Raw genomic sequence first — 57,671 nt, 5'->3', positions numbered from 1 at the left:
CTTCCACGCCCTCAAGAGAGAACATACCTCCTCTACCGTCAACAACGTCTAAGATAATTTGTGTGTGCTTCCAATAATCATATTGATTTTTATGCATATAAAATGGCGCCCCACCAATCTCACCGAGACATACATCCTGATCACCCAATATTAAGTCACCCTCTGGATAACACATCGGAGAAGATCCATCACAACATCCACCTGATTGATGAAACATAACCGGTCCATGTTTTTCTGTCAATAAATTGATTAGTGCCAGCGTTTCTTCCGTTGCTAATACACGTTCAATCACGCCTTTGCACCCCCTTACTGATTAGAAGAAACCTAGTTTGTTTTCGCTATAGCTTACTAATAAGTTTTTCGTTTGTTGGTAATGCGAAAGCATCATCTTATGCGTCTCACGACCGATACCTGACATTTTGTATCCACCGAATGCAGCATGTGCTGGGTAGGCATGGTAGCAGTTTGTCCAAACGCGACCAGCTTGAATACCTCGACCAAAACGATATGCTGTATTCATATCACGTGTCCAAATACCAGAACCTAAACCATATAATGTATCGTTCGCAATTTCTAATGCTTCTTCTTTCGTTTTAAATGTTGTTACCGCAACAACAGGCCCAAAGATTTCCTCTTGGAAAATACGCATTTTGTTATGTCCTTTGAAGACAGTTGGCTTTACGTAGTAGCCGTTTTCGAAACCTGCACCTACATTATTTTTTTCCCCACCAATTAGACACTCAGCACCCTCTTGCTTACCAATATCTAAATAGGAAAGGATTTTTTCCATTTGCTCACTTGAAGCCTGTGCACCCATCATTGTATTCTGATCTAGTGGATTTCCAACTTTAATGGCTTCTACGCGTTGCAGTACACGCTCCATAAACTTATCATAAATTGATTCTTGAATTAAGGCACGAGAAGGACATGTACACACTTCTCCTTGGTTAAGAGCAAATAATACAAAGCCTTCTACTGCTTTATCTAAAAAGGCATCGTCTTCATCCATAATATCTTCGAAGAAAATATTTGGAGACTTTCCGCCCAATTCTAACGTTACGGGAATAAGGTTTTGTGAAGCATATTGCATGATTAAACGACCTGTTGTTGTTTCACCTGTAAAGGCAATTTTCCCAATACGTGGATTGGATGCAAGTGGTTTCCCTGCTTCTAAACCAAAACCGTTAACAACATTTAGTACGCCTGGTGGCAATAAATCACCAATTAGTTCTACTAACACCATAATCGAAACTGGCGTTTGCTCTGCAGGCTTTAACACCACACAGTTTCCAGCAGCAAGTGCAGGCGCTAGCTTCCAAACAGCCATTAATATCGGGAAGTTCCAAGGGATAATTTGACCGACTACCCCAATAGGCTCATGGAAGTGATAAGCAACTGTATCATTATCTATTTGGCTTAATGCACCTTCTTGTGCACGTAAGGCTCCCGCAAAATAACGGAAATGATCAATCGCTAGAGGGATATCTGCATTCAATGTTTCACGTACCGCTTTTCCGTTATCCCATGTTTCTGCAACGGCTAACTTTTCTAAGTTTTGTTCAATGCGGTCCGCTATTTTAAGTAAAATGTTTGCACGCTCTGTTGCAGATGTTTGGCCCCATGCATCTTTTGCGGCATGTGCTGCATCCAGTGCATGTTCAATATCCTCAGCAGTTGAACGCGCTGCTTGTGTAAAAACTTGTCCAGTAACAGGAGTAACATTATCAAAGTATTGAGCTTTCACTGGGGGTGTCCATTCTCCACCAATGTAATTATCATATTTCTCTTTGAATTGAACTACCGACCCTTCAGTGTTTGGAAATGCATAAACCATTTTACTTCTCCCCTTTACACAAAATAATGAGAAAATACCTACAAAAATAGCTGTTTTATATCGAAATAACAATATTTTCATAGAAACCCTCTTACACAATATATTGTCAGAAACGAAAAATAATTTCAACTTTTTAGAATTTATTTTCCGGTGAAATTATTTTTGCTAGAAAAGCTTCTAGGATTCACGGTGCGCCCAACGATAATGTATACTTAAAATAATATAAATGTATAGGAGAACGGTATGCGTATTAATAAATATTTGAGTGAGACTGGCATTGTATCACGTCGCGGTGCTGATAAGTGGGTAGAAGAAGGTAAGGTAACCATCAATGGGGAGCTTGCAACTGTTGGCAGTCAAGTAGAAGCAGGTGATTTAGTTTGCGTAGACGGAAAAGAGGTAAAAAGAGAACAACAACTTGTGTATATAGTGTTAAATAAGCCAGTTGGCATAACAAGTACAACTGAACAGCATATAAAAGGAAATGTCGTTGATTTTATTAATCACCCCTTGCGAATTTTTCATATTGGTCGACTCGACAAAGAATCTGAGGGATTATTATTACTGACAAATGATGGTGATATTGTAAACAAAATTTTACGTGCAGAAAACCATCACGAAAAGGAATACATCGTACAAGTCGATAATCCTATTACAGAGCAATTCATCAAAAAAATGGGGGCAGGGGTTGATATTTTAGATACAACCACTTTACCTTGCTATGTTGAAAAAATTTCCGATAAAGTATTTAAAATTATTTTAGAGCAAGGATTAAATCGTCAAATTCGCCGTATGTGTTCCGCACTTGACTACTCTGTTAAAAGACTACAACGTATTCGTATTATGAATATTAAAGTCGGCAATCTAAAAATTGGGCAGTGGCGTGATTTAACTGAAAAAGAGCGAACAGAACTATTCAAACTGCTGAATTACACACCAAAATAATAGTAATTAAGGGGGATAGAGCTATGCTTTCAATTCAAAGTACCGAACAGCTGACAGGCGCACGGATTAGTGGTGACTTTTGGGATTTAGATCAACTCATTAATGCGATTTATAAAGTTACTGGAGATGAAAACAAATATTACGACTACCAAGGTGCGCGGCAGCGAATCCTTGGTATTTGCTATAATCTTCGCCATGCGGCACAAGGCGATCATCAGCTTGAATTTGTTAGTAATGGACTCACTAAAAGTGTACTTACGCAGCATGAAATCATTTTTCCAAATAAAAATGTCTATTATGCAACTGAAGTTCTTTGGCCAGAACTTATTTTTACGGCGATTGCATTAAATGACTTTATCCGCTTGCATCAGGAGCTTATCGATTCTTCAGAGTGGAATATTTATATTGCAACCATTCGTAAGTTCCAAGCGTCAGTTGCTGAATGCTTAGAGCAGGAGCTTGAGGACGATGAATATTTAGTATTTTTAAGAATGCTCCACACAAAAACTCCATTGACTTTCCGTTACGCTACACAATATGTAGACATACTAAATCTAGAATACATAGGTTTGAATTCCGAGGAACGCAAAGCTCATTTAGCAGCCTTCGCTCTCCGATTAATGCTTGAGGACGATGAATATGTAACACTCAAATCACAGTTGATGGAAGCTGCGATAACGACCAAAAAAGCGTTGCACGAGATCCAAATCAATGCTAACTACCCAGAAGAAATTTTGTGGTAAATCAAGAGGTTGTTCAATAAATAAAGGGCGATTAATTATAACGCCCTTTGACGTAGACACTTTACTTTCGCACAGAAAAAGCCGACTCCAAGTGCTTTGAGTCGGCTCTGTTATCGCTATTTAATTGTCTTATATGCCATTTTGCGAATGACAGCTTCATGTTGCGGATAATCTGCTAAAAGCTCATCTTGTGTAAACAATTCAAAGTCCGTAAAATCAAAGCCCGGAGCCACCATACAGCCTACTAAACTAAATGTATTAGCATCCTCTACAGACGAGCCAAAAATCGTGTTTTTTGGCACAGCTACTTGGGGTACCTCCCCTGCCTCCATATTTAACCCTAACTTCTTGGCCTCATATGTACCATCAGGATAAACCATATGGACAGTCAATGGACTTCCAGCATGGTAATACCAAAGCTCATCTGATTTTAAACGATGTAAATGGGAAATATCCTGTGAACGTAGTAAAAAATAAATACTTGTATATATTGGTCTTTTTACATCTCTTACAGCTATTTCTTCAGCCGATCTAAACGAAGAAATATAGTAACCGCCTTCTGGATGCTCTGCTAAATTTAATTTATCAATAAAATATTGGGCTGAATACTGCAAAAACCTCACTCCTTTCCCCCACCTTACCAAAAAATTAAGGTAAGAAGCTACCACTATCCATCATTTTAGCCTTCCTATCCGTCATTTCATCGTTTCTATCCATCACTTTTTCGATTCTATCCATCATTTCCGCAGCTCTATCCGTCACGCTGCGATTCGGAAAAATGAGAGGAGGTATCTCAATTAATTTTGAGACAACTCCTCTCCTATTATAGACCACCTAGATAAGCAGCTTTAACTTGTTCACTTTCTTGTAGTTCTTTTGCTGTACCGGATAATACGATACGGCCTGTTTCAAGTACATAAGCACGATTCGCTACTGATAGCGCCATATTGGCATTCTGCTCTACAAGAAGTACTGTAGTACCTTCTTTATTGACCTTTTCAATAATATTGAAGATATTTTTTACCATCAATGGTGCTAGACCCATTGATGGTTCATCCATTAATAGTAGCTTCGGTTTTGCCATTAATGCTCGACCCATCGCAAGCATCTGTTGCTCACCACCGGATAATGTACCTGATTGCTGCTTACGACGCTCCTCAAGACGAGGGAATAACTCGAATACATGATCCATATCCTTTTTAATGCCCGCTTTATCATTACGGAGATATGCGCCAAGTTCTAGGTTTTCTTCTACTGACATATTAGCAAATACACGGCGACCTTCTGGTACATGTGAAATACCTGATTTTACTATCGATTGAGCAGCCTTCCCAGCAATTGAGAAGCCCTCATATTCTATAATGCCACCTTTTGGTTTTAGTAAGCCTGACAATGTTTTTAATAATGTACTTTTACCAGCACCGTTTGCACCGATTAACGTTACAATTTCACCCTCGTTTACTTCTAAAGAGAGGCCCTTTAATGCTTGAATGTTTCCGTAGAATACATCAATATTTTGTACTTTTAGCATTAGCTGATAACCTCCTCACCTAGGTAAGCTTCAATTACCTTTGGATTGTTGCGAATTTCCTCTGGTGTCCCGTCTGCAATTAATTGGCCGTGATCGAGTACGTAAATACGTTCGCAAATTCCCATTACTAAACTCATATCATGCTCGATTAGCAGAATAGTTAAACCAAACTCTTTTCGAATAAACGCAATTAATTCCATTAAGTCGTGTGTTTCTTGGGGATTCATCCCTGCCGCTGGCTCATCCAGTAATAATAATTTCGGATTTGCTGCTAACGCACGCGCAATTTCTAAGCGGCGTTGCATCCCATATGGCAAGTTTTTCGCAAGCTCATTTTTATAAATGTCTAAGCCAAAGATTTTTAAGAACTCAAAAGATTGCTGCTCCATCTCTGCTTCACCTTTAAAGTGATTCGGTAGACGAAAAACCGATGCCCACATAGAGTGTTTTGCAAGTGAATGGTTCGCTACTTTTACATTATCTAAAACAGATAGTTCTTTAAATAGACGGATATTTTGGAACGTACGGCTGATTCCTTTTTGTGTTACTTGGTAAGGTGCGAGACCGTTGATCTTTTTACCCTCGAAAGTAATTATACCTTCAGTTGGCGTATACACCCCTGTTAGCATGTTGAAGCTCGTTGTTTTTCCAGCACCATTGGGTCCAATAAGTCCGACTAATTCACCGTGATTCAGGTACATATTAACGCCCTGTACTGCCTTTAAACCACCAAATTGAATGCCCATGTTTTCAACGTTGATAAGAAGGTTGCCAGTCATTATTTTGACCCTCCTTTTTTACCAAACTTGAATAAGTGCGTAATTTCTTTTGTCCCCAATAATCCCGTTGGACGATAAAGCATTACGATTATCAATACCAAACTGTAAATAATCATACGTGTTTCTGGGAAGTTCGCTAAATATGTTGAAACAAACGTCAAGAAAATGGCAGCTATAACAGAACCAGAAAGACTTCCTAAACCTCCAAGTACCACGTAAATTAAAATATCAAATGATTTTAAGAAACCAAAAGTTGTTGGTTGAATAATGTAGAAATTATGTGCGAAAATAGCCCCTGCAAGACCTGCAAAGAATGAACCAATCGCAAACGCCATTACTTTATAATAGGTTGTATTAATACCCATCGCATCTGCTGCAATTTCGTCTTCACGAATGGCAATACACGCACGGCCATGACGCGAGTTTGTAAAGTTTGCGATCACTAAAATTGTTAAAACAACACCAACGAAAGCATAAGTCCAAGTCGATAAATACTTAACCTGCATACCTGCTGCGCCACCAACATAATCAGTATTTAAAAAGACAATACGAATAATTTCCGCAAACCCAAGCGTTGCAATTGCTAAATAGTCTCCTTTTAAACGCAACGTTGGAATACCTACGATTAAACCAGCCACAGCTGCTGCAAGCGCCCCTAAGAAAATAGCTAATGGGAACGGAAGCATAAGCTTAGTGGTAATTATGGCTGAAATATACGCACCAACTGCTAAGAAACCAGCATGTCCAATCGAGAATTGTCCTGTAATACCAATGACAATGTGCAAGCTGACTGCAAGCATGATGTTAATACACATGGTGATTAACATATTTTTGTAATACATATCAATTGTTCCCGTTGTAATAAGTGCCTGAATAACTGCATAGATGACTAGCGCTAATACGGCATAGCCCCAGAATATTTTAGACTTTTTCATAGTTACCGCTCACCTACACTTTCTCGCGGGCGTTTTTACCAAATATACCCGATGGTCTGAAGATTAAGATTATAATTAAAATAACGAATGCCGCTGCATCGCGCCATAAAGAGTAACCAAGGGCACTTACCATGGATTCCACGACCCCTAGTAACATACCGCCAACCATCGCACCTGGAATAATACCTATACCACCAAGAACCGCTGCAATGAACGCCTTAATCCCTGGGATAACACCCATTAAAGGATCTATTTTTGTATAGTACACACCGAAGATAACCCCTGCGGCACCCGCCAATGCTGAACCAATTGCAAATGTTGCTGAAATTGTATTATCTACGTTAATGCCCATTAGACGTGCTGCATCTGCATCATGTGAAACTGCACGCATCGCCTTCCCGATTTTTGTTTTATGTACGATGAATTGTAAAAGAATCATCAGTACGACAGCTACAGATAAAATTAAAATTGAAGTACTGCTTATTTGAACACCCAATATATCCAATGTTCTATTTTTAAATACTTCAGGATATGCCGCTGGTTGCGCGCCCCTGAAGAAAATAGTCGTATATTCTATCAATAATGATACACCGATTGCTGTAATTAATGCTGCAATACGCGTTGCATTGCGCAAGCGCTTATATGCAATACGTTCTATTAACACACCAAAGATTGCGCAAACTGCCATCGCCAATAATAATGCTGGGAAGAAGCCAAGCTCCCATTTAGCAATTGCATAAAAGCCAATAAATGCCCCAATCATGAAAACATCACCGTGGGCAAAGTTAATGAGCTTAATAATACCGTATACCATTGTATACCCTAGCGCTATTAACGCGTAGATACTACCTAGTGAAATACCATTCACAAGTTGTTGTATCCATTCCATAAGCGTTCACTCCTTTTAGATTTTTTGAGGAATGCAAAAACGGGACGCATTTCTACATAATTCAGCGAATGCAGAAAAACTTGTGTCCCTCGTAAACAGTTATTTCCGATTCCTTATGCTAGAATCTATGCTTTTTTCTATGAGTCTAGTTGTCAATAATACATAAAAAGGGAAGGCGAGTTTGCCCGCCTCCCCCCTTGCCAAAAGTTAAGGATTTACTTTAGAGTTGAACACTTGTTTACCGTCTTTAAATTCAAGAACTGTTGCTGTTTTAATTGGGTTATGATTCTCGTCAACTGAGAATGTACCTGTTACTAAAGAAAGATCTTTTGTTCCCGCTAATTCATTTTTAATGGCTTTGCCGTCAGTAGAACCTGCGCGTTTGATAGCATCCGCAATGTAATAAATAGTGTCATAGCCAAGTGCATTAAATGCATCTGGTGCTTTGTCGCTGTTAGCTGCTTTAAACGCCTTTACAAAATCCTGGATTTTTTGATCTGGGTCTTCCGCAGAGTAATGGTTTGTGATGAACGTATTATTCAGTGCTTTTTTCCCAGCTAACTCTACTAACGTTGGAGAATCCCAACCATCTGCTCCCATAAGTGGTACTGTAATACCCATTTCACGTGCTTGTTTTACAATTAAGCCTACCTCTTCATAGTATCCAGGGATAAAAATGAAATCAGGATTAGCTGCTTTAATGCTTGTTAATTGTGTACGGAAGTCCGCATCTTTAGCCACGTAAGCTTCCTCTTTTACAACTTTACCGCCATTCTTAGTGATTGTTTCTTTAAATGACTTCGCTAAACCTTTTGCATAGTCAGAAGCATTATCAGCAAAAATTGCGACATTTTTTGCATCAAGTTCACCAGCAGCAAAGTTTGCAGCTACAATCCCTTGGAATGGGTCGATAAAGCATGTACGGAATGCATACTCATTTACGCTACCATCATCATTTACTGTGATATTTGGTGCCGTACCTGATCCTGTAACGATAGGAATTTTGTTATCATTCGCAATTTGCACCGTTGCTACTGTGTTACCAGAAGTAGCTGGTGCAAGCATTGCAACTACTTTATCTTGTGTTGCTAGTTTAATAGCAGCAGCAGTTGCCTCAGAGTTCTCTGATTTGTTATCTACTTTAATAAGTTCAATTTTCTTACCATCAATACCACCTGCATCGTTAATTTCTTTAACTGCAAGCTCCGCTCCTATGCCAATTGAAGAACCGTAAGACGCTACGTTACCTGAAAGTTCTAAATTGGCACCGATTTTGATCGTATCGCCGTCAGATGAACCCCCACCTGATGATGCCCCGCCTCCTGAGCTTGAATCATCTCCTGCTCCGCAGCCAGCAAGTACGCCAGCAAGAAGTGAAGAAGCTACTAGAAGTGAACCGAACTTTTTAAGCTTTTTGTTCTCTTTCATAATTAATTCCCCCTGAAAATTCTCAAATATTAGATATTTCAGATAATTATAAACAATTAAATGCATTTCCTCAATAGCAAAAATAATTATTTATAACTATCTATTTTCAAAACAATATATTATTCATTTAAGCCTTTTTCATTGTAAAACATTCTTTAAATTTAGTCTAGAGTGATTTTTCAGTATAATTAGTTTTTTAAGAATTATCTTTCAATTAATATGTGAGGTTAGTACAAAACAACCAATTATGATTGTTAAATTTTACAAAATAGATTCTCTGTTAAATAACAGTCCACCCTTTTTTTGAAAATTGCTTGTTATATTTTTTTCTTATCACAACGCTAAAAAAAGATGTCTCAAATACAATTGAGACATCTTTTTTAGTCAGCAAGTGAAGCGTTAGCTTCTTTTCTTAAACAGACACTTTTTTCAATGCAAACACACAAAGTCGTTCGTTGACATTTGTTTCATTTTCTAAATGTACCTCGTGTAGTAATTCAAAAGGGGTACCCTGATGCAAAAATTGTAAATAATCATAAGGTGGATAATATAAAATAATATGAATTTCACGCATATTCATTTCATATGATTTCCAGATATTATGAATGACTGTACGGAAAATATTGATGGAAAACGGATTAAAAAAGAAAAAAACATTGTCTTTTGGTTTAATAGTGTATGCTTCTGCGATTGAATGAACAAAGGAAATAGAAGCACGTGAACTCTTTTTATGACGGTAGCAATCCTTATTTTGCTCCGCTTCGGCATAAAAACCAGCATCCATTTCAATACCTACCGTTGGGATATGGAACTTATCGTTAATATAAATAGGGACACGCCCTTTTCCACAGCCCATATCGATAAATACAGGATTTTCGGGCATTTCATATGCTGTAAATAATTGTTCTAATCCCGTATATGGCGTAGGCTCGTATCGATGGTAGTGAGCTAGTTTTGGAAACCCATATTGCTCTCCAACGGTATTAATGTGCAAAAACTTATCGAATTGTTGTTCATTCATATATAGGACTCCTCAAAAAATGAATGCTTTATTGTAGCACGAGAAAAAGCAAAAACCATACCCAAAAGTTTTGGATATGGTGTATTTTTTAACGTCCTCTTCGATTAAATTTAAAAACAAAGAAAAGTGCACCTATTAAAACAGCAAACGAAATCATTGCTGAAAGCACTGTATTTTTATCTATCCCTGGAGCTTGCACTATTTGCTCACTATCATTTCTGGATTTATCCATTGGACCACCATTTTGGTCAGGTCGTTGCATTTGTCCTCCCTTTGGTTCTCCCCCTTGATCGCTGTCCCAATCGCCCTGTGGCATTTGTGAAGGATCGAAGTCCTCGGGTAATTGACTAGCATCAAAATCATCGGGTACTTGCGCTGGATTAGCGTTGAACGAACCTTCTGCATCGCTACCAGGCACACCCCTATCGTTTTTAGGGCCACCCTCACTTTGCATGGTCGTATTTGCTTCAACCACAAGCTCGCCAGACAGCTGTTTTAAAATTGATTCAGAACGAGCTTTCGCAAACTCAGGTAAGCTATTTTCACCTTCTACACCTTCTAAAAACTGTTCGGTTGTGGAGAATTTTGTAGGATCAGCTTCCACATAGGTTGTTAATAGAAGTGCCAACTGCTTCGTAATGTTGTGTACATAGTCTTCTGTAAAGTAATTGGTCGCTATTTCTTCTAAATAGCCTTCATAAACAGCACGATACGCATCATTCGAAAGTAAAGCATTTAGTAGTGGACGTTCTTCTAACGAGGTGCCAGAAACAGGTGTTGCAACACTAAAATTAATAGCACTATCCGCCATTAGATTACTTGACATGCCAAGCCCCATGTCCATACCTTCCTGTTTTTGTTCACCATTCGGCTGTTGCCCCTCTGGTGGTTGCCCACCATTTACGGGTAATTCCTTTTTAGCTGCATCTGCAGTGGATTTCACTGATTGTTCAGCATCATTATTACCATCTGCTTGCTCTTCTTCTAATACAGCAGTATTGGACTGTAGTTGATTTGCATTACCACCCATTCTGCCGCCTCCAGCGCCAAAACCACCAAATGACATATTATAGTCCCATGGTATTATGGAGAACACACCATCATTCTCATACAAATAGTAATTGTGCTTCATATTCCCCTGATAGCTATCCAGATTCACAAGGGCCGTGTTCGCAGCGAAGTAGCGTAGCATTTCATCGACGTCAATATATTGCTCAATATCGCCACCATTATTGATGACATCTAGCATGTCAATAATTTTCGATTCATCTATTTGGTCTTCATTCGTTTTTAAACCGATACCTGTGTAGTCGGCAATATCATCACTGATATATTTTAAATCACTGCCTGTCCCATCTGGCTTATATAAAAATCCGTTATTCGAACCATAGTTATTCGCTAAGAATGTTTCATCGACCGCTTCTACGCCTAAATATAAACCTCGTTCTTCACCATTTACTGTAACATACATATACGAGTGAGCCGGCGTTGGTAAACCCATTTGTTCCATTAACTCATAGGAAATATATTCTCGCATCAATGTGGAATCGCTATAATTATTGTTTAAATTTAGTTTCTTCAAGCCATATAAGCTTTGTGTATCATCGTAATAATCAAAATCAATTTTTAAACTATAGCGATCTGAATCACTATTAACCACCGAACGCAGCGATAAATTTCCCTTTGTACGAATGGCCACATTTTCTGTTTTTTTGCCATTTATCGTGATATCTGCTTGCTTAAGCTCCTCATCTGCAGCATTTGCTAGCATGTCTGCCCAATCCTCTTCAGCTATTTCAATATCTACCGTTGTGACTTTGCTTTGATTAAAAACAAGTGTTTCATAGGAAAACTCGGTATTTTTTGTTTCAATACCTAAATTCGGGAGTACCGCAAACATTACTAAAAAGAGTAGGAGTAGAATCGTCATGCTGAAATAGACAACTCGATTTTTAATCATCATCTAGTACCTCTTTCGTAGTAGTTAAGAAGAGACCTGGATTTCATTAACTCTCCTCATGACATTATTAAGCCGTAAAATTACCATCATAGCTAAGCATAATAGCTGATTTTACCCCAGGAACCTTTGCAACAATGTCCATCAGTTTTGCATCATTTTGTTTAATACGAATTTCATAAGTAGCCTCGATTTCCTCATCTTGCATAATTGATTTTGATTTTAATGCAAATTTTTTAGCTTGTGCTGAAATGATGCGTTCCACCTCTTCATAAGCTACATCTTCCTCAAACTTCACTATTAATAGATAAGGATTTTCAACCGTAATTTTATTTACGAATACTAGTAATACTAGACCTATTAATACAGCCCCAACTATAACAAGTGGAATGAAACCTGCACCACAAAGAATTCCTGAAACTATTGCCCAGAAAATATATACTAAATCCATTGGATCTTTAATAGGTGTACGGAAACGAACAATTGATAAGGCACCTACCATACCAAGAGATAACAGTACATTAGAGCTGATCCCCATAATGACTAACGATGTTGCCATTGTCATAACGAGCAACGAAATATTAAAAGAATGAGAATAAATTACACCATTGAATGTTTTTTTGTATACAACATATATAAATAGCCCAATAAAGAAAGCTACGACTAAACCAATAATTGAATCTGTTAATGAAAATGATGTCGTCTTTTCTAAAAAATTGGATTTAAAAATATCACTAAAATTCATATTATCCATTGTTAACTTCTCCTTTTATTCATCAGCCGTACATGCGGCTAAGTTGATATTTTGAATACGCTTCGGCGCGTGTATCTACTGATTGTAATAAGTATTTAATGATGTCTGGCAAGTACTCATCATATTTCACTTCTAAAATAACAAGATTAGGTTCAAGCACATCAACCATCGGCAGATTGTTATTGAACATATCTGTATTGCGCAAACTGGACTGTACCTTACTATCAAACGTTACACGCACATTTCCAAATGGATAGATATATGCCTCTCGTTCATAATCAACAACCGTCATTGGCTTCAATTGGTTATATTTCATCTGTTGATATAAATCACGAATTAATTCTCGTTCATCTAACTCCATCCATGAGATAGTGCCAATGCGCATTTTTTCAAATTCTTGTCGTGATAGTGCACACTTTGTTTTGAATGTTAAATTATTGCGTTTACTTTTACGTTCTAAATTCACGACAGCAGAGGATTTCCCATAAATCCGTACCCGGTATTTATCACGATTTAAGTAACCTTCTTTTTTCTCATTTAATACTTTGTTTGCAAAATTATCGAAATATGTGCTACGGATTAGATACTTGCCATTCGCGGTCGCATTTTTATCCAGCTGCATCACATGCTGAAGCTTGCTTTTTAACAGCGCATAGTCTGGATAAGAGATCGCTTGTTTAATTTCCTTTCGACCATTTGGATTAAACGATGTCTGTATTGACATGTTGCACGCTCCTTCCGTCATTTCGTTTTAATTTCATATTGTTCTTTTTTTTCAGTTAGCCAAGACGTATACGCTTCACTAACGCGTTCTTCAAGCATTGTTGCATAAACTTCCTCTTTGACATCATCGAACACAGCTTCTTCCGCAGGCACTTTACTGGTCACTTTAATAATGTGATAGCCTTCTGCGGTTTGAACTACCTCGCTGACAGCCCCTTTTTCAAGGGAAAATACCACTTCTTCAAATGACTCATCCATTTGACCACGGCTAATATAGCCTAAATCTCCACCTTCATCACTTGTGTCAACATCTAGTGAAAATGATTGCGCTAGCTCGGCAAAATCTTCACCTGCTTGTACCTTTGCTAACACCTCTTTTGCAGCCGCCTCATCTTCCAATTGAATATGACTTGCCACAACTTGTTCTGCTTGTCCGTAGCTATCCTTATTGTCTGTAAAGTATTGAGCTACTTCCTCATCCGCAATCTCAATGCTTGCCGCTATAACATCTTTCGTTAGCTGATACATGCGAATATTATCCTTTACACTATCTATCGTTAAACCGTTTTCTTCCAAAACATCTTGTACGGCATCCTCTCCTCCATATGATTCAACCAACTCATCATATTCCGTTTGGATCGTCTCATCCGATACAGTGATACCTTCTTTTTTTGCTTCCATTTCGACAATTTTATTGTTGATTAGTGTGTCTAGCACTTCTGCACCATATTGATTGCGTAATGCCTCATCTAGCTCTGTTTGTAAGATCAGCTCACCCTCAACCTTCGCTACATAATCACTACTTTCGCTGCAACCTACCAGCATAACTATTAAAGCACAAGGCAAAGCTATCATTCGTAGAAACCTTTTGTACACGGTCATTTTCTATATCTTCCTTTCCGTTTACTTCATCGTTTACATTGCTTACTATAAGGGTCTAATGTGTCAGTCAGATGTCAGCTTTACAATTCCTTTTATGAAATATTGCTTCTCACGCCCACCCACTCTGATAATCCGAGACTTTTCAGACAGTCCCATGAAAAAAGCTACCACGCAATTACAGCGTAGTAGCTTTTTTAAGTGTTATTTCAAAGTATGATCCTGATGGAGTACTGCCAACCAATCGTAAATCACCACCAATCGATTGTGCCATCATTTTACTTAGCGGTAGACCCAAACCGAGCCCACGTACAGAATATTTTTTATTTTCCCCTCTATAAAAACGCTCAAAGATAAACGCCTGATCTTCCATAGGGATACCAGCCCCTGTGTCCTTTACTGCCACTACAACAACATTATCCTTTTGACTTAAAGTAATTGTTATTATACCTTCCTGCATGGCTTGCTTTGCATTGGTCAAAAGGTTCGTTAAAATTTGCTGCATGCGTACAACATCCGCTTGTACCTTTACAGCCTCTGCAAGGAAATGCACTTGTATCTTCACATTTTGCTCATCCTGCATTACTTCCCATTGCGCTACCGCATCACGGACTAAATTGTTTATATTCACCGTTACAAGCTTAACGGGAATTGCATCCACAGCAAAATTATTAAATGCAAGTAAGTCGCCCACCATGGTTTTCATTTTCGTCGTTTCTATGAGAGCCATTTGAAGAAATTCATCTGCATCCTTGCCGGTTACGACGCCATCTCTCATCGCCTGCAACAATCCACTAATTGAAGTGACAGGTGTTTTTAATTCATGTGTGACACCTGCAAGTAGCTCTGTTCGTGTTTTCTCTAGTTGTTGTAGCTTAGTTGCCATTTCCTTAAAGGACGATACCAACTCATATATTTCTTCTTCTTTATTATTTTGAGGCAATTCAAACGTATAATTTCCCTCTTGTACCTGTTTTGCAGCCTCTGCCACCTGTTTTATAGGTCGAGCTAGCCGTTTCGATAAAAAATAAATCGCTCCCCACCCTAATATTGCAAGCGCTCCAATGAGCAAGGCAAGTTGCCCGTATGCTTGGTCAACCTTTGTTAGATTCTGCTTTTTTTCTAGCACAAGTACCCAACCTACAACCTCATTGTCTTTTTTAATTTTCTTTTTCACTACATATTGAACCGTCTTGTCGCCCTCACTAGTCTCAATCATTTTTTTCGTGCCTTCTTCACCATCTAGCAGGTTGGCGACGTTTGTTGCACTTCCTGGTGGCACTGGACGATTACTTGTTAAGACATTTCCTTCTACATCTACTACGTACAAGATGGGATCGATTTCTCTCATACTAAAACGTTCCCTATTTCCAATAAAACCTGGAATACCACCAACCGGTCCATTGTTAGGACCATTCGTATCCGTCAAACGATATATTGTCTCATCAGCTAAAAATTCCATCAATTCAAGACGATTTTCAAACGCTGTATGACGAATCCATACCGCAGAAATAAATGAAATAATAGCCAAACCTACAAAAAGTGTTAGTAAGTAGCGACTCGTCCAATAGTTAAGTAAAGAGACTCGTTTATTTTTTGTGAACACTTAACTGATACCCCAATCCACGCAATGTTTTAATTTCGCCCTCTGATTCATCCCAGTCTGCAAGTGCTTTACGTAATCGCTTCACCGCTAAATCAACCGCTCTATCGCTACCTTCATATTGCCAGCCCCATACCTGTTCAATAAGCTGATCACGTGTGAATGTTTGATTTGGATGCTCTGCTAAAAATAGCAGAACCGATAAATCTCTAGGTGTTAACACAATTTCTTGCCCTTTAAGAACAACCTGATGTGCCTGCATATCAACCTCTAGCCGTCCAAATTGTTTTTTTACAGTAGATTCACTATTACCTTCAGAGCGCCTTAGAACAGCTTTTATTCGTGCCACTACTTCATCAGCTATAAAAGGTTTTGCAATATAATCGTCTGCCCCTTGCTCAAAACCATCTAAACGATCACTCACATCACCTAACGCCGTTAACATAATAACTGGACAAGAGCTAACTTCTCTAATTTCCTTCAAAATAAGCCAGCCATTTTTCTCCGGTAACATAATATCTAATAACACTAAATCTGGCTGATGCTCGTGAAACAATTCTATTGCTTGACCACCATAAAAACATTGTTCTACTTCATAGCCGACCTTCTTTAGATATGCTTTTAGTACTTGGCTAATTGCAAACTCATCTTCAATTACTAATATTTTCGCCATTCATTCACCACCTTACTAATAGCACGTTCTAGTTTTTGTTGATTATAGCATCCAATTATGTCAGTTTCATGTCAAGAAACATTGTATATTGCTCTGAACCCTTTCGAGGTAAATAGAATATCTCAAATTTTAACGCTATCTATTGACAATGACTTCCTGCGCCACTTATCATTGATTGCGAATGATAATCATTGATAATTCATTCAATAGTAGATTTTTCTATGTTAAAGAAAATGATTAGGGGGGTAATAACATGATTATTGTTACAAATCGTATTCAAGTAAAACCCGGCTTTGCAGCGAAAATGGCGCCTAACTTCACAAAACCAGGTCCACTACAAAAGTTCGAAGGTTTTCATAAAGTAGAGGTATTAATTTCGACAGATGATCCTACATATGACGAAATGAGCGTCAATATGTATTGGGAAACGAAGGAACATTTCCAAGCTTGGAGAAATAGTGATGCCTTTGCAGCAGCACACCACCGTCCTGAACCAGGATCTGAAGGCGCAAAGCCTGAAAATAGTCCGCTCATCGGCAGTAAAATTGTTATTGCTGAGCTTGCTTCTTCAATTGAAGCATCACACTAATCACTTATTCGAATCCTGTTAAATCATCTTCTGATTCTATCTAAAAAAACCCTGCCTATTTGAATAAAAAGGCAGGGTTTTTTATTGAATAATAGAATAGCGTTCCTTTAGTGAAATAGAATTACTAATACGTAGCCAAGAACTGATAAACAAACAGAACCAATCAGTCCTGCAATAAATGCTTTTTTGCCTAATTGTTTAAAGGTTTTTATTTCTACGTTTAACCCCAATCCAGCCATTGCCATAGCAATTAGAATATAGGCACAGTTCACAATAAATTGAGCAATAGCAGATGGTACAATACCAAGTGAATTAAAGGCACTCATCGCTAAAAACCCTAGAATAAACCATGGAATAATTGAGAGGGAAAAAGCCTTTTTTTCTTGTCCCTTCTCACTTCTTTGGTACATTATACTAATTACTATTGCTACTGGTACAAGCAATGCCACACGCGTAAGCTTTACAATGACCGCCATATCAACGGCTTCATTTCCTCCTGCAGCTGCTGCTGCAATGACATGGGCAATTTCATGCAATGTGCCCCCTGCAAAAATACCGTATTGCGTCGATGTTAAACCAAATAGTGAGTACATTACTGTGTAAACAAGTGTAAATACTGTACCAAGTAACGCTACAATCGCAGCACCTACAGCTGTTTCTTTTTCATTTGCTTTAATTTGTGGTGCGATGGCCACAACTGCAGCAGCTCCGCAAATAGCTGTTCCACATGCCGTTAAAATGCCGAGCTTTTTTTCTACATGAAAGATTTTCGTTAATCCATATACAACTACTAATGCAAATAATAAATTTAGTATTGCAATGACAAATACGCTTGCCCCAGCATGATAAATATCCGCTAAATTCAAGCGCATACCAAGCAAAATAATGCCAAATCTCAACAACTTTTTACTCGAAAAGGAAATGCCCGTTTGCCACGAATCTTGTACATTGAAAGTTGCCCTCCAAGCCATCCCAATAATTATTGCAATGACAAGCTGCCCCAAAATAGAGAAGAAAGGAAAAGTCGAAATATATTTTGCGACTAAGGCAATACCGAGCGTCAATATTACGCCCTTTATAAAAGGTGGTGCTAGAAATTTTTTAATCCCCTGTTGTCTATCCATGCTGTTCACTTCTTTCGTCCTTTATGATTATTACTTTATTAAAAAGTTAATCATCAGTAAAATACATATATATAATCGCAATCATTAATATTTCTAATCATAAGGGGTGTAAGTACCGTGCAATATGATGCCTTAAAAACGTTCATCACGCTAGTGGAGGTAAATAATTTTACGAAAACCTCAGAAATTTTACACATATCTCAGCCAAGTGTCAGTTTGCATATAAAAAATCTAGAACAAGAATTCCAAACGACTTTATTTATTCGCTCACCAAAGTCGGTGCAAATTACACCTACTGGTGAGATTTTATATAAACGAGCAAAGCAAATTATCGCCATTGCTGAAGCAGCGAAGGAAGATATTTTAACCTTTCATCATGCGATTCAAGGTACGCTCATAATCGGTGCTAGCTTCACGATTGGAGAATATATTCTACCGCCCATTTTGTCCAGCATACAGCAGCAATTCCCTCAACTTGAACTACAGGTTATTATTGGCAACACCAATGAAATCATACAATTAGCGAAGTTATTACAAGTCGATATTGGGCTCATTGAAGGGCAAGCACTTGACAATGAACTCATTATCCAGCCATTCATGCAAGATGAGTTATTTATTGTCGGTGCACAAAATCACGCACTTGTTAAGCAATCAAACATTACCGTTACGGAATTACAGCAACAAAATTGGGTCGCACGTGAGGCGGGCTCCGGAACACGTAATTATTTAGATCATCTGTTTAGAACAAATGGCCTCCAAGTGCGATCGCTACTGACAATCAGTAGCAATCAAGGCGTGAAAGAAAGTGTTATACAAGGGCTAGGTCTTTCCCTACTATCTCGCTGTGTTATTGAGCGTGAACTAAAAAATGGCGACCTTGCAATTTTGCCATTTGAAGGGCAACATTTTATGCGAACATTTTCTTATCTGTACGCACCTACAATGAAAAATAATCGAAATGTTGAAACCCTCATTGAATTTATAACGAAGAAAAGCTAACAATTGAAAAAAGCTTAGCTGGCTATTTCTAGTCGCTAAGCTTTTTTTAGATTCTTCGATTGATCCTTTTACGTTCTTCCTTATTTTCAATAATCTCTACAAATTTTGTAGCAGCACGAGATAAGGGCACGCTTTTCAAGTAACACATACCGATACTACGTTTTGGAATACTTTCTATTAGTGTCAGCTCATAAAGTAATCCTCTCTGTAGATAATCCTTTGAAAATTCTTTCGTTACACAAGCTATCCCTAAATTACTACGTGCAAATTCAAGGACAAGATCATGTGAGCCGAGTTCAAATTCAGGTGCGATTTGAATACCTTTAGCCAATAAATAATTTTCTACATATTTTCGTGAATTCGATTTCTTCTCAAGAAAAATAAGTGGAAATTTCGATAAATCCTCATAGCTCAAACTCTTAGTCTCGAGCGTTCTATACTTCTCCCCACACACGAAAATATCCTGGACCTCCGTGCAAACTGTTAACTGTAAAGTCGGATCTTCTATAGGAAAATTACAAAGCCCTACATCCGCTTCCCCTGATTTAATAAACTTACAAATTTCAGAAGTCGTACCATTAAACATTTGCAATTTTATATTTGGATACATGGTGTGGAATGCCTCGAGATAGGGCATTAAAAAGAAGCGAGAAATCGTATCTCCTACACCTATCTTCAATTGCCCTGTTGTTAAGTTTTTGAATTCAAACAGCTTTTCTTCCCCAGCGTCTAAGAGACCTAATGCCGAATTCGTATATTCATATAGAAGACTTCCTTCTGTGGTTAAAGTTACCCCTTTAGGTGTGCGATTAAAAAGACGTGTACCAAGCTCCTTCTCCAACTGCATCATTGCCTGACTAACTGCTGGCTGTGACATATATAAATCCCTGGCAGCCCTAGAAAAACTATTATTTTTAGCTACAACACTAAAAACACGATATAAATCCAATTTCCCAATCATATAAGCACTCCTTATAGCTATTATACGAACTATTAATTTTACTTATATCATTAAACAGGCGTATAGTAAAATCATGTTGATTTTTATATATACCTATATATATTTAGAGGAGAGATTATTTTGGAACGTGTAGTAGGTACAGTCGTAAGAGGTCTTCGTGGTCCAATCATTAACGAAGGCGACAATATTGAGCAAATCGTTGTTGATACTGTGTTAAATGCCGCAAAAATTGAAGGCTATTCAATTGAAGATCGTGACATCGTAACAGTAACAGAATCTGTTGTTGCGCGTGCACAAGGTAACTATGCATCGATCAATGACATTGCAGCGGACGTAGCTGCTAAATTTGGTGAAGATTCTGTCGGAGTAATTTTCCCAATTCTTAGCCGTAACCGTTTTGCTAACTGCCTACGTGGTATCGCAAAAGGTGTTAAAAAAGTAGTGTTAATGTTAAGCTATCCATCAGATGAAGTTGGTAATCACTTAGTTGATATCGACGAACTAGATGTAAAAGGCATTAACCCTTGGACAGATACTTTAACAGAAGCTGAGTTCCGTGAGCACTTCGGTTATAAAAAACACACATTTACTGGCGTTGATTATATTGAATACTATAAAGAATTAATTGAAGCTGAAGGCGCTGCTTGTGAAGTCATCTTTTCAAACAACCCAAAAACAATTTTAGATTATACGAAGAGCGTATTGACATGTGATATTCACACACGCTTCCGTACAAAACGTATTTTAGCTGCAAATGGTGCTGAAAAAGTTTATAGTCTTGATAATATTTTATGTGAATCAAACAACGGTTCTGGCTTCAATGCGGAATATGGCTTACTTGGTTCAAACAAAGCGACAGAAGAAAGCGTAAAACTATTCCCACACACTTGCCAACCAATCGTTGATGGCATCCAAGCAAAAATCAAAGAAGCTACTGGAAAAACAGTAGAAGTCATGGTTTATGGCGATGGCGCATTCAAAGACCCAGTAGGAAAAATTTGGGAACTAGCTGACCCTGTTGTATCACCTGCCTTCACAGTTGGCTTAGATGGTACACCAAATGAAGTAAAACTTAAATACTTAGCAGATAACGATTTTGCTGATCTTCGTGGAGAAGAATTAAAAGCGGCTATCTCTGCATATATCCAGAACAAAGATGAAGATTTAACTGGTCAAATGGCGGCTCAAGGTACAACACCTCGTAAACTAACAGACCTTATTGGTTCTTTATCTGATTTAACTTCTGGTTCGGGCGACAAAGGTACACCAATGATTTATATCCAAGGTTACTTTGATAACTATACAAAATAATATGATAAAAAAAGTGCGAGCTGGTTGCTTGCACTTTTTCATGTTGTTGAAAAACTGTTGTGTCAATGAAATTAAGCTGTCATATTTAATAAAGTATGGCTCTTCGAACGAGTAGGTTGATTTCCGTTCCGACTGAGCGCTTTCCTGGGGGCGTCCGATGAGCCGCTTCACTTAGTATGTATCTTTTTGCATGTCACTCTAATTTATAATGATAAAACGAAACGTCAGCATCAATGGTTTGTCTGTGCGAAAGCGAAGCGTCAGCAACAAATGCTTTTAAATTCGAAAACATAGCTGCAGTAACAGCATATGTACATTCGCGTCACTGTCATAAGTCTATTCTGTCCGATTATGGCGAGTAGCCATAGCGTTCACTTTTGAAATGCATAAAGTTTATAAAAGTTCTACGCTATCGTTGTTTGGAGTGGAAGGCTACTCGACTCCTGTTCGAAATAAAGTTTGTCTTCAATCTGAAAGGGGCTTTCAATAGCCCCACTTTTTTATTAAATATAGAATGTATAATCCTCTGGAATAACACGCTTTAAAAATTTCTTTGTACGCTCCTCTTTCGGACTGACGAATATATCGTGTGGACTGCCTTCCTCTACAACAACGCCGCCATCCATAAAAATAACGCGATTTGCCACATCTTTAGCAAAGCCCATCTCATGTGTGACCACAAGCATTGTCGTACCTTCTGTGGCGATGTTCTTCATGACAGTTAACACTTCTCCTACTAGCTCGGGGTCAAGTGCAGAGGTCGGTTCATCAAATAAAATAATATCTGGATTTAATGCCACAGCACGTGCAATACCTACACGTTGTTGCTGTCCACCTGATAGCTGACTTGGATAAGCATCATATTTTTCTGAAAGTCCCACTTTATCAAGCGCCTTTTTCCCAATTTCGATAGCTTCAGCCTTGGCTACCTTGCGACCGATAATAAGCCCTTCAGTAACGTTCTCTAACGCAGTTTTATTGGTGAAAAGATTATAATTTTGGAATACAAAAGCTACACGTTGTCGAATAGCATGAACATCCTTCTTTTTTACATTCTGAAAATCCACATCGATATCACCAAACGTCGCATGCCCTTGATCGGCTTTTTCTAAAAAGTTAATGCAACGAAGTAATGTTGTTTTACCTGAGCCACTTGGGCCTAGAATAACAACCACATCACCCTTATCAATTGATAAATCGACACCTTTTAAAATTTCATTGTCACCAAATGATTTGTGAATATTTTTTATCTCTAACATGCTGCTTCACCCCTTAGGCATTCGCCACTTTGAATTTACTTAAATGTTTTTCATATCGTTTAAAGATGTATTCAACTGTACTACATAAAATTAAGTACACTATGAAAATATCAATGTATGCTTCTACGTAATTGTAGCCAACATTCGCTGCAACTTTAGCCTTTAATGTAATCTCTGGTAAAGACATTGCATACCCCAGAGAGGTTGCTTTGATGAGATTGACTGTTGCTGTACAAATATTCGGCATAGCGACTACTAGAGCTTGTGGAATAATAATACGACGATATGCTTGGAATGTTGTTACACCAATTGCATGGGCTGCCTCTAATTGGCCTTTTTCAATGGTACCCAATGCCGAACGGAATACCTCTATTAAAATTGCTGTCGTACTAAAAGCAAATACGAAAAATGCATACCAAATAGGATTGATTTTATAGATATCATAGGCAATATTATATTTTTCAAAAATAATTTTCAGTAATAATGGAACGCTACTATAAATGATGAAGATCTGAATGATGATTGGCGTACCTCGAACAAAAGATACGTAAATCTTCGCAAAATGATGAATGACAGGAATTTTATTAATACGTGTTAAGGCGAGTAAAAATCCTAGTGGTAGAGCAACGAGTAAAGCAACAATCGTCACAAGAAGCGCAATAGGCACACCTGATAATGCTACAAAAAATGTTTCCAACAAAAATTGATAATTCACGATGACGCCTCCTTACGTTGTTTCTAATGTCCTTTTACCCTTGCTGAAAAACTTTTCTAACATAGTAAAGAATTTTTCAATAATAATAGACAGCACCCAATAAACGATTGCTAGTGCTATATATATTTCGAGAGCATGTGCATTAATATTGCTCGCAATCATTAAATTTGCCTTCCCTACAATATCAATTAAACCAATTGTGTAAGCAAGTGCACCCTCCTGTAATAACGCAATCATGCCATTTCCAAAGTTCGGCAATGCGATGACAAGTGCCTGCGGAAAAATAATACGGCGATATGCCTGAAATGGCGTTAATCCTACACTAACAGCCGCTTCAAATTGCCCCTTATTAATCGCCAAATAAGAAGAGCGAATGACTTCGGACATAATTGCTGCGAACTGCAATGTGAACGTTACAACGACAAAGAAGGCTGTTTCAATCGAATGGAGATTTAAGCCGAAGTTTTCTGCTAATGCAGGCACGCCATAATACACGAGGAATAATAGGACGATAGATGGTGTACACCGCATAATAGTTGTATATAAATTTGCTACTATTTTTAATATTTTTAGTGAACTTAACTTTGCTGCTGCTAATAGCAAGCCAAACAATGTGCCTAGTACTATGGAAGACCCTGCTACTAAAAAGGTTACTTTTAAAAATGGCAATAATACGGGAATAGCGTTCCAAATATACGAAGCATCAAAATACTTATCCATTTCCTCACCAACTTTTACAAATATTTAGCGTAAAGACAGCTTTTTTTCACTATTGCCTTCATGCTCCTTTTATTAAGAAAGACTGCTGAGTTTACTGACTCAACAGCCTTTCATTAACTATCGATTTACGTTTTCTAACACTTCAAATAAATCACGGCCATAAAACGTTGTGCTTAATTCACTTGTTTTCTTTTGCTCTTTAATTTGTGCTACAGCTTTATCATAGGCATCTGCAAATTCTTGTTCTTTCTTATTGAACAAAGGCCATGTTTTAATCACTGAGAATTCGTTATAAACTACTTCATCTTTTAAATTATTGTATGGGCCATCTTCTGCTAATACTTGCTGTTTGAACGGACCTTCAATCATTACACCACCGTCAACACGTCCTTCATTTACCCATTGCACGACATCGACAGTGAAAGCATCTCCAGCTTGTAATTTCACTTCATTGTTCGGATTTGCTTTATTGTACTCATCAATAATTGTATACTGCGCATTGTTTGCAGCAATTGGTGCTAATGAATAGCCCTTTGTTGCAAAGTCTGCCAATGTTTTTATGCCCTCGTCTTCTTTACGTAAAACTAAGCCTGCACTACTTAACCCTAAAAACTCTTTCGGGAAAATAAACTTTTCTGTGCGTTCCTGTGTAAAGAATGCATTTTTTACCCCTACTTGGTATTTCCCTTGCTCAACACCGATTAGTAAATCATCACTTGTTGTCCCTACATATTCAAACTCATATTCTGGTAATAATTCATCTACTAGCTTCATTACTTCCACATCATAGCCAGTTGGATTTCCATTATCATCAATATAACTAATAGGCTTAGATGCTTGATCGTAAGCAACCTTTACTGTACGAATATTATCGCCATCTTCTGCTTCTTTTTTTGAAGTTTCTCCTGAATTGCAGCCAGCTAAAATAGCAATTGAAGCTAATCCGATAGCTGCAAATTGGCATACTTTTTTCTTTTGTATAAACATATTTCATTTCCCCTTGTTATCATTGATTTTCATTTAATTTTTGTTGCTCAATAGCAGCTGTTGCTAATTTGATAATTGTCATATCATCCATCGGTGGATTATGTAATCCCGCGCGCACATTTCGATAATAGCGTTGCAGTGGATTTGTAAGTTGTAAGCTTTTTGCCCCTACTACACGCATCGCCTTATCCACGATATCTATGGCAATATTCGTAACCGTGTGCTTCGCAACTGCCATTTCATTCATTAAAGTATTTCGTCTAGCAGGATCATCATAAGCCTCCGCTACGCCATAAAGGACAAAGCGAGCTTGATGAAGTTTTAACTCAATATCACCTAAAAGCTGTTGCACGTTTGGTAATGTACTAATAGGCGCATTTAAACTATTTGGTTGGTGATGAATGGCAAAATGCAACGCATAGTCCCTAGCAGCCTGTGCAATGCCTAAGTAAGTTGCTGGAATATGTAAAATCCAGCCGTTTATCTTACCTCCGCTTGGGTGATTCGGCAATTCAACTAAATAATCCTTAGGGACAATTACATCCTTTAACACTAAATCATGACTACTTGTGCCACGCATCGCAGACATTTCCCAGTTTTCTTCAATAGAAACACCTTGCACATCTTTATGAATGAGGAAGAAACCTATTTGCTGTTTTTCTTCAATCCAAGCAGAAGTTAAGAAGTAATCAAGCACCGGTGAAGCCGTCGTAAATATTTTACGCCCATTTAATAGCCAGCCACCTGTTGTCGCCACAGCATTTGTACCTGGACGACCACCCCGGGTTGGACTGCCAGTAGCTGCTTCACTTACAGCTCTATTCACGATAGCACCCTTTTTCACTTCCAGCGCAAATGCTTCCAGTAAGTTATCTGACCATAATTTTTTTTCATATATTTCACCAACAACACCTAATGTCCAGCCCAAAGAAAGTGATGCATTTTCGTCATAACTAGCTAATGTCTCTTGAATGAGTACCATATCGTAAACGGATAATCCTTCACCGCCATATTCTTTCGGTAATGTTAATTTTGGGTAACCAATTTGCAAAAGCAACTTATGTGCTTCAAAAGGAAAACGGGATTGTTCATCGACCTCTGCAGCTTCAGCTTTAATTGGCTCTGCAATCGATGCTAGCTGCTCTAACCAGTGATGCTGTTGTTTTGTTTTAATAAATAAATCCTTCAAAAAAATCTCCTTCTTCCTAAATTATATAAAACATATATATTTACTAAGAATTAATGGTGTAAAAAAAATCTCTACCTACATTTAATAGTGAGATTATGTATGGTGCTGAATTTTCTGATTCATTGACATTATGATACTTTCAACATGTTAAATTGTCAATAATTAATTTCAAGTTTTTTTATAAGTATTGTAGGTTTTTAATTATATTCATGCCATTACTCAAATCCCTATAGGCACTTAGTTGAATGCTCATTGTTGCACTTTTCTCTGGTGTCCAAATACGAACTGGGCGTGAAGATAAAGAATGCGATGGAGAAAGGTTTGTAAAGGGGTATTTTTACAAGTCATAATCCCAATAAATTTCCCGCGGAATAATGGTTTTTCGATAATTGCTTGTTGTTTTATGCACCAAGCTGTATTCACAACATATGCTAAAACTAAAGAAAGAGGTGTATGTATGACCAATAATATAAATCCATCACCAGCTATTACTGCTAATCAGCCTATGGCCCCTCAAATTATACAAACGAAATTTGGCGACATCAACGGGGATGGTTTATTTGAAACAGTTTTTTTAATGGGCACTAAAACGCCGGACAGTCCCCTTTGGCGAAATCTAACACTCACAATTTTTTACGGACAAACACGGCAATTTGAACAAATAATGTTGAAAGAGAATTTGGGCTATAATCCGACTATTTTCCTAGGCGATTTTACTGGTAATCATATAGAAGATATTTTATCTGTATCTGATACCGGTGGTAGTGGTGGTATTATCAATGGAGAAATCTTTTCATCGATTAATGGAAAAGTGCGCTCTATTTTTGATACAGAGTCTTTTAATAATACGTTAAAGTATACAGTAAACTATGAAGACAACTATAAAGCCTCTGTCCGAAGCATGAATCCCCAAAAACGATATATTCTCGATTTACAATACAAAGGACAGGATTATTTAGCTGAGATTTATAATAAAGATGGGACATTGAAACAACCGATTGAAGGATGGGTCGATCCAATTAGCGGATTATACCCAATTGATTTTGATCGCGACGGAACATATGAAATTTTAGCTTTTCAGGCGATAGCAGGTAGATACCACGCTGACGGTTTAGGTTATATTGAAAATGTTCTAAAATGGAATGGCATAGAATTTGTCGTTGAAAGACAAATGGCGGCAATTTACGGGGAGGATTTAACATAAAAAAAAACGGCTTCTATATGAGCCGTTTTTTTGTTATTGTTTCTCAACTAATGCAAAATAATTATTTTCGTGATCAGCAAAATTAAAAACTCTACCCATTGGCATCATTACTAAATCTCCAACTTTTATGCCCTTTGTCTGAAAATCCTGATACATCTCTGTTAGATTATCCGCGTAAAACATGATAGAGGGTGTCTCTAAATTTAATTCCGGCTGCATTTTTGCAATCACTTCTTTATTGTGAAGAACGAAGCTCGTTTGCGCCCCTTTAGATGGCGCAATTTCAATCCATTTCATCCCCGCTTCTTCCTGTTCAGCTACGACGATAAATCCGATTTTCTCTGTCCAAAACTTTACGGCTGCATCTTGATCATTTACATATAACATGACTTGTCCGATTTGTTGAATCATAATAAATCCCTCCTCCTTTGAGCATTAGTATAACGCAATCTGCTAGTTATCCTTCACACAAAAAGCTTAAATCATTCAGTTTTTTTCATCATCTATTCTTTTTATTACTACTTCGCGTTGGGGCTACCAAAATTTCTCTTTATAAAAATCATTGTTTTAGGACCATTTCAACTTATTTTCAGGGTAACTTCTGTCAATTTTGTAACTCTATCTTAAAATACTTATCTCCTTTTAATTTTATCTTTGTTAAAATGAATTAGTGGTATTATTTCCTTCTAGGGAAAAATATAGCACCATACATCATAATAATAGTGAGGAACAAACAAGTGAAATTACTAAGTTTAAGGAAAAAGCTCATTTTTTCATTTTTGGCCATGCTTATTATCCCTACACTACTTGTAGGAATCGTTTCTTATCATAGTGCTGGCAAGCAAATTTTGAAGGAACAGCAAGCAAGCACTGCTGAAAGTATCCGCATGCTCAATACTAATATTACAAACACCATTGAACCGAAAGTTGAAGACGTTCAATATTTTACAAAAAAGCTCAATCAATCCTATTTACAAGAAGCGAGAGTTTCTGAGCTTAAATCGCTATTACACGAATACGTCAATATGCATCCCGAGGTCGAGCTGATTTATGTGGGCACCGATGATGGCAAACTATTGGATGAACCGGCTCAGGAATACCCTAGTGATTTTGACCCTCGTTCAAGACCCTGGTATAAGCAAGCATTAGAGAACAAAGGTCAAGTAACCATTACAGCACCCTATATTACACAAACTTCAGGTGATATGGTTATTACCATTACACAAGCTTTACAAGACGGCTCTGGTGTAATCGGCTTGGATCTCAATATTTCCACATTAAGCACCATCACGAATGATATACGCATTGGAGAAACTGGTTTCGCTTCACTTTTAGATAGCAATAAAATTTATATTGCCCAGGCTGATAAAGAAAGTGGTATGGAAGCTAGCGAAAACTATATAGCGAAGATCTATGAAAAAGAGAGCGGTACTGTTGTTGAAAATGATCGTCAGCTACAATTTATGACAAATAAGCTGACAGGTTGGAAGGTTGTTGGGACAATGTTTTCCGCTGAGGCAACGAAAGCTGCTGCCACAACCTTTAATATCAATTTAATCATCATTATCGTATCAATTGCTGTTGGTATTATTTTTATGCTTTATATGATACAAAGCATAGTCAAACCGATTAATCGACTAAAAGAAAGTGCCCTAAACATTAGTGAGGGCGATCTCACAGAGTTTATTGATGTTCATTCAAAAGATGAAATTGGACAGCTTAGTCAGGCGTTTATTTCAATGAAGGTTAGTCTAAAAAAACTCATTCGTAACGTTGATGAAAGCTCCAATCATGTACAAATGTCAGCACAAGGATTATCTGCAAATGCTGAGCAAAATATCGCTTCTTCCGAACAAGTTACTCAAGCCATGCAACAGGTGGCTATTAGTGCAGAAAAACAAACAACGGGTATTGATCAAAACGCCATTTCTGTTGAAGAAATTGCAAAAGGAATTGTTGAAGTGGCAGATAGCTCCATGCAGGTTTCAGATCTTTCTAATCATGCCATTTTGCAGGCAGAAGAAGGTGGTAAATCTGTAGAGCGCACCGTTAACCAAATGGTTTCTATTAATGAATCTGTTGCACAATCCGACTTCATGATCAAATCACTCTACGATAGAACAAAAGAAATCGGTTCGATTTTAGAGATTATTAGTGCCATTTCAGACCAAACGAATCTACTTGCACTTAATGCAGCCATTGAAGCCGCTCGAGCAGGAGAACATGGTAAGGGCTTTGCAGTTGTTGCCGATGAAGTACGAAAATTAGCTGAACAATCTCATCAATCTGCTGAGCAAATTTCTTCATTGATTACAGGGATTCAGCAAGATACTGCGAAATCTGTTCAAACAATGATAAAGGCTTCTACAGATGTTCAAGACGGCTTGCAACTCACTCAAGATACAAGTGAAAAATTCGCGAACATTTTAGAAAGTCTACGTAATATTGCACCGAAAATGGAGGATATATCAGCTTCTGCCCAAGAGATGTCAGCGGTAGTTGAAGAAGTAACTGCAACCGCTGTAGAGCTTACAGACCATGCTAAACTTAATGCTGCTGCTTCAGAGGAGGTCGCTGCTTCAACTGAGCAAACATTGTCCTCTATGCAAGAAATGGCTACGGCTGCTAAATCACTTCTCGATATGTCCGATGAATTACAAACCTTTGTAAAACGCTTTAAATACTAAGAACAAATGCGCTGGAGCATTTTTGCTCAAGGAATCTAAGCAACCTCGGAGAATATAGCGCTGTAGCCTAAATGGTAACTATACCTTACGTTATCAAATACAAAAAAATCATTTCCATAACAAAAAGAAAGCACGATGTGCAGGGTATTTCCCTCTTCATCGTGCTTTTCCTATTATGTTTAAATTCTTTCTTCGTGGCTAAGTTGCCATTCGATTCCAAACTTATCAGTTAAAGAGCCATAGCATTTGCTCCAAAAGGTCTCTTGCAGCTCCATCGTGACCTTGCCACCTTCTTTAAGCCCCTCGTAGGCTGATCGTAACTGAGCTTCATCATTTGTGACAAGGGCTAATGTTACATTGTTTCCAACTGTAAACGGCGAGCCTGGAAAAGTATCTGAAAACATTACATTGCTACCCAAAATCGAAAGTCGCGTATGCATAACAAGATCTTTTGCTTCCTCTGGCAATTGATAATCTGGATTTTGTGGTGAATCACCGAATGTCATGATTTCTGCTTTGTCCGTATTAAAAACTTTCTCATAAAACGAGACAGCTTCTCGACAATTTCCATTAAATATTAAATACACCTCTACTGCCATTTCCAACACTCCTTTGTCATTTTAGAAACAATTCTATTGTACATTGGCGATTAACCATATGCCAAATTCTAAGTTGAACTTTTAAACTCTTTCACAAAACAAGTAGTTAGTCCTCTTGAAACTCTCACGGCTGAAATCATGAGTTTTCTTGTCTAATCCATAAAAATAAATTTCAATGCTGAACTAGAAAGAAATCTTTTTAATAAACCGTAAATCGTTCCTTTCATGTCTCTAATATTAAGTAACATTAAAGTTGTTTAATTTACAATAAAGTCCTTTAAAGAATAATTGAACTAACAATGCAGTTTGGTTGAATATGTAACTTTTGGCAGAAAATTCACGTCTATATAAAGGAGGTGAGTGGATTGAAAGTAAAAAGGTTATTCAATGGTTTGATTGCATTAGCTTTATTTATGATTGCAGGATGCAATATTCAAGGGGGAACTACAACAGTATCAATTGATAGTATCGATGCCGAAGAAGTTTTAACATTAGATTCTGATGCTGATATTTTTCAGTATGATGGAGTTATCTACAAAACTAATATTGATTGGGTTGAAGAATTGTCTTTAACAAAAGATGTTCAAATCGGTGAAATAAAAACAAAAAATAATGCTAATACAGATTTTAAAGATGGGATGTCGAATAAACTTCCTGTTGGTACAAAGATTTTTTCCACCAAAGAACGAGGTGATATTTTAATCGTTGAATCTGAAGGAAAAATAAATAAATATCTTGCAATTGTTGAAGGGTAAACAAAATATCTTATTCAACGGGATGCTTTATTCCAAAAAAGTACCTATCCATTAAATAGGGATAGATACTCTTTTGGCTTTATTTCCTCTTGTGACGACCTTTCACCATTGTGATTCCGTAGATCCTAGATAAACTGTTAATTTTAACATTTCTGGAGTTAGAATTAAATAACTTTATGATTTCTTCACATCTAAAGTAAATTTTTTAGTTATTTTGATCAAAACTTTGACATTTCCTTAAAAATGATGTAAATTACCAAATGACGAACGATTTAAAATAATTCTTTAAAAATATTCGTATTTTAGGAGTGTATATATTGGATAACGTATTTGACTATGAGGATATTCAACTAATTCCCGCAAAATGTATCGTAGAAAGCCGTTCAGAATGTGATACTTCTGTTATGCTAGGTGGACACACATTTAAGCTTCCCGTCGTACCTGCAAACATGCAAACAATCATCGATGAAAGTATTGCTGTGAAACTTGCTGAAAACGGTTACTTTTATATTATGCATCGCTTCAACCCAGAAAAACGCGCTGATTTCATTAAAGAAATGCAAGGCCGTGGTTTAATCGCTTCAATTAGCATCGGTGTAAAAGAGGAAGAATATACATTTGTAGAAGAGCTAGCAACTGTTAGCTTAGTACCTGAATTTATTACAATCGACATTGCACATGGTCATTCAAATGCTGTGATTCGAATGATTCAGCACATTAAAAAGCTGTTACCAAATAGCTTTGTCATCGCTGGGAATGTTGGTACACCTGAAGCTGTACGTGAACTTGAAAACGCTGGCGCAGATGCTACTAAAGTAGGCATCGGACCTGGTAAAGTTTGTATTACAAAAATCAAAACTGGTTTCGGTACTGGTGGTTGGCAGTTAGCAGCACTTCGTTGGTGTGCAAAAGCAGCTACAAAGCCAATCATCGCTGACGGTGGTATTCGTACTAATGGCGATATTGCAAAATCAGTGCGTTTCGGTGCTTCAATGGTAATGATCGGCTCCCTTTTTGCAGGTCATGAGGAATCACCAGGCGAAACAATTGAAATCGACGGTAAATTAGTGAAAGAATACTTTGGCTCTGCTTCTGAATTCCAAAAAGGTGAAAAGAAAAACGTTGAAGGTAAAAAAATGTACGTAGAACATAAAGGTAGTCTAAAAGATACTTTAATCGAAATGCAACAAGACCTTCAATCATCTATTTCTTATGCAGGTGGCAACAAGCTGGAGGCTATTCGAAATGTAGATTATGTCATCGTGAAAAACTCAATCTTTAACGGTGATAAAGTATATTAACACTAATATTAGATAAGCCCAAACAAGAATTTCATTTCTCGTTTGGGCTTTCTTTATTTTAAATAGCAAAATACGCTAATTTTTATTTTCGGAATTTTCTATAAATTATATTTTATTCGTATCTTTTATACTATAATTAAACAAAAGTATAAATACATATTTTGGCTCTTTTAAAAGAACGGAGGGAATGTCCATGATGAAATCAGTACGTAACAAACTCGTCTGCTTAGCCATTATCGTCATCTTAATCCCTACAGTCCTTGTAGGATCTGTCAATTATTTTGTAGCGAAAAATGAAATTGATGAGGTAGGACGACTTAGTCTTAAAAACGGAACTTTAGGGCTAATGGAAGTAATTGCAACGTTGGATGAACAAGTTCAACAGGGAAATCTAACGTTAGAAGAAGCACAGGAAAGCGCCCGAATACAAATTGTTGGCAAAAAAATAGAAGATAATCAAAGATCTATTGATAATCCTGTTAAATACGGTGAAAACTTCTACTTTTATGTTTTAAAAGATGACGGGATGATAGAAGCTCATCCATCCCTTGACGGACAAAATGTCATTGATTATCAAACAACGGACGGACGTTATTTTATGCAGGAATTGATTGCTGAGGCAAATGCAGGGGGTGGTTACATCCGATACGATTGGGCATTACCGACAAACCCTGATGTAGTAGCACCGAAGATTACATATGCTGCAAAGGATGATCATTGGGGATGGATTATAGTTGCCAGTACCTATGAAATGGATTTCAATGCAGGCATTAAAAATATTCAATATTACTCACTAGGAATGACATTACTTGCAACAATTATTGGTGTTGCTCTTTATTGGTTCTTCTCGGATAGAATGACTTCATTTATAAGACGAATTATGGTGATGACCTCAGATATTGCGAAAGGGAAATTGACGAGCGAAGATATTCCGATTATCACAAATGATGAATTAGCGATACTTGCTAATAACGTTAATGATATGAAGCATAGTTTAAATGAAATGGTTCGCAATACCAAAGACAGCTCTACACAAATGAGGACATCCTCTGAAATGCTCAGCGCGATCACAGAGGAAACGACTGCATCAGCGGACGAAATTCACCAGGCCATCACAGAAATCTCTAAAGGGGCTGTTATCCAAGCGGAAGAAGCTGAAATGGCAATTAGTAAAGTTGAAAAATTGTCCTCTCTGATATCAAATGCCACTGAAGAATATGCTGAGATCACACAAAAAATGGATATCATTAATCAATCGCAAGAAAATGGACGACAAAAAGTAGAAGTGTTACAGCAAAATTCAAATGAATTTACACAAGTGATTGAAGGACTAAGAGAAAATTTCTCTAGTTTAATGGGGCAAATGAAGGAAATCCATAATGTTGTACAGACAATAACATCTATTTCTGAACAGACGAATCTTTTGGCATTGAATGCAAGCATCGAAGCTGCGCGTGCAGGTGAACATGGGAAAGGGTTTGCAGTAGTAGCGGAAGAGGTGCGCAATCTATCAGAAGATACAAACGAAGCGACTAACCGTGTAAAAAATTTATTGAGTCGAATTGAATTAGATACAGCAAATTCCGATTCGAAGATGATGCATACGCTCCAGCTTTCTCAAGGTCAGGTTACGTCAATAAGCGAAGTACAAGATGCCTTTACATTTTTATCAGATTCAATTGAAGGCATTACTGCTCATCTCGTCTCCCTCGATCAGGGTATGAATGAAATGGCAGATAATCGACTTATTGTTGTTAATGCTATTAGTGAGATTGCTAGTGTAGCTACACAATCCGCAGCTGCTACTGAACAAATTAATGCTTCGATTGATGAACAAAAGTCGGCAATCACTTCGATTATGCACTCCTCTGTGGAGCTGCACACAGAAGCAGAACGAATGCACGAGTTAGTAGATCGTTTTAGTTGATAACCGTTTATTTAATCTAAAAAATTACACACCCTATAAGATAGACATCTTGTAATGTCTCCCTTATAGGGTGCTATATCTTTTAATTGAAAAAACCAAAAACTAGGCTTTTTTACTTTATCTTATCCAACGTACGAAGGGTACTTAGAATAAAACGCATGGTTCTCATTAAATAACCTTGTTTATTAAAATTTCCGATGACGTATACATCCATAACAGGATTATAGAGCATGAAAGACCCAATAGATCCTAAATGTCCCCACACATTGTATTTTTCAGTCAATGGTAGCATGTGTACGTTCATCAATCCATAACCGTAATCAACGCCTATCCACATTTTTTTCCATTGCATCATTTTCGTCAATGACTCTTTTGACATTAACTTATTTCCTACTAGCCCCTTCATAAACTTCAATAAATCATCTGATGTGCTTATCGCATGTCCCCCTGCATATATGCTACTAAAACTACAGTATTGCTCTATTTCTAACTTTCTTTTTTGCAAATGAATCGCTGCTACAGCTTCATTATTTTCTATAGCAGGTTGAGAATAATCTGCTAAGTACGTATGATGCATATTTAGCGGAAGAAAGATATATTCGTGAAGAATTTCATGATAGGGTCTTGCCGTAACACTTTCTATGATTAACCCTAGCAAATTAAATCCTGTATCCGTATAGTGTAGCTTCTTTCCAGGTGGGAACTGAGGACTTAAATTTTCTTTTGTCCACTGAATAGTCTCTTGTGGTGTCCAAAAACGTAAGGGGTCATCCAATAAAATATCAAAAAAAGCTTTACTGTTGCGTGGTTTATCCTCATAAAAATCCGCGAGACCGGACGTATGACTAACTAAGTGTTCAATCTTTATATCTTTGGAATAGTCTTTTCCTTTATAGATATGCAAATCCTTTATTAAATCATTATCTACATACTTTGAGATGGAGTCTTGATAGTCGAGTTTCCCCTTCTCCACCAATAAAGCAATAATTAAAGCTGTAAATGTTTTAGCCACGCTTGCAGTATGGTACGGTTGCTCAGCATTTATAGGTTCGTAAATCTTTTGTCCATAGGCCATATCCCAATGAATGTTCATTTTATCTGAACATATAAGTAAAAAAGTATTATATAAGGTGGTATCCCTCTCCACCATCTCTTTCATCTTTTTTTCAATCGTTATTTTTGCTTCTTCGGCCTTCATCGGTTATCCCCCTCAAATCGTACATCCAAATTTAATGTATGAGGTAAGAAACGTATTCAGAATGTCGATCATACGTAGATTATACGAAAAAAAAATGCCCCGAAAGATTCGTAGCATTTTTCTTTATTTACGCAGTTATTACAGCTTGTTAATAACAGCCGTTAAAGTTTCCTTCAGTTCCGCATCGTGATTAGAAAGATCTACAAGATTCCCTAAGCGTTCACGTAATACAGGACGTTCAATAACTAGCTTCTCATCAAGCACTTGTACTAGTAATTCAATAATCAGGCGATCACGAACGTTTAATGCTTCTTCTAGACGCTCTGGTGTAATTTTTGCATCTCTTTTTGCTTTTGCCATTTTTAAAACCCCTTTTTTATATATTCATGCACATCTATTTTAGCATACAGCCTAATTTTTTTGAAAATTTTCTTTACGATTGGATATTGGAATTTACAGTACTGCTTATATAATATTTACAATAAAATGTTATATTCAATAAATCACAGTGTACATACACAAAATATTACTATTTTTTCACAAGTAGGTATTCTCTTTTTTCTAGGTTTTTCATACTCTATAAAGATAATATTATTTTTAGATAAGGAAATTTGAAATGGAGGAATTAGATGAATCTAAAAAATCATACGTATCTTCAACTAATTAAAACCGTGCCTAAAACGCTACAATTATTTTTAAATATCTGTCTTGTGCTACTTGCGCTCATTTTATCCTTCCTACTTATAAAAGAACTAATTGAATTTCTAAAAATTTTAATAGCCGATGACGGTGGTGACTACAAGCTTTTCCTCGCAAATATTCTTATCTTCTTTTTGTATTTTGAATTTATAACAATGATTATTAAATATTTTAAAGAGGATTATCATTTTCCATTGAGATATTTCATTTATATAGGTATCACTGCCATGATTCGATTAATCATTGTGGAACATGACCATCCCCTAAACACATTCATTTATTCACTTGTTATTTTAATATTAATTATTAGTTATTTTATTATTAATATAACACCACTTGAGAGGCCTGTTCGTTCTTCCTCTCTTTTTGTGAAAAAAGAATAGCAAATCCTGAATATTGGTGAACCCTAAAGAATAATGGTTTTCCCTAAAATGCGGTTACACAGATTGGCTTTTCATAGACGAAAAAGAACTGATTTAACACCTCTATATATTGTTCATTACTCACTTTTACTTTACCAAGCATGAAAAGCTCTTTCATCGTTACAATCCCCATAACAAGTGATGAAAGTTCTGCAATATCTATAACCAGTTCCACATCATAGTTTCCAGAATCCCAAATTTCTATATGACCACCTACTGCCTGTATCATAATAGATTGATTATTTTCTATTAATAACGAATCCAAAACCGTGAGCTTAAACGTAAGACTACTACCATTAAAATTATGTGTCTTTAATTCATTAAAGAAACCAATGACGTTGATAATACGATACATTAAACCTATTCCCGCCACTGAGCTAGCATGGTATACACTTGGAATTAAGTGACCCGTGCCGTTTCGAGTATCACCGAGGAAAAAGTGAATATTGTCGTCTTGCGTGTTCCATTCAATTCGATTCACCTGATCAGCTTGACTGTTTAAAAACGTACTCAGCTCTAGTAAAGCTTCCGGTGTCTCATATAACAGTTCTTTAATGATTAAATTATTTAGCATAAAATTTGTTTCACTTTGCTTTTTAAAAGAAAACACCATATAACCTTGTATATCATTGTCCTTTTCAAAAGCAATAATATAGTGTTGCGGGTTATTAAAAATTGCTAGAAGCTCTGATTCTGTTTTTAAAAACATGCCATGCCTTTTTGCAGCTATCCTGTTATAGCAAGCTTTTAATTTGTATTGATCTTGTTCCTGTAAATACCTTAAATGCTCTTTCGTAGGCCCCTTAGGAAAACTAGAGGGCTCCACTAAATACTGATGCATTTTTGGTCCATAGCCAAAACCCATTTTCTTATAAAAATCTGGTCTGAATGGATATAAAGCAACAAAATGAACCCTTTTCTCTAAAAAAACCTTAAAAAAATGGTCGATTAACTCTTTTGCGGCCTTCTCTTTTTTATGTAGTAAATCAACTGCTACTAAACCCACCCCACCAATCGGAATTATTTTTGAAAATATATTCATTTCAAAATCATGAAGTCGCATACCACCCATTAATTTGTCGTCTGTCCACAATCCATAATAATTAATGGCTGGATTATTGATCTGGTTATGCAAAAAGAGCTTCTTCAATTGTTCCTTTGATTGCTGTGAAGCATCTGATATTCCTGGATAAGCGCCCACCGCAATATCTACAAATTTTATAAACGCTTCTTCTTTCAGTTTCTCAACAAACCTCAATTTCATTCCTCCTTTTAAAAGCAATTTAATTTTCGTACAATTCTCCACATGAATTTCAGTTATAATTAATAACATATATTACCACATAACAAACAGCTGGGACATAACTGAAAATGACTTCGGAAATTTTTATGAATGCGTACATCTGTGTATTATAATTTTAGAACTTCTCACAGAATGGTCGGTATTGTTCGAAGAGCCGAATACATTATTGGAGGGAGACGATAAGGATGAATCTGATTGACGTTTACATTTATGAAGTGATAAGAAGGTTACCAAAGAAAACACGCGAAGTGAAAGAACTCGAACTAAAGTCTAAAATTAAAGACATGTTACCTGATAATTATTCCGAATCTGAGGAAAAGGAAGTTCTCTTAAAACTCGGAAACCCCGCTGAACTTGCAGCTAGTTATCAGGCTGTTTCGACACATTTAATCGGTCCACATGTATATAACACTTATATTAGAACCATCAAATTAGTCATACCATGGGCAATTTTTATAACAATACTGGTGCAAATTATTGAAAATATTGTGTTATACACAGGGGAGGTAGCACTCCTGACTGCCATCATTAAGACCATTTCCATAACAATCGTCAATATTATATCCGTGTCATTTCATGTGCTGTTTTGGGTTACGATTGCCTTTATTGTTATTGAACGCACAGGCAACATTAACAATTTTAAGGAACATATGCCCTTTTTAAAAGCTCAACAAGAATGGACACCCGATGATTTAATAAAGGTGAAGATAATTCCTACTGACAAATACATTCCGCTAAATGATATTGTATTTAGCTTTTTAGGAATAGCTATTTTTTCTGTAGTTTATTTTAAAGCCAATCATCTAATTGGCATTTACACTTCTGATGAGAGAGATGGTTTGAAGTTCGTCATGCCAATATTCAATCAAGATATCTTACTTTCTTATGAGCCAATCATTTTATTTTGCATAGCACTCAGTATTGGTTTGACATTTTATAAATGGAAGGTTGGTCAATGGACCATTCGACTTGCTGTGATCAATGCCTTCCTTCAAGTTGTAACTACTATTGTTTTTATTCTAATGGCTAAACAACCCGACTTAATACACGGTCCTGCCATTCCTTATATAGCTGCTATTATGGAAACTACCGCTTCAAAGGTTGCCTTTTCTATCGATCGAATATTGTTAGTGATTATTTTGATTTCCATTGTAGCAAATGGTATTGATATATTTTATCGCTTTAAAAGGGCTAGGATTAAACATGGATAAAGTACATGTACTTCTTTCTAATGAAAAATCCAAATTTGTATTATTTTAACTATACGCTAATAATTCTCACCTATCCTTTTCATCGTTCCTTGACACATACCCAAACTTAATGCCTGGTATAATATACCTTTGATTCGTTAAAATACCGTTACTCTCTAATGTTTTGTGAATGGTTAAATAACCAACCAATTTTCACCTAATCAAAACACCTGTTGAACTATTTCACTATAGTGTTTTAATTTACATTCCCGTCTGCTACACTACCACATGAAAGTACATTATCAGTGCCTATTATAGCATCCGATTTCGCCAGTTTAATGCAATATCTCAGATGATTATCTTTGTAGTGGAATCGCTTGCGACAAGTAAAGCCCACCAAAATGAATTGGTGGGCTTTACACTTATGAAGAAAATAAATAGGCGTCTTCAAGCATATTTTAAAGGATGCTCAAGCTTGTTTCCTTTATATCAGTGATTAGCATATGACCTGGTGCATGCGTAATCATAATAGCAGGTTTGCTTTCCATCGCTACTGCCTGAGGTGTTACGCCACAAGCCCAGAATACTGGTATTTCCCCTGGCTTAATGGACACAGCATCACCGAAATCTGGCTTTGAAATGTCTGTAATCCCAATTTGTTCCGGACTACCAATATGTATTGGTGCACCATGTACATTTGGAAATCGTGATGTAATTTGAATTGCACGAATCGCATCTTCTGGTGTCATTGGACGCATGCTGACAACAGTTGGTCCTTCAAACATCCCTGCCTTAACGCATGGGATATTCGTTTTATACATTGGGACATTACAGTTTTCTTGAATATGTCTAATTGGAATACCTGCTTCTAGAAGCGGTGTTTCAAATGTAAAGCTACAACCTATTGAAAATCCAACCATATCTTCTTCCCAATAATCTGTAATATCTAATACTTCCTCGGTGAAAATACCATCACGATATATACGATATTTCGGAATGTCCTTACGAATATCTGCATTTTTTGCAATTGTAGAAGGTATAAATGATCCAGGTTCAGTCACGTCTAATAGTGGGCACTGCTTTGGATTTCGCTGACAAAATAGTAGAAAGTCAAAGGCATGCTCCTTCTTTAAAATTACTAAATTTGCTTGTGCAAATCCGATTGACATGCCAGAAGTCGGCCCAATTATTTCTTGATTTCGAATAAGTTCACGTATTTCATTTGGCGCTAAAGTGCTATATGTGGTCATAGTCAATTCACTCCTTATAATTGAACCATCCATGATAAAGATGCTCATGGATGGTTGTTAGATTAACTAAATAATTTTTGCATTTGTTCCATCAATGTGATAACGCTCAAATATCCCATAAGAACAACTACGATTGCGCCAGTCACTGTTAACCAACGAGGATGCTTATATGTACCCACAATGTCTTTTTTATGTGCCGCAATTAATATAATAGTAAGTGCTAATGGTAAAATCAGTGCATTTAATGCCCCTACAATAATTAACACATTGACTGGCTTTCCGATGAAGGCAAAAGTTGCTGTTGAAACGATGATAAATGCGATAATCACCCAATTATGATATTTTTCAATCTTTGGGTGAAATGAACGAATAAATGAAACCGATGTATAAGCCGCCCCTACGACAGAAGTAATCGCTGCTGCCCACATAATCATACCAAACATGCGATAACCAATATCACCAGCAGCAAGTTGGAAAACAGATGCAGGTGGATTATCAGGGTCAATGGCTAACCCTTGTGAAACAACTCCAAGAACCGCTAAAAATAATGCAATACGCATCACACCTGTAATCAAAATCCCTGTCACAGAGCTTTTTGTTACTTCTGGTAAAGATTCTTGTCCTTTAATGCCAGCATCTAAAAGTCGGTGACCACCAGCAAATGTAATGTATCCTCCAACTGATCCTCCAACCAAAGTCACGATTGCAAACCAGCTAATTTCTTGAGGCATAAAGGTATTCACAATCGCTTCTCCTACAGGAGGTGAAGTTTTAAAAGCAACAAATAGCATAAGTAGAATCATAATACCGCCAGCCAATTGTGCAACTTTGTCCATTGCCTTCCCTGCCTCTTTATAGACAAAGATAAAAACAGCAAACAGAGCACTTACAACTGCACCTGTAATAGGATCTAAACCAATCATGGCATTTAGCCCTAGACCAGCTCCAGCAACGTTCCCAATATTAAATGCTAAACCGCCTATAACGATCATAACGGCAAGGACAACACCTAACCCTGGCAATACCTTATTGGCAATCTCTTGCCCACGCAAACCAGAAACAGCAATGATTCTCCAAACATTAACTTGTGCTACAATATCTAGAATTAATGAAATTAAAATTACAAATCCAAAGCTAGCAGCTAATTGCTGTGTAAATATCGTCGTTTGTGTTAAAAAACCGGGTCCGATAGATGAGGTAGCCATTAAAAAGGCTGCTCCTAGTAACACACTTTTACTTGCTGTTTTCTTCACGAACTTACTTTTTTTCTTTTGCTCTATTTCTTCTGCACTAACTTCGATTTTATTCACTCCCATTGAATTCCTCCTTAATTGCACGTACAGCTATTTGGTGTTCCATTAATTTTGCATGGATATTTTTCGCGAATTCTACAGCATGTTCTCCATCTCCATGAATACAAACAGTATCTGCTTGTAGTGAGACTTCGAGTTGTTGCTGTGACAATACTTTTCCTTCTTGCACCATTTTTATAACCTGATGAATAGCTTGTTCGTTATCCGTAATCAATGCATCTGATTGTTTGCGAGATGTTAAAGAACCATCCTGCTGATAGGTACGATCTGCAAACACTTCATGAGCTGTTTGAAGTCCTATTCTTTCTCCGGCTTTTGTTAATTCACTTCCTGAGAGACCGAATAACACAAGTGACGGTGAAATATCATAAACGGCTTGCGCGATAGCCTCAGCAATCGCTGGATTTTTGGCAGCCATATTATAAAGTGCTCCATGTGGCTTAACATGCTGCATGGTTTCATTGTGGATTGTTAAAAACCCTTGCAATGCCCCAATTTGATAAACGACCATATCATAGGCTTCTTGAGGTGTGATGTTCATCTCACGTCGTCCAAAGCCGTTTAAATCCGGTAATCCTGGATGTGCCCCAATCTTCACACCATTAGCAATGGCCAACTTAACTGTTTCATGCATGACCATTGGATCCCCACCATGAAAGCCACAAGCAATATTAGCAGATGTTACATATTTTAAGATTTCCTCTTGCTCCCCAAGTTGATAACGACCAAAACTTTCCCCTAAATCACAGTTCAAATCAACACGAAACATCTTCTTCCCCCATTTTCTTTTTACTAAAGTAGCTCCAATGAATACGTTTACAATATTTGCGTACCGATATTCGGAACTTAAGTTTTGAAATTTAAAAAAATTTTAGCATATTTTATCATTGTAGAAAAGAAAAATTTTTAAAATTGTGAAAATAAATATAATTTTCATATTTTCCATTCAAATTAAACTTGTTTTAGTTTATTGTTAAAATACAATATTAATAATCCGTTATTTAAAACTTATATACCGAATTACGAAACTACAGGAGATGGTTTTCATGCCGAATTTAAAAGAGAATGTACAAATAAGACCTTTGAGCGATTCTGCACTTGTCATTCAAGTAGGTGAAGGAATCAATGAGGCAACACATAAGAAAGTGAAACATATATTAAATTTATTAGAAGAACAGCCCTTTAAGGGATTCATTGAAGCTGTACCTGCCTATAATAGTGTGACGGTTTATTACAACCCGATTGATGTATACTTTTCTAATTTAGAAAAAGGTGTCAACATGCCTTACGAAAATGTGAAAACAAAGATTTTTTCCTTAATGAACCATTCTTACATAGTTGAAACGACGAAAGATCGTGTTGTAAAAATACCTGTAGCATATGGTGGTGAAATGGGACCAGATTTAGAATTTGTAGCATCTTATAATGGTTTAACACCTAGTGAAGTTATTAAAATCCACTCTTCTGCAGAATATCTTGTCTACATGTTAGGTTTCGCCCCAGGTTTTCCTTTTATGGGCGGAATGGACAAACAAATTGCAACACCACGTAAAGAAACGCCAAGCTTAACAATTGCTCCAGGATCTGTTGGAATTGCTGGAAGTCAAACAGGGATCTACCCATTAGAAACTCCAGGTGGATGGCAGATTATTGGACGAACACCCTCTCGATTGTTTCTACCTGAACAATCTCCTCCGACCTTATTGCAACCGGGCGATCGAATTAAATTTGTACCAATTTCATTGGATGAATATACGAGAGATTTGGGGATGGAAACATGGTAATAAAGGTATTGCAGCCAGGTATGCTGGCAACAATTCAAGACTTAGGAAGATATGGACTACAGAAGTTTGGTGTTATCGTGGGCGGAGGAATGGATTCAATTTCCTTACGAATCGCGAATTTACTTGTTGGAAATTCCGAGGGAGAAGGAACTCTTGAAGTGACACTTTTTGGAACTACCCTTTTATTTGAAAGTGATGAACTGATTGCAATTACAGGTGGTAATCTACAACCTACAATAGATGGAAAAGAAGTACCAATGTGGCAACCAATTTTCATTCAAAAAGGATCTATTTTAAAATTTAATGCTGCGATTAGTGGCAGTCGTGCCTATGTATCGTTTAGTGGCGGAATTCAAGTGCCTAAAGTGATGGGCAGTAAAAGTACCTACATACGTGCTGGAATAGGCGGATTTCAAGGAAGGAAATTGCAAAAGGGCGATATCTTTGAATGTGATAAACGGACAGCATTAGGAGAGGATCTTTTTCATCAATTACAAAAGAAAGCCTCTTACCTTTCTTGGTCAGTGTATTATACTCCCTTTGTTACATTTAAAAAAATTCAAACAATCAGAATCATAAAAGGCTCTGAATATCCGCGTTTTGATGAAGAAAGTTTAAAAAAATTCTTTTCAACGCCTTACACCATCTCAACACACTCAGATCGAATGGGCTATCGATTGAAAGGGGCAGACATCCAATTAATAGAGCCGTTTGAATTATTATCCGAAGGGGTTACGTTTGGAACGATTCAAGTACCCTCTAATGGGCAACCCATTATTTTAATGGCGGATCGTCAAACGACTGGTGGATATCCTAAAATAGGACAAGTGATCTCTGCAGATTTACCGTCCTTAGCACAAATGCAAGCAAATGGTCAGGTATATTTTAAAGAGGTCACGCTTGAAGAAGCACAATGGGCATTAATCCATCAAGAAAAGAAACTAAAAGAATTGGCATTTGGGCTACGTTTAAAAAGGTCGCAGTAACTATAAGTAAAAAGAAGCTATCCAATTATCCGAAATATGGTAATTTGGATAGTACTATTCTCTAAATAAACGAGCGATTTCAGCGCAAAAAGTGGTGTCTCAAAAGTCATTTGAGACACCACTTTTTTAAAGTTGTTCATACCCCAATTGTTTAGAAATCTCTGCGGTAGCCTTCTTAAGTTTCTCGACGAAGATTTCAACATTTTCCCCTTGATAATTGGCTTCCAGTCCTGCGATACTCATAGCTGCAACGGTTTCTCCTTTATGATCGAAAATCGGTGCTGCCACAGCTGATGTATAATTTTCTAATTCTGAATGGCTGATTGTATAACCTAGTTCTCTTGCCTCCACAATCGATTCATAAAGCTTTTCCTTATCGGTAATCGTCCCCATTGCAAATGATTCAAGGTCTAACGATTCGAGATACTCCTTTATTTCAGCATCAGGTAAAAAGGATAAGATGGCACGAGGACATGCCCCTGCATAAAGTGGACTTTTTCTACCGATTGCTGTATAGAGACGGACTTTTTGCTTTGTATCTATTTTCTCTATATAAATAGCTTCGTTCCCATCACGAACAATTAAATTAATCGCTTCTTTTGTATCATTATGTAATTCATTCATAATGGGGTATGCAATTTTTCGCACATCCAGGCGTATGGAAACTAGATGTCCAAATTTAAGGAAGAAAATTCCCAACCTATACTTTGCATCAGTTCCCTTTTCCAAAAATTCCATTTCCTCTAAAGATTTCAACATGCGGAAAGCAGTAGTTTTAGGGATTCCTGCTAACTCAATTACTTCTTGAAATGACAGTTCTGTATGATCGATAAATAGATTTAATATGTCCATTGAACGGACAACCGTTTTATTTTTATTTGTCAATGAAAGTTTGTCTTCCTTTCGTTACAAGCTTTAATCTAATCATAATGTATCTTCTACCATTTATAATTTAATGCCTTCAGTGACTTTACTAATTATTCTTTATTCAAATTTTAAGAGCTCGTTGAACCCCTCATATCTTTTCTTTTTTAATTATACCTAACTTCTTACTGTTTTTGTATACCCTGTAAATCAGATTGAAAAGGAAATAGAAACAGGAGTAAGGATGGTTACTTTGCTTCCATGCTCTTTACTCCTGCTTGTTATTCTTACCTTGTTTCCTCGATTACCACGACTTTATTTTGATGATGTCATTCAACAATAGCTCCCGTTCAAGAAACATTTCTATTTAATGATACTAGGTAAGTTCGTTTTATGTCCTGTTCCCTGACGCTTTTCCTTATAAAAAATTACTCCACTCAAGCCAATTATGGAGAAAATAACTGGCGTGATGAAACCATAGTAGTATCCATCAACTTGATTACCTGAAGTAGATTGAAAATGATCCAATATATATCCAAAAATGATTGGTAGCAATACCGCACTAAGAAAGCCACCCGTATTCGCAAACCCAGAAACAATGCCTGACTCTTTATAGGGAAAGATTGACGTACAGCTGCAAAGGTTAATGCACTTGCCCCATATCCAAAACCAATGATAAAGAAAAGTATAATTAGCAAGAAAAATGACGGATGCCCATTACATAAAAGGAATGAAAACCAACTCAATAAAACAGTAATATGAACGACAATGATCATTTCACGTATTGAATAATAAGTGATGTAAAAATTCATATACTTTTATGATGTATTATTTTGAAGATAAGGAGAGAACAGACGTGGACATATTTGTAAGACCAGGGGATTCACTTTGGCATTTTAGCGAAGTGTTCAAAATACCCCTTCAACTCATTGTTGATTCCAACCGACATACCAACCCTCAAATACTTCAGGTTGGGCAACGCATCCAAATTCCAGGGTTTGTTACAACCAATTATCAAATCCAACAAGGAAACACTTTATGGCAAATTGCTCAAAGTCGAAACCTTCCTCTCCAAGCCATCCTACTAGTTAATCCTAACCTCAATCCTAATCGTCTGCAAATCAGCCAGACAATACAAATCCCTCAGAGGATTACCTGGAGGCTCGTAAATGGCAAACAGGATTATGACTATAGCATCATGATGAGCGATCTAAAAAAGCTACAAGTAGCCTATCCCTTCATCCAAAGTTCATCAATTGGTAATTCTGTATTAGCACGAGAAATCCCAGAGGTATTAATCGGGAACGGCTCTAAACGCGTTCATTATAATGGTTCATTTCATGCGAACGAGTGGATTACTACCCCAATCATTTTAACTTTTTTAAATGACTACTTACTCTCTCTCACAAACCAAACTACAATTCGAGGACTCTCTACACCTCCTCTTTACCTGCAAACCTTGCTCTCCATTGTTCCCATGGTCAATCCTGATGGCGTTAATTTAGTACTACATGGACCACCGGACGATGCATCATTAAGAAACAAGCTTATTAGTTGGAATTATGGCAGTTCCGACTTTTCTGGCTGGAAGGCGAATATTAATGGCGTCGATTTGAACGACCAGTTTCCTGCCAAATGGGAACTAGAAAGCGCACGCAATCGGCAAACCCCAGGCCCCCGTGATTATGGCGGTAAAAGCCCCCTTTCCGAGCCTGAAGCCATTGCGATGGCCGATTTAACAAAGAAACGTGATTTTGCATGGGTCCTGGCTTTTCATACCCAAGGAAGAGTCATTTATTGGGGATTTGAAAATCTCGAACCGCCAGAGTCCGAAGTAATGGTAAATGAGTTTAGCCGAGTCAGCGGCTACGAGCCTGTTCAATCGGCCGGCAGCTACGCAGGCTACAAGGATTGGTTCATTCAGGATTGGCGAAGACCCGGCTTTACCGTTGAATTAGGTAGCGGTACAAATCCGCTTCCATTAAGTCAGTTTGATGAAATTTATCAGGAGGCATTAGGGATTTTTCTTGCAGGGTTGTATTTATAATTGTAAATGAATAAATAAAAAGCCAATCATCCAAGGTCTACTAAACTTGAAATGATCGGCTTTTTATTTATGGGATAGTGCGCATTATCAGGTATACATTCCCCAAATTTATTTCAATTAAGTGGAAATAATTACTTTGACACGCAGAGTAATGTTTGCTAATATTACTCTATCAGATAGAACAATAATATCTAAGTAGGTGACTTATGGTTCGAAGTGATATCATCCGCGGACACTTGGATTCCATTATTTTGCGGCTGATTTCAGAGAAAGATCGATATGGTTATGAAATATCTCAGGAAATTAGTCTCCGTACAAATAATCGTTTTCAAATCAAAGAAGCAACTTTATATGCAATTTTTCAACGTTTAGAGAAAAGAGAAATTATTGAGGCCTATTACGGTGATATTACACATGGCGGCAAAAGAAAGTATTACCGCATTACCCCACTGGGTAAAGCTTATTTAAATGAGCTAGTAAGAGAATGGACGGAAGTGAAGGAAATTATCGACTTATTTATGGAGGGCTTAGAATGAAAAAAATAAAAAATCATATTGATGAGTTGTTTAAAGACATTCCACGTAATAACGAAACCGAAATGGTAAAACAAGAAATCATACAAAATCTTGAAGAGAAAGTATTCTATTTGATGGAGCACGGAAAAGAAGAAGATGATGCAATTAATAAAGCCATCGTTGAATTTGGAGATATTGAAGATTTAAAAAATGAATTAGGAGTACAAGAACCCAAAAATAAAAACATGGCTAAATTAAATTTAGAATTCTCGGTTTGGGGAAGCTCTTTAATTATTGCGTTATTTCTTTTTATCAATCTTTACTATACGCCAAATACGATTTGGGCGATCTATCCAATCTTCGCTATATTATGGTGGCCTCTATCCATGTACTTCGTTTGGTCACGTAAGAAATGGAGTAAACAATGATGAAACAATATATTAGTTTTTCCGTAGCAGGTAGCTTGATGACCATGGTGTTTTTAGGAATGGTAAATTATCTAACATCACCACATACAACCTGGTTTATTTATCCTTGTTTACTTCTTTTACTATGGCCGATCACTTTATATTTTATGTCTAAGAAATTATACAAACAATATTCTGTTTTCTGTAGTGTCATCATCATTACTTTCCTTGCAATTGAAAATTATTTATATTCACCCAATCATTTATGGATTATGTATGCCTTTTACCCAATACTATGGTGGCCCATCCTCATGTTTTTAGAGGAAAAAGCAAAAACATTAAAAATCGCACTTATTGGCTGTTCGAGCACAATCATCTATTATTCAATATTAAATCTTGTTATGTCCCCTCAATATCCATGGGCCATCTATCCGGCATTTTTAGTATTGTGGTGGCCATTGGCTCTATATCATGCTCAGAGAAAAACATTCGTTGCATTCTCTATTTACGCTAGCTTACTCATTAGTACTTTTTTTATTACAGTAAATGCAGTTTCCTCACCAGGAGTAATATGGGCTATTTATCCAATATTCTTAGTTATGTGGTGGCCACTAAGTATGTACTTCTACGTCTATAAAAGAAAGATGTATAAAGCTTTAACTTTTCCTAAAAGAATATAGGCTGTTATGGAAATGGAGTTAACCCAAAAGTCTTTAAACACTAACAATCGTTTGCAATATGGTAAAAATCCGCTTTACTTTCCCCACCGGAGTCTATGTGGATTTTTACTTTTATATCAAAAAATAGTACCTACGAGTGTTCAACCACTATTTTTATTTCAACTACTAAGGGGGGCTGTTATCATTTACACAAAAGCATTGACAGTCCCCCATCTACGTAATCTTATACGCGTGTTAAAATAAGTAACGGGGATGATGTAGAGATTTATACTATATATTTATTTTTGCGTGATCCACCAATTCTTGTTTAATAAAACAGGAAATCATTGTGCAGTAAACCTCTTCCACAATGTCAGGATTTACATCATTTTCATATGCTATATTTCTAAATTTTTCAATTACTGCCTCTACCCTTTTCGGTGCTTTTACGTCTTCTGTATCTTTTTTGAACTTAGCAGCTTGCTCAACAAACTCACTTCTTTCACTTATTAACTTTACAATTTTACGATCAATACTATCTATATTTTCTCTTACCTCTGCTATACTCTTACATTCTTTTATCATGAGCTCCCCCACTCCATCCCTTATTTGTAAACGTTTATTGCTTTTCGAAATATGAAAACAAAATTAAACTTGATACGTTTGTTGACAAATATCTCGCAGTTTAAAAAAAGCCCCTTCATAATCACTACAAGAATTAGCCATGCGTTGTATTTTTAGCTTGAAGTAGTGTAAAATGCGCACAAGAAATGAACCTACAGTTATTCCTTAACATATTGTCAGCAAATGAGTGGGCTAACTTTTCCCAGGAAATGTTGCCCCAATGATAATAAAAATTCTTACACTTCATTTACTCTCTCGCATCGAAAATAAGCTGTGAAAATAGTTTACTACCTTATATAGTTAAAGTCGATTACACATGTTGCTATTCATAAAAAGGCTGCATCAAGAAAACTAAAGAATATTGGCAGTAAGAGAAATTAATACTATACTTACTATATAATTTAAATAATAAATATTTTAACGGGCTGTGATCATATGTCAAAAAATAGTGAAATGCTTCATGTGGAAATCATTATGAAAGAAATGCTTGAAATACAACAAAAATCTATGATGTTTGTTCATCTACTCTCAGAAGGTGAGTCATTATCCCAAAACCAGCTGATTCTTCTGCTTCAACTAAAAATCAATGGTGGCATGAAAGCAACTGAAATAGCCGATTTTTTCAGTGTAACACCCGGAGCCATTACATCTATGTGTGATAAATTGGAAAAATTGAACCTCGTACAAAGGGTTAGAGAAAACGAAGACAGACGTGTTGTAAAAATGATTTTAACAAATAATGGCGAGGTTAAAGTACAAGATATATTCTTAAAACTTCCACAAGAAAAATTAACAGATATAGCAAAAGTGCTAATCGACGTTAATCAGTTAATGAAAAAAATTTTTTAGGATTTCATAAAGTTGAAATCCTTTTTTTGTTGTCTTTTTTGTTCTTGACAAATTGAAGGTGCATATACTTTAATTAATATATATTTTAATAATTAAACTATATATTAATTAAATTAAAAGAGGTGATTTATCCATGAATGAAGGAATTCAGAAACTTCGAAGTATAACCCTTACAAGTGGCAAGATCAAAGACTTAGCAGCAGATTGTGAATTACTAAAAATCCGTGGTTCTGTTGCTTTACATCAAGAAGTACGATTAAAAAAAATCTCTGCTCATGGACATAGTTCATTTCATTCTCGCGTTGTAGCGCAAGTTTTAAATAATACGGGATCATGTAATATAAATGATCTTTGTGAAATTAATGAAATTACGAATGCTGGGAATTTAAAGATAAGAAATGGGCAAGTAACGAAGATTAACAGTTCAGGAAAACTAACAATTGAACAAAAATTACAAACAGAGCATTTTAACGCAATTGGCTTTGTTAAAGCGCAAGAAATATATGCAGTACATTTTCAGCTAAAAATGTCTGGGCGAAGTGAAATCGCTCAGCTTATTGCAGATGAAATTTGTGTAGAAAAAGATAGGGTTTCCCTGTCTTTCTTAAAGAAAAAGCTAGTTTGTAAAAGGATAAAAGGGAGAACCTTAGAACTTTCTAACACAGTTGCGGAAGTAGTTGAAGGGGATGTAGTATTAATTGGCGATAATTGTACTATCCAAACACTTTATTACAAAGAATACTATACAGTCTCTCCAAGTGCTCAAGTGCAACATATCATTAGGAGTGAAGCTGAATGAACATGATTCGGGCATTTTTTTGCTCATTAGCAACTTTAGTCTTATCTGTGCTATACGTAGGGTTGATTTTAAGTGTACTACTAGCCATACTGACCGGTATTCTACGTACAGTAGGCTTTGATCAAATAAAAATGGGGATTTGGCAAGGCGTGGAGCTTCCAGTCATTTTAAGTATTCCTGTGTCACTCGTTGTTTCTTTTTTGCTTTTCCTTGCTTCGCTTTATGTAAAACGCTCCCTTGTATTTTGCTTTTCACAGCTTAAGTTTTAAAAAGCTAGTAAGCACTGTCTTTGCTTTATCGATAGCATTTCAGTTTAAAAATTTAATTAAAAAATTTATTAAAATAAAAACGAGCATCGTAAAGTGAAAAAACTGACCCTATAAAATTAGGCAAAATTGATACTTTTAAATAGGCCAATCCTTTGCTAACTTTATCAATAAATAAAAAACCGATAAAAAGGAAAGAAAGGTCTATCCCTATGAACATTACAAAAAGTACAAAAAGTTATACAAACTCACGCGTTTTTGATTTGATTCAAACTGCCATGTTAATCGCTCTTGTATTTGTTGCAACCCTCTTTATCAATATAAAACTACCAATTACCGCAAATGGTGGTTTGGTTCATCTTGGAACTGCTATGCTCTTTATCACATCTATCTTATTTGGTCCTAAAAAAGGGGCAATGGCAGGTGCTTTTGGGATGGGCTTATTTGATTTAATATCCGGCTGGACATTATGGGCACCTTTTACCTTCTTGACACGCGGTTTGCAAGGCTATATCGTTGGGAAAATCGCCTGGTCCCTGGGTCGCCAAGGTACTAGTATTACGTTTAATATATTTGCTACCATCATTTCAGTTCCCTTCATGTTAGGAGGTTATTATATTTGTGAACGTGTGCTATTTGGAAATTGGATCATACCAGCAGCCTCTATTCCTGGCAACCTCGTTCAAAATATTGTAGGTATCTGTGCAGCCATTCCTGTTTGTATTGTGCTGAAAAAAATGAATGTTTTTAAATAATTTACTAGAACAAAATTATAGTAAAAGCCAATTTCTACATCTATAGAAAATTGCTTTATTAAATAAAAATAGAACCTTCCATCCAAACATGGATGAAAGGTTCTATATTTTATTAATATGATTAGTTTTTGCTTAGACCAAGCACTTGCGCTGTAGAAGTATGAACTTCTTCAAGAAGCGCTGGGTTTTCCACTAATGCTATGCCATAAGAAGGAATCATTTCTTTTAATTTTGGTTCCCACTCTTTTACCTGCTGAGGGAAGCATTTATTAATGACTTCAATCATAACTGGAACGGCAGTAGATGCACCTGGAGACGCACCGAGTAAGGCAGCGATAGAGCCATCAGCAGCACTGACAACCTCCGTACCAAATTGCAGCGTTCCTTTGCCACCAGCTTCCGTATCTTTGATAACTTGTACACGTTGACCAGCAACGACAATATCCCAATCATCGCTCTTCGCGTTCGGGATAAAGTCACGTAACTCTTCCATACGTTGATCTTTTGATAACATCAATTGTTGGATCAGATATTTTGTTAAGCCCATTTCTTTCACGCCTGCCGCCAATAACGTAGTAATATTATGCGGTTTGACAGATGCAAATAAATCCATATTGGAACCTGTTTTTAAGAACTTCGGTGAGAAGCCAGCGAACGGTCCAAATAGTAATGATTTTTTATTATCGATAAATCTTGTGTCTAAATGCGGCACAGACATTGGTGGCGCACCAACCGCAGCTTTGCCGTATACTTTGGCATGATGCTGCTCAACAATATCCTGATTGTTACATACCATGAATAATCCACTAATCGGGAATCCACCAATATGTTTGCCTTCAGGAATACCTGATTTTTGTAATAACTCTAAGCTTCCGCCACCAGCTCCAAGGAAGACGAATTTTGCCGTATGATATTCCATTCTACAACCATCGATATCATGCACTTTTAATTCCCATGAGCCGTCTTTCGTACGCTTAATGCTTTCAACACTATGATTGTAGTTGATATCGACATCTTGCGTTTTTAAGTGGTCAAATAACATACGCGTTAAAGCTCCAAAATTGACATCTGTACCTGTGTCAATTTTTGTTGCCGCAATCGCTTCATCCGCTGGGCGATCTTGCATAATAAGCGGAATCCATTCCATTAGTTTTTCTGGGTTATCGGAAAATTCCATCCCTTTAAACAATGGATTATTCGACATCGTTTCAAAACGTTTTTTCAAATACTCGACATTTTTTTCGCCTCTTACCATACTCATATGTGGTAAGGGCATGATGAAGTCTTCTGGATTTTGGATGAGCTTGCGATTGACAAGATATGACCAAAACTGCATAGAAACCTGGAACTGTTCATTCACATTGATGGCCTTGCTAATATCGATAGAGCCGTCTGGTTTTTCAGATGTGTAGTTTAGCTCGCACAATGCTGCATGCCCTGTTCCCGCATTATTCCATTCGTTAGAGCTTTCTTCTCCGGCGTTTGCAAGTTTCTCAAACACTGTAATATTCCAGTCTGGTGCTAATTCTTTGAGCATTGTTCCCAAAGTCGCACTCATAATTCCGGCACCAATTAAGATGACGTCTGATTTAATTTGTTTGCTACTCATTTCTACCATCCCTATTCCTAATATTCACAAAAAAGGATGTAGGCGTTACAGCAAGCTAAGGAGTAACTAGTCACATACCTTTTCTGTCTCAATAATAACAATCTTATTGTGTAATACAATTATTCATAGATTAGAAGCGCCTCTATTATATAACAGTTATAATTTATTTTAAAGAAGATAAAAAGTAGGGAATCGTGCAAAAGATTTGATAGACATGAAAGTTAAAGCCTTAACAATATAGGTTTAAGTCGTCCAATTTTGGATTCTTACATCCCTATTTTTGTACTTCTAGAGCAGGGTTGCTCTGGTGCCAGGCACTGACACAATTCAAATATTTATTATAAATTCCAAACAATAATCTGATAAAATGCAAAAAAGAATTGTATATGGGGGCGTTATAATAAAGTAGTCTGAAGGATGTAAGCATTATCCAGATCAGATTGTGCTAATAATAGCACGAACAACTTGAAAACACCGAAAAACAAAAATCCTTAGTCGACCTGAAATAATTTGAATTTTCGTGGGTGATAAGTGGGTGATAATATGAAAATTTCAATAGAAGAAATAAGCAAAGAAATGGAAGAAGAAATCCTCATTAGGTGTCATGAAGTGAATGACGAAATATACGAAATCGTAAATAAGCTGAAATCTGAAAACCTCATTATGCTCGGATATCAAAATGATAGAGTTCACCGTATTAAGCTTAGTGATATCTATTATTTCGAGGCAGTTGACGGAAAGGTTTTTATTTACTGCGAGGATAACGTTTTTGAGGTAAAACAAAAGCTTTATGAGCTTGAGGAATTATTGCAGGGAAAGAACTGTTTTCGTGCATCCAAATCAACGATTTTGAACATAGCCAAAATTTCTTCTATTTATCCTTCCATAAGTGGCAGATTTGAAGCGGTACTTGATAATGGGGAACGTGCTGTTGTATCAAGGCAGTATGTGCCTGTCCTTAAAAATATGCTTGGATTATAGAAGGAGGGAAAAATATGAAGACTAGCGAATTTGTACAAAAGATTGTTAAAGATTTCTTGATTATCTTCGCATCCATCATCATTATGATTACTATTTTGCGACAAATGTATTATCCCAATATGGCCTTTGATTTGAATTCGATTTATATCATTATGGTATTTTCATTTTTAAGTGCCTTAATTGGATTTATTTTGTATTCCCCTAATGATATAAGTGAAAAGAAAATGCGTATAAGAATGGCCATTCACTTTTTCACTTTAGAGATTCTATTGATTACCCTTGGTAGCATTTTTGGTATTGTGAATAGTGCATTAGATGGCATCATTTTGGCACTGCAAATTGCCGGAATCTATCTCCTAGTTCGTTTGCTATCATGGCAAAAGGATAAAAAAGAAGCCCAAAAAATCAACGAAAAACTAAAAGCATTTAAGAAGGACGCATTTGAGTAGTCAATAAAATCATAAAGCAGCAGTTGTCTGCAAGCAGATTATTTTGCGGTAAGCTTTTATTTGCATCTTATTTGCTCGTAGCTACAACTTACCGTTTTTCTATATACATCCTTTCAGCCATTTTTTATGATCAGTTCATAAGAAATTTTTTAAAAAAGAAGGGGTAACTACTATGGGAACTTTACTATTATTGATCGCTTTGGCTTTTGAGATTGCATTTTCAATCTACTGCATAGTAACAAGCAATACCATAAAAAAATAAAAAATTGGATTAGCATTGCTATATTTATAGCATTTGTCATTCTCACACAATCACCGGTGATTGTGTGGAGTTTCCGCTGGGTATTGCTTGCCATACTACTTTTCATATTAGCGGTAACGGGAACCGTATCCCTGATCCGTAACAAAACAAATACAAAAAAATACAAAACTTCTAAAATTGTGTGGAAATTCTTTATGATGATATCGGCTTTTGTATTTGCACTTGCACCGGTAATTGTATTTCCGCAGCATAAATCACCAAAAGTGACAGGTAAATATGAAGTCGCAACCGCTATTTACACATATATTGACAACAATCGTATTGAGGAATTTACTGACAAGGGGGACAACAGATTTGTTAATGTGGCATTTTGGTATCCTAAAAGGGTAGATGAAAAATACCCTCTATTGGTGTTCTCACATGGAGCATATGGTATTAAGGCAAGCAATACCTCTACCTATACGGCTTGCAAGCCACGGTTATGTAGTCGTTTCCATCGATCATCCATATCACTCCTTTTATACTGCATCAGTGGATGGAACGAAGGCTTTAATTAATTCAGATACTAATCTTAATTCAGCAATTCCAATAAAGAAGGTATTTACACGAAGGAAGAAGCCTATGGACTCATTCAAAAATGGATGAAACTTCGAACAGACGATATGAATTTTGTCATTGACACGATAGTTGAGAAAGCCAAAAGAGACAATAGCACTGTTTATCAACATATCAATACTGAGGAAATTGGTGTGTTCGGTCACTCCATGGGCGGAGCTGCAAGTGTTTGGGTAGGTAAAGAACGTGATGATGTAGATGCAGTTGTAAATATTGACGCACCGTTCTTTAGTGAGCTTGTTTATAATAGAGAAATGAATGATTTTGTAGCGCGTGACGAAGACTTTACGACCCCACTTCTTAACATCTATTCTGACGATGTTTGGGAACAACTCGAAAGCAACTCTACTTACGTAGCGAACAAACTCAATAATGAACACTTCAAAGATGCATATACTACTCATTTTAAAGGGGCAAAACATTTAAGCTTGACCGATTTACCACTTTTCTCTCCTATACTTGCAAATACTCTGCAAGGTGGGAAGGCCGACATTGATCAATATTACTGTATTGAAAAGGCAAATGAACTCATTCTTGAATTTTTTGACTATAAGTTAAAAGACAAAGGCCATTTCACTCCCGAAGAAACATATTGATTTTTATCTAGTAGCTATAAAAGACATAGATATTAAGTTCAAGAGAGTTTTATTGAATAAAATGTTTAGATGCTCTTTGTTTTTTCGATCGTTCTTCAAAGAAAAAAGTAATTGAATCAATTTCATAATACGTATTTTTAAAAAATCATAGACGTGCAGAATATTGAATGATTTCTTAAAAAAACGAATGAAATACCTTATGATGCTG

Annotated in this window: 59 protein-coding genes and 1 pseudogene (1 of these 60 running past the window's edge); 26 read left to right on the top strand and 34 right to left on the bottom strand. The window is 36.8% G+C overall.

What is annotated here, in order from left to right; genetic code table 11:
* Both ACQKII_RS15270 and adh read right to left on the bottom strand, forming a co-directional pair.
* Positions 1-292, bottom strand: partial view of a DUF779 domain-containing protein gene (locus ACQKII_RS15270; RefSeq protein WP_427460651.1) — the 5' portion only. 71 nt of this gene lie to the left of the window's left edge; the window shows 292 of its 363 coding nt (coding positions 1-292); it begins with the start codon at positions 290-292; its stop codon lies beyond the left edge, outside the window.
* A gap of 21 nt (positions 293-313) precedes the next feature.
* Positions 314-1,834: an aldehyde dehydrogenase gene (gene adh / locus ACQKII_RS15265; protein ID WP_427460762.1), complete on the bottom strand. Its 1,521-nt coding sequence runs from the start codon at positions 1,832-1,834 to the stop codon at positions 314-316.
* Positions 1,835-2,077: 243 nt separating this feature from the next.
* On the opposite strand from adh, the gene rluF reads away from it, so the two are divergent.
* Positions 2,078-2,779: a 23S rRNA pseudouridine(2604) synthase RluF gene (gene rluF, locus ACQKII_RS15260; RefSeq protein WP_427460649.1), complete on the top strand. Its 702-nt coding sequence runs from the start codon at positions 2,078-2,080 to the stop codon at positions 2,777-2,779.
* Between the two features lie 23 nt (positions 2,780-2,802).
* Positions 2,803-3,522 (top strand): DUF6904 family protein, encoded by a 720-nt coding sequence (locus ACQKII_RS15255; protein ID WP_427460647.1) that lies wholly within the window; start codon positions 2,803-2,805, stop codon positions 3,520-3,522.
* 116 nt (positions 3,523-3,638) lie between these two features.
* On the opposite strand, the gene ACQKII_RS15250 is transcribed toward ACQKII_RS15255, so the two are convergent.
* The 13 genes from ACQKII_RS15250 to ACQKII_RS15190 form a co-directional block, all read right to left on the bottom strand.
* On the bottom strand, positions 3,639-4,136 hold the full coding sequence (locus tag ACQKII_RS15250) for a cupin domain-containing protein (protein WP_427460645.1): 498 nt from the start codon (positions 4,134-4,136) through the stop codon (positions 3,639-3,641).
* Between the two features lie 209 nt (positions 4,137-4,345).
* A complete protein-coding gene (locus ACQKII_RS15245) occupies positions 4,346-5,053 on the bottom strand; it encodes an ABC transporter ATP-binding protein (RefSeq protein WP_427460644.1) in 708 nt (235 codons plus the stop codon).
* Complete coding sequence (locus ACQKII_RS15240; RefSeq protein WP_427460642.1) at positions 5,053-5,832, bottom strand: ABC transporter ATP-binding protein; 780 nt, start codon at positions 5,830-5,832, stop codon at positions 5,053-5,055. The genes ACQKII_RS15245 and ACQKII_RS15240 overlap by 1 nt, the downstream gene beginning before the upstream one ends.
* Positions 5,832-6,767, bottom strand: coding sequence for a branched-chain amino acid ABC transporter permease (locus ACQKII_RS15235; RefSeq protein ID WP_427460640.1), 936 nt, complete (start codon positions 6,765-6,767; stop codon positions 5,832-5,834). Before ACQKII_RS15235 ends, ACQKII_RS15240 begins: the two co-directional genes overlap by 1 nt.
* A 13-nt stretch (positions 6,768-6,780) precedes the next feature.
* Positions 6,781-7,656 (bottom strand): branched-chain amino acid ABC transporter permease, encoded by an 876-nt coding sequence (locus ACQKII_RS15230; RefSeq protein WP_427460638.1) that lies wholly within the window; start codon positions 7,654-7,656, stop codon positions 6,781-6,783.
* 207 nt (positions 7,657-7,863) lie between these two features.
* Positions 7,864-9,084, bottom strand: coding sequence for an ABC transporter substrate-binding protein (locus ACQKII_RS15225; protein ID WP_427460636.1), 1,221 nt, complete (start codon positions 9,082-9,084; stop codon positions 7,864-7,866).
* Positions 9,085-9,496: 412 nt separating this feature from the next.
* Positions 9,497-10,105, bottom strand: coding sequence for a class I SAM-dependent methyltransferase (locus ACQKII_RS15220; protein WP_427460634.1), 609 nt, complete (start codon positions 10,103-10,105; stop codon positions 9,497-9,499).
* 88 nt (positions 10,106-10,193) lie between these two features.
* Positions 10,194-12,068: a CotH kinase family protein gene (locus ACQKII_RS15215; RefSeq protein ID WP_427460632.1), complete on the bottom strand. Its 1,875-nt coding sequence runs from the start codon at positions 12,066-12,068 to the stop codon at positions 10,194-10,196.
* A 64-nt stretch (positions 12,069-12,132) separates the two neighbouring features.
* Entirely contained in the window at positions 12,133-12,816 is a 684-nt protein-coding gene (locus ACQKII_RS15210; RefSeq protein WP_427460630.1) for a DUF4956 domain-containing protein, read from the bottom strand.
* Positions 12,817-12,838: 22 nt separating this feature from the next.
* On the bottom strand, positions 12,839-13,540 hold the full coding sequence (locus ACQKII_RS15205; RefSeq protein ID WP_427460628.1) for a polyphosphate polymerase domain-containing protein: 702 nt from the start codon (positions 13,538-13,540) through the stop codon (positions 12,839-12,841).
* Positions 13,541-13,557: 17 nt separating this feature from the next.
* The gene (locus tag ACQKII_RS15200) at positions 13,558-14,421 is read right to left on the bottom strand and encodes a peptidylprolyl isomerase (protein ID WP_427460626.1); all 864 of its coding nucleotides are present in this window, start codon (positions 14,419-14,421) and stop codon (positions 13,558-13,560) included.
* A 175-nt stretch (positions 14,422-14,596) separates the two neighbouring features.
* A complete protein-coding gene (locus ACQKII_RS15195) occupies positions 14,597-16,024 on the bottom strand; it encodes an ATP-binding protein (RefSeq protein WP_427460624.1) in 1,428 nt (475 codons plus the stop codon).
* Entirely contained in the window at positions 16,008-16,694 is a 687-nt protein-coding gene (locus ACQKII_RS15190; RefSeq protein ID WP_427460622.1) for a response regulator transcription factor, read from the bottom strand. The genes ACQKII_RS15195 and ACQKII_RS15190 overlap by 17 nt, the downstream gene beginning before the upstream one ends.
* 253 nt (positions 16,695-16,947) lie before the next feature.
* Here ACQKII_RS15190 and ACQKII_RS15185 point away from each other — a divergent pair, with 253 nt between their 5' ends.
* On the top strand, positions 16,948-17,283 hold the full coding sequence (locus ACQKII_RS15185) for a heme oxygenase (RefSeq protein ID WP_010860665.1): 336 nt from the start codon (positions 16,948-16,950) through the stop codon (positions 17,281-17,283).
* Between the two features lie 107 nt (positions 17,284-17,390).
* Here the strand turns inward: ACQKII_RS15185 and ACQKII_RS15180 are convergent, their stop codons facing one another.
* Positions 17,391-18,407, bottom strand: a complete 1,017-nt coding sequence (locus tag ACQKII_RS15180; protein WP_427460620.1) for a YeiH family protein — start codon at positions 18,405-18,407, stop codon at positions 17,391-17,393.
* Between the two features lie 117 nt (positions 18,408-18,524).
* Between ACQKII_RS15180 and ACQKII_RS15175 the strand changes: the two genes are divergently transcribed.
* Positions 18,525-19,406 (top strand): LysR family transcriptional regulator, encoded by an 882-nt coding sequence (locus ACQKII_RS15175; protein ID WP_427460618.1) that lies wholly within the window; start codon positions 18,525-18,527, stop codon positions 19,404-19,406.
* Positions 19,407-19,452: 46 nt separating this feature from the next.
* On the opposite strand, the gene ACQKII_RS15170 is transcribed toward ACQKII_RS15175, so the two are convergent.
* Positions 19,453-20,367 (bottom strand): LysR family transcriptional regulator, encoded by a 915-nt coding sequence (locus ACQKII_RS15170; protein ID WP_427460616.1) that lies wholly within the window; start codon positions 20,365-20,367, stop codon positions 19,453-19,455.
* 120 nt (positions 20,368-20,487) lie between these two features.
* On the opposite strand from ACQKII_RS15170, the gene ACQKII_RS15165 reads away from it, so the two are divergent.
* Positions 20,488-21,678 (top strand): coenzyme F420-0:L-glutamate ligase, encoded by a 1,191-nt coding sequence (locus ACQKII_RS15165; RefSeq protein ID WP_427460614.1) that lies wholly within the window; start codon positions 20,488-20,490, stop codon positions 21,676-21,678.
* Between the two features lie 503 nt (positions 21,679-22,181).
* Here ACQKII_RS15165 and ACQKII_RS15160 read toward each other — a convergent pair.
* The 5 genes from ACQKII_RS15160 to ACQKII_RS15140 form a co-directional block, all read right to left on the bottom strand.
* Positions 22,182-22,937 (bottom strand): amino acid ABC transporter ATP-binding protein, encoded by a 756-nt coding sequence (locus ACQKII_RS15160; protein WP_427460612.1) that lies wholly within the window; start codon positions 22,935-22,937, stop codon positions 22,182-22,184.
* 13 nt (positions 22,938-22,950) lie between these two features.
* Positions 22,951-23,652: an amino acid ABC transporter permease gene (locus ACQKII_RS15155; protein ID WP_427460610.1), complete on the bottom strand. Its 702-nt coding sequence runs from the start codon at positions 23,650-23,652 to the stop codon at positions 22,951-22,953.
* A gap of 12 nt (positions 23,653-23,664) precedes the next feature.
* On the bottom strand, positions 23,665-24,372 hold the full coding sequence (locus ACQKII_RS15150) for an amino acid ABC transporter permease (RefSeq protein WP_427460608.1): 708 nt from the start codon (positions 24,370-24,372) through the stop codon (positions 23,665-23,667).
* 117 nt (positions 24,373-24,489) lie between these two features.
* Positions 24,490-25,359, bottom strand: a complete 870-nt coding sequence (locus ACQKII_RS15145) for a transporter substrate-binding domain-containing protein (protein WP_427460606.1) — start codon at positions 25,357-25,359, stop codon at positions 24,490-24,492.
* 19 nt (positions 25,360-25,378) lie between these two features.
* A complete protein-coding gene (locus tag ACQKII_RS15140; RefSeq protein ID WP_427460604.1) occupies positions 25,379-26,548 on the bottom strand; it encodes an acyl-CoA dehydrogenase family protein in 1,170 nt (389 codons plus the stop codon).
* A 457-nt stretch (positions 26,549-27,005) separates the two neighbouring features.
* Between ACQKII_RS15140 and ACQKII_RS15135 the strand changes: the two genes are divergently transcribed.
* Complete coding sequence (locus tag ACQKII_RS15135) at positions 27,006-27,752, top strand: hypothetical protein (protein WP_427460602.1); 747 nt, start codon at positions 27,006-27,008, stop codon at positions 27,750-27,752.
* A gap of 33 nt (positions 27,753-27,785) precedes the next feature.
* Here ACQKII_RS15135 and ACQKII_RS15130 read toward each other — a convergent pair whose 3' ends face one another.
* The gene (locus tag ACQKII_RS15130) at positions 27,786-28,163 is read right to left on the bottom strand and encodes a VOC family protein (RefSeq protein ID WP_143996754.1); all 378 of its coding nucleotides are present in this window, start codon (positions 28,161-28,163) and stop codon (positions 27,786-27,788) included.
* 326 nt (positions 28,164-28,489) lie between these two features.
* Here ACQKII_RS15130 and ACQKII_RS15125 point away from each other — a divergent pair, with 326 nt between their 5' ends.
* Positions 28,490-30,439: a methyl-accepting chemotaxis protein gene (locus ACQKII_RS15125; RefSeq protein WP_427460601.1), complete on the top strand. Its 1,950-nt coding sequence runs from the start codon at positions 28,490-28,492 to the stop codon at positions 30,437-30,439.
* 179 nt (positions 30,440-30,618) lie between these two features.
* Here the strand turns inward: ACQKII_RS15125 and ACQKII_RS15120 are convergent, their stop codons facing one another.
* Positions 30,619-31,038 (bottom strand): VOC family protein, encoded by a 420-nt coding sequence (locus tag ACQKII_RS15120; protein WP_427460600.1) that lies wholly within the window; start codon positions 31,036-31,038, stop codon positions 30,619-30,621.
* Between the two features lie 356 nt (positions 31,039-31,394).
* Between ACQKII_RS15120 and ACQKII_RS15115 the strand changes: the two genes are divergently transcribed.
* The 3 genes from ACQKII_RS15115 to ACQKII_RS15105 all read left to right on the top strand — a co-directional run bounded on the left by ACQKII_RS15115 (position 31,395) and on the right by ACQKII_RS15105 (position 35,021).
* The gene (locus ACQKII_RS15115) at positions 31,395-31,793 is read left to right on the top strand and encodes a hypothetical protein (RefSeq protein ID WP_427460599.1); all 399 of its coding nucleotides are present in this window, start codon (positions 31,395-31,397) and stop codon (positions 31,791-31,793) included.
* A gap of 317 nt (positions 31,794-32,110) precedes the next feature.
* Positions 32,111-33,094, top strand: a complete 984-nt coding sequence (gene guaC, locus ACQKII_RS15110; protein ID WP_427460597.1) for a GMP reductase — start codon at positions 32,111-32,113, stop codon at positions 33,092-33,094.
* Between the two features lie 193 nt (positions 33,095-33,287).
* Entirely contained in the window at positions 33,288-35,021 is a 1,734-nt protein-coding gene (locus ACQKII_RS15105; protein ID WP_427460595.1) for a methyl-accepting chemotaxis protein, read from the top strand.
* A 112-nt stretch (positions 35,022-35,133) separates the two neighbouring features.
* On the opposite strand, the gene ACQKII_RS15100 is transcribed toward ACQKII_RS15105, so the two are convergent.
* A complete protein-coding gene (locus ACQKII_RS15100; RefSeq protein WP_427460593.1) occupies positions 35,134-36,219 on the bottom strand; it encodes a serine hydrolase domain-containing protein in 1,086 nt (361 codons plus the stop codon).
* A gap of 138 nt (positions 36,220-36,357) precedes the next feature.
* Positions 36,358-36,579 carry a phosphate-starvation-inducible protein PsiE gene (locus tag ACQKII_RS15095; protein ID WP_427460591.1) on the bottom strand — a complete coding sequence of 74 codons (222 nt, stop codon included), beginning with the start codon at positions 36,577-36,579 and terminating at the stop codon, positions 36,358-36,360.
* Positions 36,580-36,848: 269 nt separating this feature from the next.
* On the opposite strand from ACQKII_RS15095, the gene psiE reads away from it, so the two are divergent.
* Positions 36,849-37,301 (top strand): phosphate-starvation-inducible protein PsiE, encoded by a 453-nt coding sequence (psiE, locus tag ACQKII_RS15090; protein WP_427460589.1) that lies wholly within the window; start codon positions 36,849-36,851, stop codon positions 37,299-37,301.
* A 43-nt stretch (positions 37,302-37,344) separates the two neighbouring features.
* Here psiE and ACQKII_RS15085 read toward each other — a convergent pair whose 3' ends face one another.
* Complete coding sequence (locus ACQKII_RS15085; RefSeq protein WP_427460587.1) at positions 37,345-38,604, bottom strand: GNAT family N-acetyltransferase; 1,260 nt, start codon at positions 38,602-38,604, stop codon at positions 37,345-37,347.
* Between the two features lie 224 nt (positions 38,605-38,828).
* On the opposite strand from ACQKII_RS15085, the gene ACQKII_RS15080 reads away from it, so the two are divergent.
* On the top strand, positions 38,829-39,854 hold the full coding sequence (locus ACQKII_RS15080; RefSeq protein ID WP_427460585.1) for an HAAS signaling domain-containing protein: 1,026 nt from the start codon (positions 38,829-38,831) through the stop codon (positions 39,852-39,854).
* Between the two features lie 437 nt (positions 39,855-40,291).
* Here the strand turns inward: ACQKII_RS15080 and ACQKII_RS15075 are convergent, their stop codons facing one another.
* The 3 genes from ACQKII_RS15075 to pxpA form a co-directional block, all read right to left on the bottom strand.
* Positions 40,292-41,083 carry a putative hydro-lyase gene (locus tag ACQKII_RS15075; RefSeq protein ID WP_427460583.1) on the bottom strand — a complete coding sequence of 264 codons (792 nt, stop codon included), beginning with the start codon at positions 41,081-41,083 and terminating at the stop codon, positions 40,292-40,294.
* Positions 41,084-41,145: 62 nt separating this feature from the next.
* Positions 41,146-42,363 carry an NRAMP family divalent metal transporter gene (locus ACQKII_RS15070; RefSeq protein WP_427460760.1) on the bottom strand — a complete coding sequence of 406 codons (1,218 nt, stop codon included), beginning with the start codon at positions 42,361-42,363 and terminating at the stop codon, positions 41,146-41,148.
* Between the two features lie 22 nt (positions 42,364-42,385).
* Positions 42,386-43,165, bottom strand: coding sequence for a 5-oxoprolinase subunit PxpA (pxpA, locus tag ACQKII_RS15065; protein WP_427460581.1), 780 nt, complete (start codon positions 43,163-43,165; stop codon positions 42,386-42,388).
* Between the two features lie 277 nt (positions 43,166-43,442).
* On the opposite strand from pxpA, the gene pxpB reads away from it, so the two are divergent.
* Positions 43,443-44,180 (top strand): 5-oxoprolinase subunit PxpB, encoded by a 738-nt coding sequence (gene pxpB / locus ACQKII_RS15060; protein WP_427460579.1) that lies wholly within the window; start codon positions 43,443-43,445, stop codon positions 44,178-44,180.
* Entirely contained in the window at positions 44,174-45,166 is a 993-nt protein-coding gene (locus ACQKII_RS15055) for a biotin-dependent carboxyltransferase family protein (RefSeq protein WP_427460577.1), read from the top strand. The genes pxpB and ACQKII_RS15055 overlap by 7 nt, the downstream gene beginning before the upstream one ends.
* 126 nt (positions 45,167-45,292) lie before the next feature.
* On the opposite strand, the gene ACQKII_RS15050 is transcribed toward ACQKII_RS15055, so the two are convergent.
* Together ACQKII_RS15050 and ACQKII_RS15045 are read right to left on the bottom strand one after the other, a co-directional pair.
* Positions 45,293-46,051: an IclR family transcriptional regulator gene (locus ACQKII_RS15050; protein WP_427460575.1), complete on the bottom strand. Its 759-nt coding sequence runs from the start codon at positions 46,049-46,051 to the stop codon at positions 45,293-45,295.
* A gap of 342 nt (positions 46,052-46,393) precedes the next feature.
* A pseudogene (locus ACQKII_RS15045) lies at positions 46,394-46,806 on the bottom strand (MFS transporter); the annotation flags it as partial.
* Between the two features lie 80 nt (positions 46,807-46,886).
* On the opposite strand from ACQKII_RS15045, the gene ACQKII_RS15040 reads away from it, so the two are divergent.
* The 4 genes from ACQKII_RS15040 to ACQKII_RS15025 all read left to right on the top strand — a co-directional run bounded on the left by ACQKII_RS15040 (position 46,887) and on the right by ACQKII_RS15025 (position 49,679).
* Entirely contained in the window at positions 46,887-48,077 is a 1,191-nt protein-coding gene (locus ACQKII_RS15040; RefSeq protein WP_427460573.1) for a M14 family metallopeptidase, read from the top strand.
* Positions 48,078-48,283: 206 nt separating this feature from the next.
* Positions 48,284-48,613: a PadR family transcriptional regulator gene (locus ACQKII_RS15035; RefSeq protein ID WP_143996738.1), complete on the top strand. Its 330-nt coding sequence runs from the start codon at positions 48,284-48,286 to the stop codon at positions 48,611-48,613.
* A complete protein-coding gene (locus tag ACQKII_RS15030) occupies positions 48,610-49,020 on the top strand; it encodes a permease prefix domain 1-containing protein (RefSeq protein ID WP_427460571.1) in 411 nt (136 codons plus the stop codon). The genes ACQKII_RS15035 and ACQKII_RS15030 overlap by 4 nt, the downstream gene beginning before the upstream one ends.
* Positions 49,017-49,679, top strand: coding sequence for a hypothetical protein (locus ACQKII_RS15025; protein ID WP_427460569.1), 663 nt, complete (start codon positions 49,017-49,019; stop codon positions 49,677-49,679). The genes ACQKII_RS15030 and ACQKII_RS15025 overlap by 4 nt, the downstream gene beginning before the upstream one ends.
* A 270-nt stretch (positions 49,680-49,949) precedes the next feature.
* Here ACQKII_RS15025 and ACQKII_RS15020 read toward each other — a convergent pair whose 3' ends face one another.
* Positions 49,950-50,243 (bottom strand): chorismate mutase, encoded by a 294-nt coding sequence (locus tag ACQKII_RS15020; protein ID WP_427460567.1) that lies wholly within the window; start codon positions 50,241-50,243, stop codon positions 49,950-49,952.
* A gap of 474 nt (positions 50,244-50,717) precedes the next feature.
* Between ACQKII_RS15020 and ACQKII_RS15015 the strand changes: the two genes are divergently transcribed.
* The 4 genes from ACQKII_RS15015 (at position 50,718) to ACQKII_RS15000 (ending at position 52,951) form a co-directional block, all read left to right on the top strand.
* Entirely contained in the window at positions 50,718-51,131 is a 414-nt protein-coding gene (locus tag ACQKII_RS15015; RefSeq protein WP_427460565.1) for a MarR family transcriptional regulator, read from the top strand.
* A gap of 133 nt (positions 51,132-51,264) precedes the next feature.
* Positions 51,265-51,930 carry a hypothetical protein gene (locus tag ACQKII_RS15010; protein ID WP_427460563.1) on the top strand — a complete coding sequence of 222 codons (666 nt, stop codon included), beginning with the start codon at positions 51,265-51,267 and terminating at the stop codon, positions 51,928-51,930.
* The gene (locus ACQKII_RS15005; RefSeq protein WP_427460561.1) at positions 51,927-52,199 is read left to right on the top strand and encodes a hypothetical protein; all 273 of its coding nucleotides are present in this window, start codon (positions 51,927-51,929) and stop codon (positions 52,197-52,199) included. The genes ACQKII_RS15010 and ACQKII_RS15005 overlap by 4 nt, the downstream gene beginning before the upstream one ends.
* A 209-nt stretch (positions 52,200-52,408) precedes the next feature.
* Positions 52,409-52,951: an ECF transporter S component gene (locus tag ACQKII_RS15000; protein ID WP_427460559.1), complete on the top strand. Its 543-nt coding sequence runs from the start codon at positions 52,409-52,411 to the stop codon at positions 52,949-52,951.
* 121 nt (positions 52,952-53,072) lie between these two features.
* On the opposite strand, the gene ACQKII_RS14995 is transcribed toward ACQKII_RS15000, so the two are convergent.
* Positions 53,073-54,560, bottom strand: a complete 1,488-nt coding sequence (locus tag ACQKII_RS14995) for a malate:quinone oxidoreductase (RefSeq protein WP_427460557.1) — start codon at positions 54,558-54,560, stop codon at positions 53,073-53,075.
* A gap of 543 nt (positions 54,561-55,103) precedes the next feature.
* Here ACQKII_RS14995 and ACQKII_RS14990 point away from each other — a divergent pair.
* The 4 genes from ACQKII_RS14990 (at position 55,104) to ACQKII_RS14975 (ending at position 57,463) form a co-directional block, all read left to right on the top strand.
* The gene (locus tag ACQKII_RS14990; RefSeq protein WP_427460555.1) at positions 55,104-55,541 is read left to right on the top strand and encodes a LytTR family DNA-binding domain-containing protein; all 438 of its coding nucleotides are present in this window, start codon (positions 55,104-55,106) and stop codon (positions 55,539-55,541) included.
* Between the two features lie 14 nt (positions 55,542-55,555).
* Entirely contained in the window at positions 55,556-55,990 is a 435-nt protein-coding gene (locus tag ACQKII_RS14985) for a DUF3021 family protein (protein ID WP_427460553.1), read from the top strand.
* Between the two features lie 456 nt (positions 55,991-56,446).
* Positions 56,447-56,809 (top strand): hypothetical protein, encoded by a 363-nt coding sequence (locus ACQKII_RS14980; protein WP_427460551.1) that lies wholly within the window; start codon positions 56,447-56,449, stop codon positions 56,807-56,809.
* 84 nt (positions 56,810-56,893) lie between these two features.
* Positions 56,894-57,463 carry a hypothetical protein gene (locus ACQKII_RS14975; RefSeq protein WP_427460549.1) on the top strand — a complete coding sequence of 190 codons (570 nt, stop codon included), beginning with the start codon at positions 56,894-56,896 and terminating at the stop codon, positions 57,461-57,463.
* The last annotated feature ends 208 nt before the right edge of the window (positions 57,464-57,671 follow it).

Source organism: Lysinibacillus sp. NPDC048646, from assembly GCF_050272295.1.
Lineage (GTDB): Bacteria > Bacillota > Bacilli > Bacillales_A > Planococcaceae > Lysinibacillus.
The sequence above is the reverse complement of the archived record's forward strand: the minus strand, read 5'-3'. Positions and strand labels throughout refer to the sequence as shown.

Coding starts and splice junctions, on each gene's coding strand:
- adh (WP_427460762.1), bottom strand. CDS start 1,834: ATGGTTTATGCATTTCCAAACACTGAAGGGTCGGTAGTTCAATTCAAA.
- rluF (WP_427460649.1), top strand. CDS start 2,078: ATGCGTATTAATAAATATTTGAGTGAGACTGGCATTGTATCACGTCGC.
- ACQKII_RS15255 (WP_427460647.1), top strand. CDS start 2,803: ATGCTTTCAATTCAAAGTACCGAACAGCTGACAGGCGCACGGATTAGT.
- ACQKII_RS15245 (WP_427460644.1), bottom strand. CDS start 5,053: ATGCTAAAAGTACAAAATATTGATGTATTCTACGGAAACATTCAAGCA.
- ACQKII_RS15240 (WP_427460642.1), bottom strand. CDS start 5,832: ATGACTGGCAACCTTCTTATCAACGTTGAAAACATGGGCATTCAATTT.
- ACQKII_RS15235 (WP_427460640.1), bottom strand. CDS start 6,767: ATGAAAAAGTCTAAAATATTCTGGGGCTATGCCGTATTAGCGCTAGTC.
- ACQKII_RS15230 (WP_427460638.1), bottom strand. CDS start 7,656: ATGGAATGGATACAACAACTTGTGAATGGTATTTCACTAGGTAGTATC.
- ACQKII_RS15225 (WP_427460636.1), bottom strand. CDS start 9,084: ATGAAAGAGAACAAAAAGCTTAAAAAGTTCGGTTCACTTCTAGTAGCT.
- ACQKII_RS15220 (WP_427460634.1), bottom strand. CDS start 10,105: ATGAATGAACAACAATTCGATAAGTTTTTGCACATTAATACCGTTGGA.
- ACQKII_RS15215 (WP_427460632.1), bottom strand. CDS start 12,068: ATGATGATTAAAAATCGAGTTGTCTATTTCAGCATGACGATTCTACTC.
- ACQKII_RS15210 (WP_427460630.1), bottom strand. CDS start 12,816: ATGGATAATATGAATTTTAGTGATATTTTTAAATCCAATTTTTTAGAA.
- ACQKII_RS15205 (WP_427460628.1), bottom strand. CDS start 13,540: ATGTCAATACAGACATCGTTTAATCCAAATGGTCGAAAGGAAATTAAA.
- ACQKII_RS15200 (WP_427460626.1), bottom strand. CDS start 14,421: ATGACCGTGTACAAAAGGTTTCTACGAATGATAGCTTTGCCTTGTGCT.
- ACQKII_RS15190 (WP_427460622.1), bottom strand. CDS start 16,694: ATGGCGAAAATATTAGTAATTGAAGATGAGTTTGCAATTAGCCAAGTA.
- ACQKII_RS15185 (WP_010860665.1), top strand. CDS start 16,948: ATGATTATTGTTACAAATCGTATTCAAGTAAAACCCGGCTTTGCAGCG.
- ACQKII_RS15180 (WP_427460620.1), bottom strand. CDS start 18,407: ATGGATAGACAACAGGGGATTAAAAAATTTCTAGCACCACCTTTTATA.
- ACQKII_RS15170 (WP_427460616.1), bottom strand. CDS start 20,367: ATGATTGGGAAATTGGATTTATATCGTGTTTTTAGTGTTGTAGCTAAA.
- ACQKII_RS15160 (WP_427460612.1), bottom strand. CDS start 22,937: ATGTTAGAGATAAAAAATATTCACAAATCATTTGGTGACAATGAAATT.
- ACQKII_RS15150 (WP_427460608.1), bottom strand. CDS start 24,372: ATGGATAAGTATTTTGATGCTTCGTATATTTGGAACGCTATTCCCGTA.
- ACQKII_RS15145 (WP_427460606.1), bottom strand. CDS start 25,359: ATGTTTATACAAAAGAAAAAAGTATGCCAATTTGCAGCTATCGGATTA.
- ACQKII_RS15135 (WP_427460602.1), top strand. CDS start 27,006: ATGACCAATAATATAAATCCATCACCAGCTATTACTGCTAATCAGCCT.
- ACQKII_RS15130 (WP_143996754.1), bottom strand. CDS start 28,163: ATGATTCAACAAATCGGACAAGTCATGTTATATGTAAATGATCAAGAT.
- ACQKII_RS15120 (WP_427460600.1), bottom strand. CDS start 31,038: ATGGCAGTAGAGGTGTATTTAATATTTAATGGAAATTGTCGAGAAGCT.
- ACQKII_RS15105 (WP_427460595.1), top strand. CDS start 33,288: ATGATGAAATCAGTACGTAACAAACTCGTCTGCTTAGCCATTATCGTC.
- ACQKII_RS15100 (WP_427460593.1), bottom strand. CDS start 36,219: ATGAAGGCCGAAGAAGCAAAAATAACGATTGAAAAAAAGATGAAAGAG.
- ACQKII_RS15095 (WP_427460591.1), bottom strand. CDS start 36,579: ATGGCAAAAGCAAAAAGAGATGCAAAAATTACACCAGAGCGTCTAGAA.
- psiE (WP_427460589.1), top strand. CDS start 36,849: ATGAATCTAAAAAATCATACGTATCTTCAACTAATTAAAACCGTGCCT.
- ACQKII_RS15085 (WP_427460587.1), bottom strand. CDS start 38,604: ATGAAATTGAGGTTTGTTGAGAAACTGAAAGAAGAAGCGTTTATAAAA.
- ACQKII_RS15080 (WP_427460585.1), top strand. CDS start 38,829: ATGAATCTGATTGACGTTTACATTTATGAAGTGATAAGAAGGTTACCA.
- ACQKII_RS15075 (WP_427460583.1), bottom strand. CDS start 41,083: ATGACCACATATAGCACTTTAGCGCCAAATGAAATACGTGAACTTATT.
- pxpA (WP_427460581.1), bottom strand. CDS start 43,165: ATGTTTCGTGTTGATTTGAACTGTGATTTAGGGGAAAGTTTTGGTCGT.
- pxpB (WP_427460579.1), top strand. CDS start 43,443: ATGCCGAATTTAAAAGAGAATGTACAAATAAGACCTTTGAGCGATTCT.
- ACQKII_RS15055 (WP_427460577.1), top strand. CDS start 44,174: ATGGTAATAAAGGTATTGCAGCCAGGTATGCTGGCAACAATTCAAGAC.
- ACQKII_RS15035 (WP_143996738.1), top strand. CDS start 48,284: ATGGTTCGAAGTGATATCATCCGCGGACACTTGGATTCCATTATTTTG.
- ACQKII_RS15030 (WP_427460571.1), top strand. CDS start 48,610: ATGAAAAAAATAAAAAATCATATTGATGAGTTGTTTAAAGACATTCCA.
- ACQKII_RS15025 (WP_427460569.1), top strand. CDS start 49,017: ATGATGAAACAATATATTAGTTTTTCCGTAGCAGGTAGCTTGATGACC.
- ACQKII_RS15020 (WP_427460567.1), bottom strand. CDS start 50,243: ATGATAAAAGAATGTAAGAGTATAGCAGAGGTAAGAGAAAATATAGAT.
- ACQKII_RS15015 (WP_427460565.1), top strand. CDS start 50,718: ATGTCAAAAAATAGTGAAATGCTTCATGTGGAAATCATTATGAAAGAA.
- ACQKII_RS15010 (WP_427460563.1), top strand. CDS start 51,265: ATGAATGAAGGAATTCAGAAACTTCGAAGTATAACCCTTACAAGTGGC.
- ACQKII_RS15005 (WP_427460561.1), top strand. CDS start 51,927: ATGAACATGATTCGGGCATTTTTTTGCTCATTAGCAACTTTAGTCTTA.
- ACQKII_RS15000 (WP_427460559.1), top strand. CDS start 52,409: ATGAACATTACAAAAAGTACAAAAAGTTATACAAACTCACGCGTTTTT.
- ACQKII_RS14995 (WP_427460557.1), bottom strand. CDS start 54,560: ATGAGTAGCAAACAAATTAAATCAGACGTCATCTTAATTGGTGCCGGA.
- ACQKII_RS14990 (WP_427460555.1), top strand. CDS start 55,104: ATGAAAATTTCAATAGAAGAAATAAGCAAAGAAATGGAAGAAGAAATC.
- ACQKII_RS14985 (WP_427460553.1), top strand. CDS start 55,556: ATGAAGACTAGCGAATTTGTACAAAAGATTGTTAAAGATTTCTTGATT.
- ACQKII_RS14980 (WP_427460551.1), top strand. CDS start 56,447: ATGATGATATCGGCTTTTGTATTTGCACTTGCACCGGTAATTGTATTT.
- ACQKII_RS14975 (WP_427460549.1), top strand. CDS start 56,894: ATGAAACTTCGAACAGACGATATGAATTTTGTCATTGACACGATAGTT.